Origin of the sequence: Winogradskyella flava, assembly GCF_014243395.1 — a bacterium.
In the GTDB taxonomy this organism is placed as follows: Bacteria; Bacteroidota; Bacteroidia; order Flavobacteriales; family Flavobacteriaceae; genus Winogradskyella; species Winogradskyella flava.
The window spans coordinates 115,343-172,420 of the sequence record NZ_JACLCP010000006.1 but is presented as its reverse complement, the minus strand read 5'-3'; the positions used below and the strand labels follow the sequence as shown (position 1 = coordinate 172,420).

General features: G+C 34.6%; 66 protein-coding genes (2 of these 66 only partly in view). 18 read left to right on the top strand and 48 right to left on the bottom strand.

The features are described from left to right. From H7F21_RS16265 to H7F21_RS16250, 4 genes are all read right to left on the bottom strand, one after another. A protein-coding gene (locus tag H7F21_RS16265) for a YwaF family protein (RefSeq protein ID WP_185790367.1) crosses the window boundary here: on the bottom strand, positions 1-170 show its start. The gene continues 550 nt to the left of window position 1, outside the view; only the first 170 of its 720 coding nucleotides appear in the window; it begins with the start codon at positions 168-170; the stop codon falls past the left edge of the window. 8 nt (positions 171-178) lie between these two features. Beyond that, positions 179-1,063 (bottom strand): bifunctional 5,10-methylenetetrahydrofolate dehydrogenase/5,10-methenyltetrahydrofolate cyclohydrolase, encoded by an 885-nt coding sequence (locus H7F21_RS16260; protein WP_185790366.1) that lies wholly within the window; start codon positions 1,061-1,063, stop codon positions 179-181. 31 nt (positions 1,064-1,094) lie between these two features. Then, positions 1,095-2,426: a signal recognition particle protein gene (gene ffh / locus H7F21_RS16255; RefSeq protein ID WP_185790365.1), complete on the bottom strand. Its 1,332-nt coding sequence runs from the start codon at positions 2,424-2,426 to the stop codon at positions 1,095-1,097. A gap of 180 nt (positions 2,427-2,606) precedes the next feature. Next, positions 2,607-4,901, bottom strand: a complete 2,295-nt coding sequence (locus H7F21_RS16250; protein WP_185790364.1) for a hypothetical protein — start codon at positions 4,899-4,901, stop codon at positions 2,607-2,609. Positions 4,902-5,091: 190 nt separating this feature from the next. Here H7F21_RS16250 and H7F21_RS16245 point away from each other — a divergent pair, with 190 nt between their 5' ends. The 5 genes from H7F21_RS16245 (at position 5,092) to H7F21_RS16225 (ending at position 10,699) form a co-directional block, all read left to right on the top strand. Next, positions 5,092-5,607 carry an RNA polymerase sigma factor gene (locus H7F21_RS16245; RefSeq protein WP_185790363.1) on the top strand — a complete coding sequence of 172 codons (516 nt, stop codon included), beginning with the start codon at positions 5,092-5,094 and terminating at the stop codon, positions 5,605-5,607. A gap of 54 nt (positions 5,608-5,661) precedes the next feature. Further along, complete coding sequence (locus tag H7F21_RS16240) at positions 5,662-6,558, top strand: FecR family protein (RefSeq protein ID WP_185790362.1); 897 nt, start codon at positions 5,662-5,664, stop codon at positions 6,556-6,558. Next, on the top strand, positions 6,551-8,848 hold the full coding sequence (locus H7F21_RS16235) for a TonB-dependent receptor domain-containing protein (RefSeq protein ID WP_185790361.1): 2,298 nt from the start codon (positions 6,551-6,553) through the stop codon (positions 8,846-8,848). Before H7F21_RS16240 ends, H7F21_RS16235 begins: the two co-directional genes overlap by 8 nt. Positions 8,849-8,981: 133 nt before the next feature. Continuing rightward, positions 8,982-10,148: an acyloxyacyl hydrolase gene (locus tag H7F21_RS16230; RefSeq protein WP_185790360.1), complete on the top strand. Its 1,167-nt coding sequence runs from the start codon at positions 8,982-8,984 to the stop codon at positions 10,146-10,148. A 5-nt stretch (positions 10,149-10,153) separates the two neighbouring features. After that, on the top strand, positions 10,154-10,699 hold the full coding sequence (locus H7F21_RS16225; RefSeq protein WP_185790359.1) for a YfiT family bacillithiol transferase: 546 nt from the start codon (positions 10,154-10,156) through the stop codon (positions 10,697-10,699). An 81-nt stretch (positions 10,700-10,780) separates the two neighbouring features. Here the strand turns inward: H7F21_RS16225 and H7F21_RS16220 are convergent, their stop codons facing one another. The 3 genes from H7F21_RS16220 to argS all read right to left on the bottom strand — a co-directional run bounded on the left by H7F21_RS16220 (position 10,781) and on the right by argS (position 15,094). Next, positions 10,781-12,079, bottom strand: coding sequence for a carboxypeptidase-like regulatory domain-containing protein (locus tag H7F21_RS16220; RefSeq protein ID WP_185790358.1), 1,299 nt, complete (start codon positions 12,077-12,079; stop codon positions 10,781-10,783). A gap of 103 nt (positions 12,080-12,182) precedes the next feature. Next, positions 12,183-13,232 (bottom strand): helix-turn-helix domain-containing protein, encoded by a 1,050-nt coding sequence (locus tag H7F21_RS16215; RefSeq protein ID WP_185790357.1) that lies wholly within the window; start codon positions 13,230-13,232, stop codon positions 12,183-12,185. 56 nt (positions 13,233-13,288) lie between these two features. Next, positions 13,289-15,094 carry an arginine--tRNA ligase gene (gene argS / locus H7F21_RS16210; RefSeq protein WP_185790402.1) on the bottom strand — a complete coding sequence of 602 codons (1,806 nt, stop codon included), beginning with the start codon at positions 15,092-15,094 and terminating at the stop codon, positions 13,289-13,291. 146 nt (positions 15,095-15,240) lie between these two features. Between argS and H7F21_RS16205 the strand changes: the two genes are divergently transcribed. From H7F21_RS16205 to H7F21_RS16195, 3 genes are all read left to right on the top strand, one after another. After that, entirely contained in the window at positions 15,241-16,365 is a 1,125-nt protein-coding gene (locus H7F21_RS16205; protein ID WP_185790356.1) for a glycoside hydrolase family 53 protein, read from the top strand. 329 nt (positions 16,366-16,694) lie between these two features. Then, entirely contained in the window at positions 16,695-18,749 is a 2,055-nt protein-coding gene (locus H7F21_RS16200; protein ID WP_185790355.1) for a tetratricopeptide repeat-containing sensor histidine kinase, read from the top strand. 37 nt (positions 18,750-18,786) lie between these two features. Beyond that, positions 18,787-19,413, top strand: coding sequence for a chromophore lyase CpcT/CpeT (locus H7F21_RS16195; protein ID WP_185790354.1), 627 nt, complete (start codon positions 18,787-18,789; stop codon positions 19,411-19,413). Here H7F21_RS16195 and ctlX read toward each other — a convergent pair. Beyond that, positions 19,410-20,342, bottom strand: a complete 933-nt coding sequence (gene ctlX, locus H7F21_RS16190; protein ID WP_185790353.1) for a citrulline utilization hydrolase CtlX — start codon at positions 20,340-20,342, stop codon at positions 19,410-19,412. The genes H7F21_RS16195 and ctlX overlap by 4 nt on opposite strands. Before the next feature lie 111 nt (positions 20,343-20,453). Between ctlX and H7F21_RS16185 the strand changes: the two genes are divergently transcribed. Further along, the gene (locus tag H7F21_RS16185) at positions 20,454-22,205 is read left to right on the top strand and encodes a M14 family metallopeptidase (RefSeq protein ID WP_185790352.1); all 1,752 of its coding nucleotides are present in this window, start codon (positions 20,454-20,456) and stop codon (positions 22,203-22,205) included. Positions 22,206-22,247: 42 nt separating this feature from the next. On the opposite strand, the gene H7F21_RS16180 is transcribed toward H7F21_RS16185, so the two are convergent. Continuing rightward, positions 22,248-22,946 (bottom strand): LytR/AlgR family response regulator transcription factor, encoded by a 699-nt coding sequence (locus tag H7F21_RS16180; RefSeq protein ID WP_185790351.1) that lies wholly within the window; start codon positions 22,944-22,946, stop codon positions 22,248-22,250. After that, the gene (locus H7F21_RS16175) at positions 22,940-23,761 is read right to left on the bottom strand and encodes a sensor histidine kinase (protein WP_185790350.1); all 822 of its coding nucleotides are present in this window, start codon (positions 23,759-23,761) and stop codon (positions 22,940-22,942) included. Before H7F21_RS16175 ends, H7F21_RS16180 begins: the two co-directional genes overlap by 7 nt. A 215-nt stretch (positions 23,762-23,976) precedes the next feature. Between H7F21_RS16175 and H7F21_RS16170 the strand changes: the two genes are divergently transcribed. Then, positions 23,977-25,152, top strand: a complete 1,176-nt coding sequence (locus tag H7F21_RS16170; RefSeq protein WP_185790349.1) for a metallophosphoesterase — start codon at positions 23,977-23,979, stop codon at positions 25,150-25,152. 39 nt (positions 25,153-25,191) lie between these two features. Here H7F21_RS16170 and H7F21_RS16165 read toward each other — a convergent pair whose 3' ends face one another. Continuing rightward, positions 25,192-25,773 (bottom strand): NUDIX hydrolase, encoded by a 582-nt coding sequence (locus tag H7F21_RS16165; RefSeq protein WP_185790348.1) that lies wholly within the window; start codon positions 25,771-25,773, stop codon positions 25,192-25,194. A 121-nt stretch (positions 25,774-25,894) separates the two neighbouring features. Here H7F21_RS16165 and pyrE point away from each other — a divergent pair, with 121 nt between their 5' ends. Both pyrE and H7F21_RS16155 read left to right on the top strand, forming a co-directional pair. Continuing rightward, complete coding sequence (gene pyrE, locus H7F21_RS16160; protein WP_185790347.1) at positions 25,895-26,539, top strand: orotate phosphoribosyltransferase; 645 nt, start codon at positions 25,895-25,897, stop codon at positions 26,537-26,539. 27 nt (positions 26,540-26,566) lie between these two features. After that, positions 26,567-26,962, top strand: a complete 396-nt coding sequence (locus H7F21_RS16155) for an SRPBCC family protein (protein WP_185790346.1) — start codon at positions 26,567-26,569, stop codon at positions 26,960-26,962. Here the strand turns inward: H7F21_RS16155 and H7F21_RS16150 are convergent. Further along, a complete protein-coding gene (locus H7F21_RS16150) occupies positions 26,959-27,690 on the bottom strand; it encodes a biotin--[acetyl-CoA-carboxylase] ligase (RefSeq protein ID WP_185790345.1) in 732 nt (243 codons plus the stop codon). The two genes, H7F21_RS16155 and H7F21_RS16150, sit on opposite strands and share 4 nt — an antisense overlap. Positions 27,691-27,784: 94 nt before the next feature. Here H7F21_RS16150 and rsfS point away from each other — a divergent pair, with 94 nt between their 5' ends. The 6 genes from rsfS (at position 27,785) to H7F21_RS16120 (ending at position 32,568) form a co-directional block, all read left to right on the top strand. Beyond that, entirely contained in the window at positions 27,785-28,156 is a 372-nt protein-coding gene (gene rsfS, locus H7F21_RS16145) for a ribosome silencing factor (protein WP_185790344.1), read from the top strand. A 17-nt stretch (positions 28,157-28,173) separates the two neighbouring features. Then, entirely contained in the window at positions 28,174-30,129 is a 1,956-nt protein-coding gene (ftsH, locus tag H7F21_RS16140; protein WP_185790343.1) for an ATP-dependent zinc metalloprotease FtsH, read from the top strand. A 103-nt stretch (positions 30,130-30,232) separates the two neighbouring features. Beyond that, positions 30,233-30,841, top strand: coding sequence for an LUD domain-containing protein (locus H7F21_RS16135; RefSeq protein ID WP_185790342.1), 609 nt, complete (start codon positions 30,233-30,235; stop codon positions 30,839-30,841). Further along, complete coding sequence (locus H7F21_RS16130; RefSeq protein ID WP_185790341.1) at positions 30,841-31,662, top strand: phosphatidate cytidylyltransferase; 822 nt, start codon at positions 30,841-30,843, stop codon at positions 31,660-31,662. The genes H7F21_RS16135 and H7F21_RS16130 overlap by 1 nt, the downstream gene beginning before the upstream one ends. Beyond that, positions 31,652-32,305, top strand: coding sequence for a phosphatidylserine decarboxylase family protein (locus H7F21_RS16125; RefSeq protein WP_185790340.1), 654 nt, complete (start codon positions 31,652-31,654; stop codon positions 32,303-32,305). The genes H7F21_RS16130 and H7F21_RS16125 overlap by 11 nt, the downstream gene beginning before the upstream one ends. After that, complete coding sequence (locus H7F21_RS16120; protein WP_185790339.1) at positions 32,302-32,568, top strand: acyl-CoA-binding protein; 267 nt, start codon at positions 32,302-32,304, stop codon at positions 32,566-32,568. The genes H7F21_RS16125 and H7F21_RS16120 overlap by 4 nt, the downstream gene beginning before the upstream one ends. 165 nt (positions 32,569-32,733) lie before the next feature. On the opposite strand, the gene H7F21_RS16115 is transcribed toward H7F21_RS16120, so the two are convergent. The 36 genes from H7F21_RS16115 to fusA all read right to left on the bottom strand — a co-directional run. After that, complete coding sequence (locus H7F21_RS16115) at positions 32,734-33,690, bottom strand: dimethylarginine dimethylaminohydrolase family protein (RefSeq protein ID WP_246431504.1); 957 nt, start codon at positions 33,688-33,690, stop codon at positions 32,734-32,736. A 20-nt stretch (positions 33,691-33,710) separates the two neighbouring features. Then, positions 33,711-34,997 carry a citrate synthase gene (locus H7F21_RS16110; protein WP_185790338.1) on the bottom strand — a complete coding sequence of 429 codons (1,287 nt, stop codon included), beginning with the start codon at positions 34,995-34,997 and terminating at the stop codon, positions 33,711-33,713. Positions 34,998-35,152: 155 nt separating this feature from the next. Continuing rightward, positions 35,153-37,720: a DUF7619 domain-containing protein gene (locus H7F21_RS16105; RefSeq protein ID WP_185790337.1), complete on the bottom strand. Its 2,568-nt coding sequence runs from the start codon at positions 37,718-37,720 to the stop codon at positions 35,153-35,155. A 105-nt stretch (positions 37,721-37,825) separates the two neighbouring features. Then, positions 37,826-39,118 (bottom strand): phosphopyruvate hydratase, encoded by a 1,293-nt coding sequence (eno, locus tag H7F21_RS16100; protein ID WP_185790336.1) that lies wholly within the window; start codon positions 39,116-39,118, stop codon positions 37,826-37,828. Between the two features lie 225 nt (positions 39,119-39,343). Continuing rightward, the gene (locus tag H7F21_RS16095) at positions 39,344-40,213 is read right to left on the bottom strand and encodes an ExbD/TolR family protein (protein WP_185790335.1); all 870 of its coding nucleotides are present in this window, start codon (positions 40,211-40,213) and stop codon (positions 39,344-39,346) included. Positions 40,214-40,342: 129 nt separating this feature from the next. Continuing rightward, positions 40,343-41,446: a glutamine-hydrolyzing carbamoyl-phosphate synthase small subunit gene (gene carA, locus H7F21_RS16090; RefSeq protein ID WP_185790334.1), complete on the bottom strand. Its 1,104-nt coding sequence runs from the start codon at positions 41,444-41,446 to the stop codon at positions 40,343-40,345. A gap of 145 nt (positions 41,447-41,591) precedes the next feature. After that, a complete protein-coding gene (rplQ, locus tag H7F21_RS16085; protein WP_185790333.1) occupies positions 41,592-42,065 on the bottom strand; it encodes a 50S ribosomal protein L17 in 474 nt (157 codons plus the stop codon). A 72-nt stretch (positions 42,066-42,137) separates the two neighbouring features. Next, complete coding sequence (locus tag H7F21_RS16080) at positions 42,138-43,130, bottom strand: DNA-directed RNA polymerase subunit alpha (RefSeq protein ID WP_185790332.1); 993 nt, start codon at positions 43,128-43,130, stop codon at positions 42,138-42,140. 97 nt (positions 43,131-43,227) lie between these two features. After that, the gene (rpsD, locus tag H7F21_RS16075; protein ID WP_185790331.1) at positions 43,228-43,833 is read right to left on the bottom strand and encodes a 30S ribosomal protein S4; all 606 of its coding nucleotides are present in this window, start codon (positions 43,831-43,833) and stop codon (positions 43,228-43,230) included. A gap of 175 nt (positions 43,834-44,008) precedes the next feature. Further along, the gene (gene rpsK, locus H7F21_RS16070) at positions 44,009-44,392 is read right to left on the bottom strand and encodes a 30S ribosomal protein S11 (RefSeq protein WP_185790330.1); all 384 of its coding nucleotides are present in this window, start codon (positions 44,390-44,392) and stop codon (positions 44,009-44,011) included. Between the two features lie 101 nt (positions 44,393-44,493). Continuing rightward, on the bottom strand, positions 44,494-44,868 hold the full coding sequence (gene rpsM, locus H7F21_RS16065; protein WP_185790329.1) for a 30S ribosomal protein S13: 375 nt from the start codon (positions 44,866-44,868) through the stop codon (positions 44,494-44,496). Positions 44,869-44,967: 99 nt separating this feature from the next. Continuing rightward, positions 44,968-45,084, bottom strand: coding sequence for a type B 50S ribosomal protein L36 (gene ykgO, locus H7F21_RS16060; RefSeq protein WP_008269159.1), 117 nt, complete (start codon positions 45,082-45,084; stop codon positions 44,968-44,970). Positions 45,085-45,109: 25 nt separating this feature from the next. Continuing rightward, on the bottom strand, positions 45,110-45,325 hold the full coding sequence (gene infA, locus H7F21_RS16055) for a translation initiation factor IF-1 (RefSeq protein ID WP_007094967.1): 216 nt from the start codon (positions 45,323-45,325) through the stop codon (positions 45,110-45,112). Positions 45,326-45,409: 84 nt separating this feature from the next. Beyond that, positions 45,410-46,777 (bottom strand): preprotein translocase subunit SecY, encoded by a 1,368-nt coding sequence (gene secY, locus H7F21_RS16050; RefSeq protein WP_185790328.1) that lies wholly within the window; start codon positions 46,775-46,777, stop codon positions 45,410-45,412. A gap of 10 nt (positions 46,778-46,787) precedes the next feature. Further along, positions 46,788-47,240 (bottom strand): 50S ribosomal protein L15, encoded by a 453-nt coding sequence (rplO, locus tag H7F21_RS16045; RefSeq protein WP_185790327.1) that lies wholly within the window; start codon positions 47,238-47,240, stop codon positions 46,788-46,790. A gap of 17 nt (positions 47,241-47,257) precedes the next feature. Beyond that, complete coding sequence (rpmD, locus tag H7F21_RS16040; RefSeq protein ID WP_185790326.1) at positions 47,258-47,437, bottom strand: 50S ribosomal protein L30; 180 nt, start codon at positions 47,435-47,437, stop codon at positions 47,258-47,260. A 99-nt stretch (positions 47,438-47,536) separates the two neighbouring features. Further along, entirely contained in the window at positions 47,537-48,061 is a 525-nt protein-coding gene (gene rpsE, locus H7F21_RS16035; protein ID WP_185790325.1) for a 30S ribosomal protein S5, read from the bottom strand. A 6-nt stretch (positions 48,062-48,067) separates the two neighbouring features. Beyond that, on the bottom strand, positions 48,068-48,424 hold the full coding sequence (gene rplR / locus H7F21_RS16030) for a 50S ribosomal protein L18 (protein WP_185790324.1): 357 nt from the start codon (positions 48,422-48,424) through the stop codon (positions 48,068-48,070). A gap of 10 nt (positions 48,425-48,434) precedes the next feature. Then, the gene (gene rplF, locus H7F21_RS16025) at positions 48,435-48,977 is read right to left on the bottom strand and encodes a 50S ribosomal protein L6 (RefSeq protein WP_185790323.1); all 543 of its coding nucleotides are present in this window, start codon (positions 48,975-48,977) and stop codon (positions 48,435-48,437) included. 12 nt (positions 48,978-48,989) lie between these two features. Then, positions 48,990-49,391 (bottom strand): 30S ribosomal protein S8, encoded by a 402-nt coding sequence (gene rpsH, locus H7F21_RS16020; protein WP_185790322.1) that lies wholly within the window; start codon positions 49,389-49,391, stop codon positions 48,990-48,992. 102 nt (positions 49,392-49,493) lie between these two features. Continuing rightward, positions 49,494-49,763: a 30S ribosomal protein S14 gene (rpsN, locus tag H7F21_RS16015; RefSeq protein ID WP_114300021.1), complete on the bottom strand. Its 270-nt coding sequence runs from the start codon at positions 49,761-49,763 to the stop codon at positions 49,494-49,496. 2 nt (positions 49,764-49,765) lie between these two features. Next, positions 49,766-50,317, bottom strand: coding sequence for a 50S ribosomal protein L5 (gene rplE, locus H7F21_RS16010; protein WP_185790321.1), 552 nt, complete (start codon positions 50,315-50,317; stop codon positions 49,766-49,768). A gap of 2 nt (positions 50,318-50,319) precedes the next feature. After that, positions 50,320-50,631: a 50S ribosomal protein L24 gene (gene rplX / locus H7F21_RS16005; protein ID WP_185790320.1), complete on the bottom strand. Its 312-nt coding sequence runs from the start codon at positions 50,629-50,631 to the stop codon at positions 50,320-50,322. A gap of 12 nt (positions 50,632-50,643) precedes the next feature. After that, positions 50,644-51,012 carry a 50S ribosomal protein L14 gene (gene rplN, locus H7F21_RS16000; RefSeq protein WP_185790319.1) on the bottom strand — a complete coding sequence of 123 codons (369 nt, stop codon included), beginning with the start codon at positions 51,010-51,012 and terminating at the stop codon, positions 50,644-50,646. A gap of 2 nt (positions 51,013-51,014) precedes the next feature. Next, positions 51,015-51,272 (bottom strand): 30S ribosomal protein S17, encoded by a 258-nt coding sequence (gene rpsQ / locus H7F21_RS15995; protein WP_185790318.1) that lies wholly within the window; start codon positions 51,270-51,272, stop codon positions 51,015-51,017. 17 nt (positions 51,273-51,289) lie between these two features. Continuing rightward, positions 51,290-51,481, bottom strand: coding sequence for a 50S ribosomal protein L29 (gene rpmC, locus H7F21_RS15990; protein WP_185790317.1), 192 nt, complete (start codon positions 51,479-51,481; stop codon positions 51,290-51,292). Positions 51,482-51,492: 11 nt separating this feature from the next. Then, entirely contained in the window at positions 51,493-51,912 is a 420-nt protein-coding gene (rplP, locus tag H7F21_RS15985; protein ID WP_185790316.1) for a 50S ribosomal protein L16, read from the bottom strand. A 20-nt stretch (positions 51,913-51,932) separates the two neighbouring features. Continuing rightward, the gene (gene rpsC / locus H7F21_RS15980; RefSeq protein ID WP_185790315.1) at positions 51,933-52,649 is read right to left on the bottom strand and encodes a 30S ribosomal protein S3; all 717 of its coding nucleotides are present in this window, start codon (positions 52,647-52,649) and stop codon (positions 51,933-51,935) included. Between the two features lie 9 nt (positions 52,650-52,658). Then, complete coding sequence (gene rplV / locus H7F21_RS15975; RefSeq protein ID WP_185790314.1) at positions 52,659-53,066, bottom strand: 50S ribosomal protein L22; 408 nt, start codon at positions 53,064-53,066, stop codon at positions 52,659-52,661. 5 nt (positions 53,067-53,071) lie between these two features. Next, on the bottom strand, positions 53,072-53,350 hold the full coding sequence (gene rpsS / locus H7F21_RS15970; protein ID WP_008269180.1) for a 30S ribosomal protein S19: 279 nt from the start codon (positions 53,348-53,350) through the stop codon (positions 53,072-53,074). A 10-nt stretch (positions 53,351-53,360) separates the two neighbouring features. Then, a complete protein-coding gene (gene rplB, locus H7F21_RS15965) occupies positions 53,361-54,188 on the bottom strand; it encodes a 50S ribosomal protein L2 (protein WP_185790313.1) in 828 nt (275 codons plus the stop codon). An 8-nt stretch (positions 54,189-54,196) separates the two neighbouring features. After that, a complete protein-coding gene (gene rplW / locus H7F21_RS15960; protein ID WP_185790312.1) occupies positions 54,197-54,487 on the bottom strand; it encodes a 50S ribosomal protein L23 in 291 nt (96 codons plus the stop codon). A 7-nt stretch (positions 54,488-54,494) separates the two neighbouring features. Next, a complete protein-coding gene (gene rplD / locus H7F21_RS15955; protein WP_185790311.1) occupies positions 54,495-55,124 on the bottom strand; it encodes a 50S ribosomal protein L4 in 630 nt (209 codons plus the stop codon). Then, complete coding sequence (gene rplC, locus H7F21_RS15950) at positions 55,124-55,741, bottom strand: 50S ribosomal protein L3 (RefSeq protein WP_185790310.1); 618 nt, start codon at positions 55,739-55,741, stop codon at positions 55,124-55,126. Before rplC ends, rplD begins: the two co-directional genes overlap by 1 nt. 125 nt (positions 55,742-55,866) lie before the next feature. Beyond that, a complete protein-coding gene (gene rpsJ, locus H7F21_RS15945; protein ID WP_007650482.1) occupies positions 55,867-56,172 on the bottom strand; it encodes a 30S ribosomal protein S10 in 306 nt (101 codons plus the stop codon). Positions 56,173-56,184: 12 nt separating this feature from the next. Then, positions 56,185-57,078, bottom strand: partial view of an elongation factor G gene (fusA, locus tag H7F21_RS15940; RefSeq protein WP_185790309.1) — the 3' portion only. It continues 1,233 nt past the right edge of the window; only the last 894 of its 2,127 coding nucleotides appear in the window; its start codon lies beyond the right edge, outside the window — the gene reads right to left on this strand; the stop codon is at positions 56,185-56,187.

The window sequence follows — 57,078 nt, the reverse complement described above, 5'->3', positions numbered from 1 at the left end:
AACCAAGCTAATACATGAATTGTTTTCTGTCTCTTCTTATCGTTTAGATTCTGTATTGAATGTTTTATCAATAAAATTGTAAAACCTATTGCAAATAATATGGGTAATACATGTTGTAAACTCCCTATCGTAACTGATTTAAAAGCGATAAGAAATTTTAAGAAAACCATAGAAGAAACTACCTGTTATGCTGTCTGTGTTGTTCTCTTGCTAGTAAAGTATTCTTTAACAACATGGCAATGGTCATTGGGCCTACGCCACCAGGAACGGGAGTAATAAAACTCGCTTTTTTGCTCACATTTTCAAAATCGACATCACCAGTAATATAATAACCCTTTTCAGAATCATCTGGTACTCTGGTTATACCAACATCAATAATTACAGCGTCATCTTTTACCATTTCCGCTTTTAAAAAATTTGGTATACCTAATGCCGAAATAACAATATCTGCTTGTGAAGTGATTTGAGTTATATTCTTAGTATGACTATGGGTTAAGGTTACCGTAGAATTTCCAGGAAAACCTTTACGTCCCATTAAAATACTCATTGGTCGGCCAACAATATGTGAACGACCAATTACAACAGTATGCTTTCCTTTAGTTTCAACACCGTAGCGATCTATAAGTTCTAAAATACCAAATGGTGTCGCAGGAATAAAGGTAGACATATCCAATGCCATTTTTCCAAAGTTTGTTGGATGAAAGCCATCTACATCTTTATCTGGATGAACAGCCATTAGCACTTTCTGAGTATTAATCTGAGGTGGTAGTGGTAATTGGATTATAAATCCATCGATATCGTCATTATTATTGAGCTCATGTATTTTATCCAACAACTCAATTTCACTTGTTGTATTAGGTAGACGTACCATTGTAGATTCAAAACCAACACGCTCACAAGCTCTAACTTTACTACCAACATAAGTTAAACTAGCACCGTCATTACCAACGATAACTGCAGCAAGATGTGGTACTTTTTCGCCATCGGCTTTCATTTTGTCAACTTCAGCCTTTATTTCATTTTTAATGTCGTTACTGGTTTTTCTTCCGTCTAGAATTGTCATGTTGGTTGTTTTCTAATAATGAATATAATAATTATCTCGGCATATTTTTCATAGCCTGCATCATACGTTTTCCGCCTCCACCTTGCATCATCTTCATCATTTTGCTCATTTGTGTAAACTGCTTCAATAGTTGATTGACCTCTTGTACTGAAGTACCTGATCCTTTACCAATTCTTTTCTTTCTGCTGGAATTGATGATTGATGGATTTGAACGTTCTGCAGGCGTCATGGAATGGATTATAGCTTCAATACCTTTAAAAGCATCGTCATCTATATCTATATCTTTCATCATTTTACCTGCACCAGGAATCATGCCGATGAGATCTTTCATATTACCCATCTTTTTGATTTGCTGAATCTGCTTTAAGAAATCATCAAATCCAAATTGGTTCTTAGCAATCTTCTTTTGAAGTTTGCGAGCTTCCTCTTCATCAAACTGCTCTTGAGCGCGCTCTACAAGAGACACCACATCTCCCATTCCAAGAATACGGTCTGCCATACGAGATGGATAGAACACATCAATAGCTTCCATTTTCTCACCGGTACCAATGAATTTGATAGGTTTATTTACGACAGACTTAATAGAAATCGCAGCACCACCTCTAGTATCACCATCTAACTTAGTAAGGATAACACCATCAAAATTTAAAATATCATTAAAAGCTTTAGCAGTATTGACAGCATCTTGACCTGTCATTGAATCCACAACAAACAAGGTCTCTTGAGGCTCAATGGCCTTATGAATATTTGAGATTTCGGTCATCATAGCTTCATCAACAGCTAAACGACCAGCTGTATCTATAATAACTACATTGAAGCCATTTGCTTTGGCATGAGCAACACCTGCTTGCGCAATAGCAACCGGATCATTATTGCCTTTATCACTAAAAACCTCAACATTAATTTGGTCACCAACAACGTGTAATTGATCTATGGCAGCAGGACGATACACATCACAAGCCACTAATAAAGGTTTCTTTGTTTTCTTATTTTTAAGATAGTTGGCAAGTTTACCTGAAAATGTTGTTTTACCAGATCCCTGAAGACCAGACATTAAAACGATACTTGGATTGCCAGAAAGATTAATACCTTCTACATCACCTCCCATAAGCTCGGTTAATTCGTCCTTAACGATTTTAACCATTAATTGGCCTGGTTGAAGGGTTGTCAATACATTCTGACCTAGTGCTTTTTCCTTGACCTTATTGGTAAATTCCTTGGCAATTTTAAAATTAACATCGGCATCTAAAAGCGCACGTCTTACTTCCTTTAAAGTTTCGGCAACATTAACTTCCGTAATACTGCCATGGCCCTTTAAAACGTGTAGTGCTTTATCTAACTTATCACTTAAATTATTGAACATTATTCTATCTCTTTTTGAAGTTGCAAATTTAAGAAATTACAAGAGATAAACGAATGGTATATTTATAATTATAGAATGTTATATTTGAGAATATTACAAAGAAAAGAGCTGCCTGGCGGTTGGCAACTCTTTTCATCAACTTAAACTTACTAAAATTACTAACTTCTAGCGGTTCTTATCTTAATCACATGTTCGGTCTAATACAATTTCATTATTACTATTATTAACATCGTGAAGTATCAATTGACCTGTCGTACATTCTACAACTAACCAAGATCCTGTAATAGCTTGGATATTAGGTCCAGCAACATTTGAGAATTCAATTACAACACCCTCAGTTATTTGTGACGTGGTCCATGTAGCATCTATGGTTTCATTATTTGTATAAATAACCACAATATTACTTGTAGATTCAAAATCGAAATTCCATACAGCTAGGTTATCACTACCGTTATAATTTGTGATGTTCCAGATACATTCTACGAGTATGGCATCTACATCTTCTTCTGAGCAGGATTCGTTACAATCTTGTACAATCAAGTCATGTGAAAATATTTCAAAAACACTAGGATCACCAGCAAGTGACACCCTAGAGTATACGGTTTGCGGATTCGAAACATTTGTATAAGTACTTGGTAACGCTAAAATATCGTTCTGAGCGTCTATGAGTGTTTCATGAAATGTATAGGCAGCATCGTCATTTGGACAATTATCAAAAATTAGATTTAGACTAAATTGTGCCAAACCATCAGCAATACCATCGTCTTGATCACAAACTGTTAAACTATAGTTTCCAAAGCATTCAAAATAATTACATTCTTCCGTATTGAGATAAATAGTGAATACTTCAAAATTACCACTTTCCGCTTCTATCCTCAGATATACTTGCCCTGACATAGACCAATAGGATTCTGTCTCTACAATGGCATTGCTACCTGCTTCTGCATCAGCTTCACTAATATGGAAAGATGGAATAAAACTGTATTCACAATCTAATAATCCAATGGTATCAGCACTTAGGTTAAATTCGGCTTCATTATTTGGTCCTAAGCATGACACTAATTCAAAATCATCGAAACAATCAAAGACCTCATCATCAAATAAATCACATTCTTGCTCTAATTCGATATAATTATCACCATTTACGAGGTAAAGTTCATCATCCTCGCACTCTACAACTTGCCACTGCCCTGTTAAATCATTAAACCCTTGCTGCAAAGTGAATAGGACAAAAATATTTCCACCTATCTGTGTTAATTCCCAAACACCTATTTGTGTTTCAGTATTTCCATTATCTGCAGTTAAAACTTGTCCATTTGCCGTAAAGTAAACATAGATAGGCACCACGGAATCAATAAGATTTGTTTCTAGCTCCCAAAAACATTCTTCTTCTAAAGCTTCACTAATATCTACCACCGAGCAATCTAAATCATCCTCACATTCTTGGTCGAATAACAAACCAGTACCATCTACTGTAAGATGAATAAACTCTAAATCGTCATCATCGCATTCTACAACTCTCCAATTTCCAAATTGCTCTTCGTAATACCATAATGAAGCAATATTAAGTTCTAAACCATTATCGGTTTCAGTGAGTTCCCAAGTTGTCTCATATGGATTTTCTAGAACTCCCGTGATATGCAAAGTACCATTTTCATTGAAGTCAAATATAAACGGACCACTTAAATTTTCTAAATCGTTATTAGTATACAAATACACTTCCCAAGAACATTCTTCCAAGATTTCATCTAATTCTTCACCTTCACAATCATCATCGTCATCGTCGCAGTCGTCTTCCGCAGCTTCAATAGCATTTACAAGTTCTGCATTAGAGTTGACTTCTATAGTATCTCCATTGGCATATTCTAAGGTTACAGGATAGTTTAAGCTTACAATCAACGCATTTTCATCATCCTCTAAGTCATCTAAGAAATTATATAAGGCTTCATCACTTTCAACAACTACGGTTTCTACAAGGTCAAACTCAGAGTTAAACACCGAAAAAGAAATTGGATAAACAAAATCCACGCATTCAATACTATCGTCTTCATTATCTTCACAATCATCGATAAGATTTTCGAGTTGATCTTCATTTTCAATAATGATTTCAGTATAGTCGCTGAGAATTATGGTAATAGGAAATATAAAATCAAGGAAATCTGCGTCATCATCTAAATCATCGAACAAATCCTCCAGCAACTCTAAATCATCTTCATCTTCGATTACAATGGTAATATCACTAACGATAATGGTTACTGGCAATTCTACTGACAAACAACTTGAACCGTCCAAAATATTGTCAGAAGCACCAAAATACGATGTTGTTCTACTGATTAAAGATGCCAGCTGAGAGTCTGGCTGAATCGTTTCCTGATCGTCAGGATTATTAATATCTACAGTCTCATCCTGACAAGATGAAAAAGTTAAAAGGGCAAAAAAGGCAAATAGAATAAAATGATTGATTCTGGTTTTCATAACTATGGAGCTTTTATCAATTTATTATAGAACAGTCTATTTATAAATTCTCCTACCCTTGCTTTAAAAAAATTATTTATAATTTGCGAGCCAAATCCACTCGAAAAAAGCTTCTAGGACACCTAAAGTGAAAATCCTTAAAACACCCAAGTAAGCTTTAGTAGATTTAATCTTGATTATCGAGTACATTATGAGCCAACCTATACAAGATAATATTTGCGAAGATCAACTCTTTGGGCGTTTGTACAAAAAGCACGCAAAAAATCTTCATGATTTTCTTTATTATAAATTTGGTGAACACCTTAACCCACAGGACAAAGTACAGGAGGCATTCATAAAACTCTGGCAAAATTGTGGTAAAGTTTCACCTGATAAAGCAAAAAGCTATTTATTCACCACAGCCAATAATCTAATGCTTAATGCTCTTGCACATCAAAAAGTGGTCTTGAAATTCCAAAAACTACCACAAAAACACGTGACGAATGAATCACCAGAATTTATAATGCAAGAAAATGAATACAGGAAAAAAGTACAAACTGCTCTAGCAAATTTAACTGAGGCGCAGCGCAGCGCTTTTTTAATGAATAGAGTTGAAGGAAAGCGTTTTAAAGAAATTGCAGCGCTTTTAGACATTTCAGTGAAAGCCGTTGAAAAAAGGATTTACGGCGCATTGAAAAAGTTGAGACAAGATATTGATGGACTTTAAAACTAATAGGGTAGGAATTTTTACAGTTCACCTGTTATATACCTGAATAAGATTATGAATAGAGAAGAACTCATAAAAAAATGGTTGGATAACAACCTTAGTTCTGAAGAGCAAAAGGCTTTTGAAGAGATTGAGGATTATAATGATATAATCCAAATTGATAGTGCCTTGAAAAGCTTTAAGGCTCCAGAATTCCCAACTGATAAGAATTATGACAGTCTGAAGTCAAGACTCAAATTCAACCAAAATAAATCAAAGCAATGGTATAAATCATTGTTGAAAATAGCTGCTGTTTTAGCAATTTGTTTTAGTGCGTATTATTATACAACGACTTTAGATACCAAGATCAACACTCAAATTGCACAAAATGCTAATGTTAATCTGCCTGATGCTTCAACCGTGCACCTCAACGCCAAAACGACGGTAATTTTTAATAAAAAAAAATGGAATGACACTCGCGAAGTTAAATTAGATGGAGAAGCCTTTTTTAAAGTTGCAAAAGGCCAAAAATTTGATGTAATAACAACTAATGGAACTGTCACTGTTTTAGGAACTCAGTTTAATGTGAAACAACGTAGAGATTACTTTGAAGTTACTTGTTTTGAGGGTTTAGTTGCCGTAAAACATGACGAAGAGAAAGCAGAATTATCACCTGGAAACACATTAAAAATAATAGATGGGAAGCAATTTACTATAGAAAAAGAACTCACTACGCAGCCAAGTTGGTTGCGTGGTGAAAGTAGCTTTACCAGCACCCCGTTAAAGTATGTGATTTCTGAGCTTGAAAATCAGTACGACATGACATTTATTGCTGAAGATATTGACACCTCAAGATTGTTTACCGGAAGTTTTACACATAAAAATTTAGATTTAGCGCTTAAATCTATTACAATACCTTTAAATTTAAACTACATTAAGTCCGGAAATTCTATTGTATTAAAACGTGAATAAACTATTACAAAGTGTAGTTTTATTTTTCTTAATTATTACCTCTTGCGGTCTAGCTCATAGTCAAAATGAGGAACGGAAACCACTTGCCCAAATTCTTTCACAAATTGAAAAACGTTACGATGTTAGTTTTTCTTATGAAGCCAAAACAATAGAGGATATTACTGTTTCTCCGTTAAATTCTAAACTTTCACTGGAACAGGTGCTTCAACAGTTAAGGTTGCTAACTCCTCTAGAATTTAACATTATCAGTGATAGATTTATAGCTGTACTACCTAAGAATAAATCTATACAGCGCTTAGAAGAAGTTGTGGTTACGAACTTCCTTACAAAAGGGATTTCCAAGACCAATAATGGCGCAATAGAAGTTGACACAAAAGCGTTTAATATTTTACCAGGACTTATTGAGCCTGATGTCATGCAAATCATTCAGAACCTTCCTGGTGTTATAAGTGTTGATGAACGCATCTCCAACATCAATGTCAGAGGCGGAACCAATGATCAAAATCTCATTTTATATGAGGGCATTAGGATGTATCAATCCGGTCATTTTTTTGGATTAATTTCTGCATTTAATCCTTATTTATCTGACGAATTACGAGTTAACAAAAATGGAACAAGTGCTCTTTTTGGTAATGGCGTTTCTAGCACTATGATTATTAAAAATTCCGATGAAATTGATAGCAATTTTAATGCAGGAGTTGGAGCCAATCTTTTAAACGTCGATGGTTATGCTAAAGTGGCTCTAAGTAAAAAAACAGCATTACAACTTTCAGCTAGACGGTCTCTTACTGATATTCTGGCATCAACAACTTACGATGCATATTTTGATAGAATTTTCAGGGATTCTGAGCTCAATGCTTCGAACGATTTAAGAACGGTACTTGCATTAGATGAACGATTTTTGTTCTACGATTTTAATGCTAAATTTTTATATGATATCAACAAAACATCTAAGCTCCGAATTAACCTTTTGAACATTTACAATAATTTGGATTACAATCAAGTGTTCGCTAATTCTGATAATGCCGTTCAGGAAACCCGAAGCTCTCTAAACCAAGTGAGCTTTGGCACAAGCGCTACCTACTCAAAAGTATTCAAAGGCGGCATCAATGCATCGGCTCAAGCGTATTATTCGAATTATGATCTAGATGCGCAAAACAATGATATTTCAAATCAACAACGTCTTACTCAAGAAAATAAAGTTGAAGACTATGGGCTTCGCTTAGATATTTCTAAGAATATAGACAATAATACCGTATTAAGAGGTGGTTATCAATTTAATGAGGTTGGAGTCACGAATTTTAGAGATGTTACTAACCCTAATTTTACAAGTTTGATTAAAGAAATTATGAAAACCCATGCTTTTTTTGGTGAAACCGAGCGATATTCAAAATCTCGAAATACTTATATAAGATTAGGTGCACGAATTAATTATTTTGAAAAACTCAAAGAGCTGGTAATTGAGCCTAGATTTGCCTTTAATCAAAAACTATCAGACCATTTTAGATTAGAAGTCTTAGGCGAATTGAAAAGTCAATCCATATCTCAAATTATAGATTTGCAGCAAGATTTTTTTGGTATAGAAAAGCGTCGCTGGGAATTGGCAAATGCTGAGGATTCGCCTTTAATTAGAAGTCAACAAATATCACTTGGTATTAGTTATAATATGAACAATTTACTAATATCTTTAGAGGGCTATTATAAAAACGTTGATGATATTACAGCACGTAGTCAAGGTTTTCAAAACCAATTTCAGTTTGTGAACGATATTGGATCTTATACAGTGACTGGTCTGGATTTTCTTATTAATAAACGACTTCATAACTTCAGTAGTTGGCTGAGTTACACCCTAAGTAATAATGACTATAAATTTGACACCATAAATGAAGGACGTGCCTTTCCCAATACTATCGATCTAACGCATGTAGCTAATGCCTCATTAACTTATAATTCAAATGATTTTAAGCTTGGTTTTGGTATCAATTGGCATTCTGGTCGCGCATACACAACACCATCTCAAATTCAGAATGACAATAATTCTGTAATTGACTACAATAGCCCTAATGATTCTAGATTGCCCAGCTATCTTAGAACAGATATTTCCGCTGTTTATAATTTCAAACTTACTAAGGACATTAAAGCAGAGATTGGTGCATCCATATGGAACATCTTTAATAGAACCAATATCATTAACCGTTATTACACTTTGGATGCTAATGATGATATTATAGAGGTTGACAATAGATCTTTAAAGTTTACCCCAAATTTTAGCTTTAGAGTAAATTTTTAGTTGTTAATTTATAATCCAATAACCAAACCAAGCCATTATCAGATCATTCTTTAAACTTAGAATCTTTAGCTTATGTCTTATAATCAGTCTTATCTGTTCAGGACAAAATAAAGATGATGCAAATAACGAATCTTTGTTTTTTTCGCCAGAACTACTCATAGGAAAAACACTTGAAGCGAATACTGATTTCCCTAAAACCAATTTACAGCATGCTATTTTCTTTAGTCTAGGACACTATAATTTTAATCCTAATAAAGAATGGGCAGCACGTTTAAAGTTTCCAAAAACAGGATTGTCTTTTGGTTATACAGATTTCGGAAATTCTGAAAAAGTTGGTCGTGCTTATACTATCATGCCTTTTATGGAATTCTCCATACTGCAACAACGCATTCCTGGTCTAAACCTTCAAATTGGTTTTGGTGCCTCTTACACAGATACTCAATATGATAGTATAGCCAATCCTTTTAATAGGGCTATTACAACTAAAATCAATTGGTCTTTTAGATCATTTTTATATTATGATTTGTTCTCTTCAAAAAAAACAGATTGGCGATTTGGCCTGGGATATCTTCACCATTCTAATGGCCATACTAACTTACCAAACCAAGGTCTTAACTCTCTAGCGGCAAGCTTTTCTGCAAAAATTGACACAAAAAAGGAAGTATCTCAAACTCCAAAAACACATAACTTCAAGGATAAATCCCAGACCTATTTTTCTACAAGAATAGGCTTAGGTCAAAATGTATTATCAGAAAAATTCAACACAAAAAAAGAAGTGTTTACCATCGCAGCTTCAGTAGGTAAAATAATAAATAATACCTTTAAATTTGGTGGTGGATTTTATTACAGGTTTTATGAGCATTACTACGATTATATAAACAATAATGAAGCCCTCATAGAAGAACAATTCCCACACTTTAAAGATAATCCATTTGGATATGCTACGAATTTTGGACTCTTTGCCACATCAGAATTGTTGATAGATCATTTTGGATTTGAATTTGATTTAGGTGTTAACATTTATAAGCCGTTCTATAAAATCGATTGGCAACTCAACCAAGGCTATTCTTATCCAGATGGTAATGGAGGTACTGCAGAAGTTCTGGGAGAATTAGATTGGTACTATGAAATAAAACGGACTGTGTCCTCAAGAATGGGCATAAAATATTATCTATGGACCACTAGTAAAGCGCCCAAGCATAATATTTTTGTTGGTGCTCATATCAATGCTAATCTAGGTCAAGCTGATTTTACCGAACTTAGCATAGGCTATGTGTACCGTTTTAGCTTAAAAAGTTGATAATTATGACAGAACAAGAATTGTATAAATTAAGGTTTCCAATTGGTAAATTTGAAAAACCTCAACATATTACCCAAGAGCATTTAAGAGAATGGATAGCTTCTATTGAATCCCTGCCAGAGCGTATTGAATCTGTTACCAAATATCTCAATGACAAAGAACTCAATTATAAGTACAGGCCTGCTGGTTGGACCATAAAGCAAGTGGTGCATCATTGCGCAGATAGCCATATTAATAGTATAGTCAGATTTAAATTAGCACTCACAGAAGATGCACCAACAATAAGACCTTATTTTGAAGATCGATTTGCAAAACTTATAGACTATAAAGAATCTATTGATGCTTCTATTTCGATTCTTAAAGGTGTTCATGAAAAGCTTGGCATCTTACTCAATAGCTTTTCTGAAGAAGATTTGAAACGAGAATTTATTCATCCTGAGCACGGTAAAAGATTTTCATTAGAAGAAACAATTGGTACTTATGCTTGGCATAGCGACCATCATTTTGCACATATACAACAAGCACTGAAGCATAAAGGTGTGTTCAATTAGTTCATATCCTCAACCTTAATAAAAAAACCCTGAAATAAATCTCAGGGTTTTCTATTATTAAATGTAAATCTGCAAAAACATTTAAGGTTTACCATTAGCTGATTTTTGCTTTCTCTCTCGCTCTTTTTGCCTAGTTATATTCTTTTTTATTTTTTCAATGGCAGACTCAATAGATTTGTCTGGCTCTATTAAATTGTATTGTCCCCAAAAGTTTGGATCAGAAAACCCTGAAATAGCATCTGTAATAATAACAGATGGCTTTAATCTATCCTTACTCTTTACCTTTCTATCAACCGTAGTAATCTCCCAATCTGTTACAGCCATTTCACTTGATAACGTATAAACCTTATTAAACAATTGTCTCTTCTTGTTTATTTTAAATTTTAAATCCAGACTAGAATAACTGTAATACCACTTTCCGTTCTTTGCTTTGTAATCTACCTTGTAATTAGCTTCCAATGGATAGACCTCAATACTACTTGGTTTCTTTTTAACTAATAGATTTTTCGTCTTTTTCATATCACTAACATCTAACGAATAATCAGCCCTTGCCAGCGCTAAGGATTGCGCATCAATATAAAGCTTCCCTATGTAATTAATGTTTAACTCATTGTTCTTTGGCATAAAATCAACTACATAAACATTTTGATTATTAATGGTAGAGGTCTCGTTAAATGAAAACTCATAACTGTCAATAGTCTCATCATTAAAAATATAATCAGGATATTTCATTATATCCAAGTATATAGTTGAAAATGGACCACCTTGAAGTTTCACGGATACTGTATCTAACCGCTTATAATCAGTACTTTTTCTTGCTTTGCCAAGTCGTATGATATCACGTTGTGCAGACGTATTAGGTTGCTTCAATATATTAACCACAGCCTCTGTTAAGGAAACGTTTCTATTACGACGCTTAATTGTCTCTCTATAAAACGCAGTCATGTCGACATACTCATCATCTAGACTATTCTCTCTATTTTCAAACACTTTTCTAACTAAGTTCTTGGCATCTTTAAATGTTGAGATACTAACAGTTGATAACTGCGTAACGGCTTCATATAGCTTTATTACATTATCATTTTGAGACATTTCCGAAAGTGGTAAAACTCTAGTATTATAGCCAAGTAATGCTACCATAACTTTCGAATCTAAATATTCATTCGGTACTTTAATAACAAATTCTCCTTCAGAATTTGTTATTGTACTTATGTTGGTTTCGTTTATATTAAGGCTTACAGCTTCTAATCCCTTTTTAGAATTACCATTAACTACTTTTCCACTAAACTCAGTAAAACCTGTCTGAGCGCTCAAGGAAAAAGCTAATAATAATGTTACACATAAACTAACATAAGTTTTAAGATAATGAGATGTTTTCATGGCGGTGTTTTTTTTAAAATATCACTAATACTAAGATATGGAAAATACTCGGAAGCCACTGTTAACAAACGTGTTAAATAAGTAAAGAATGATAATTATTAACCTATTTCAATTTTCTATAAGCCGAGGGTGTTAGGTTGGCAAACTTAGTAAAGGCTTTATAAAACGTTACTTTGTTGTTGAACCCACTATCTAATGCAATAGCTTCAATTTTATAGTTCTTATATTTAGAATCGTGTAAACGTTCCTTAGCAATCTCAATTCTATGCTTATTTACATAATCATTAAAACTTTCAGAAATGCCAATAGAAAAGGTTTGGGATACATGATGTGGCTTTTCATTTATATATTTTCCCAATGCCGAAATACTCAAATTACTATCTAAGAATAACTGCTCTGTTTTAAAAGTATGTTCTATCTTTTTCTTAATACGAAGCATATCCTTTTCGGTCAATGTAGAACCAAAATACTTCTTGCGAATTAGCTTTAAAAAATCAGGATTTTTGAACAACAAATAGCCGATACCAAATATTATCATGGTTAAAATTGCATAGTATGAAGCAAAATCCCTCCAGCCATCAGCATAATGTGTCAAGTATGAAATTAAAATAGTGGAGCAGGTATAGGCTAACACCAAAAATAAGGCATACTGCTTTCGTTTAACGGACAACGCATTACGATTAATATAAAGGAGTATCACACATCCCAAAGTATAAATAACCATCTGAAAGGCTAGTAAGTAATTCCAGGTCATGGTTCTATTCAAAAAATTATCATTAATGTATTGATTTCGAATATTACTATCCATTAATAGAACATCACCATAGCCAATCCAATACACAACAATGGGAAGTAAGTGCAACACATCCATGAAATGTAATTTGTTTTTGTCTCGAATGACACTCTGTAGATGTATAATAAGTAATGGGCCAAAAAGAAACGCTACTTCATAATAAAACCAACCTCTAAATTTTGGATATAGTAATCCTAAATCTCCTGAACCATACAGAAACAACAAAATATGAAAGCCAACTAGAGCAATTAGTAACGACAAAGTCGTATTGCGAAGGTTGCGCTCTTTAAAGAACACACCACCAGCCACAAAAAAGGCTATGAATACCTGTGCAAATAATATATAACGGATGATATCCAAAACTCTATAAAATTGATTGGATACAATGTAGTATTTATTTTCGGCTTGAAAAAACCTTACATGCGTTCAGGTACATCAATACCTAAGACACTAAATGCATTTTTTATGGTTTGTCCAACGGACTTAGATAATGCTACTCTAAAAACTTTTTCATGTTCTGAATCAGCGCCCAAAATAGATACGTTTTGATAAAATGAATTAAAATCCTTTACCAAGTCATAAGTATAGTTTGCCACTAAAGCAGGACTGTGTTGTTCTGCTGCGTTTTGTATCACTTCTGGAAATTGCTCTAATTGTTTTATAAGCTGCTTTTCTTTTTCATGAAGAGAAACTTCGTCGAAGTTTATGCTGAGCGCAGTCGCAGTACTCAGCAAGACATCATCATTCAAGTTAGACTTTCGAAGAATCGATTGAATCCTAGCATAAGTATATTGAATAAATGGTCCTGTGTTACCCTGAAAATCTATAGACTCCTTAGGATCGAACAAAATTCTTTTTTTTGGATCTACTTTAAGGATATAATATTTTAAGGCACCTAAGCCAATAGTTTTATACAAAACTTTCTTTTCGTCCTCAGAATAGTCGTCTAATTTACCTAGTTCTTTAGAAATATCTTCTGCCGTATCTGCCATTTCTTGGATAAGATCGTCTGCATCTACCACTGTGCCCTCTCTACTTTTCATTTTGCCACTTGGTAAATCTACCATTCCATAACTTAGATGATACAGGTTTTTTGCCCAATCAAATCCAAGTTTCTGTAAGATTAGAAACAAAACTTTAAAATGATAATCTTGCTCATTACCAACCGTATAAACCATACCACCTACATCAGGATAATCCTTAATACGCTGTATTGCAGTACCAATATCTTGTGTCATATACACAGCCGTACCATCTGCTCTAAGTACAATTTTTCTGTCCAATCCATCTTTGGTTAAATCGCACCAGACCGAACCATCAGGATCTTGCTCAAAAACACCTGTTTTTAGACCTTCAGCAATAAATTCCTTTCCAAGAAGATACGTTTGGCTTTCGTAATAGTATTTATCAAAATCCACACCAATAGCCTTATAGGTTTCCTCAAAACCATCATAAACCCAGCCATTCATTTTTTCCCAAAGCGCAACAACGTCTTTGTCTCCTGCCTCCCATTGTCGCAACATTTCTTGAGCTTCTAAAAGAATAGGTGTATTTTTTTTAGCTTCTTCTTCCGATTGTCCTTGACTCACTAATTCGGTAATCTCTTTCTTATAAGCTTTGTCGAATTCAACATAATAATTCCCAACCAACTTATCACCTTTCAATTCAGTAGATTTTGGCGTTTCGCCATTTCCAAAACGTTGCCAAGCCAACATACTTTTACAGATATGAATCCCTCTATCATTAATGATTTGAGTTTTGTATACGTTTTTACCTGAAGCTTTTAGAATTTCTGCAACGGAATATCCTAAAAGCACATTTCTTACATGACCCAAATGTAATGGCTTATTGGTGTTTGGCGAGGAATATTCCACCATTACCGCCTTATCGTCCTTATCCTCGATAAAACCATAAGTGTTTTGGTCTTTGATAGTATTGAAGAAATCGACATAGTAAGAACCCTCTATCTCCACATTCAAAAAACCCTTAACTACATTATAACCTTTTACCAAATCAACATTATCTTCTAAATATTGACCTATTTGCTCTCCAATCACGGCAGGATTCCCTTTTACCACGCGCAACATCGGAAACACGACAACTGTAATATCTCCTGCAAACTCTTTGCGAGTCGCTTGAAATTCAACAGATTCCAATTCTGACTGAAATAAGGCTTTTACAGCCGCTTTTACATATAATTCTAATGTGTCTTGAAGCTTCATATTCTGCTTATGCTTTGGCATTTAAAACGCTTGCAAAGATAGGAGTTTTATTATTCTATTAAGATTTTCAAACATCTTAATTCCTTATTTTTAGGGTATATTTGTCTTTAGTTAGAAACTAACAGAACCAAAAAGCAACAACCTTTATGAAGCTAATAAAATTTGCAATTTTCGTACTGGTTTTGTTATTGACGTCTTGCTCAAAAAGTGATGATTCCAACAGCAGTAGCGACTCACCAGCCTTTTATAAAGGTATGGACTTATCATTTCAAAGTGAGCTTGAAGATTATAATATTGACTATAAAGATACCAATGGTAATTCTGTTGAGCTTTTGGATTTTGTAAAGTCAAAAGGCACGAATCTTGTGCGTCTCAAACTATGGCATACACCACAAGATGGCGAAAACGGATTGGAAGACGTTAAGAACTATGCCTTAAAGTTAAAGTCTAGAAATATGGACTTTCTCCTTAATTTCCATTACAGTGATTACTGGGCAGATCCGGGAACACAAACACCTCCTGTGGCTTGGCAAAATATGACCATAGACCAATTAAAAACAGCCATTTACAGTTATACCAAAGATGTTGTACAACAGTTAAAAGCACAAAATACATTACCAGAAATGATTCAAATTGGTAATGAAACGGATAGTGGTTTTCTTTGGGATTATGGTAAGGTCTGGAATGAATTCAACAATAATTGGAATAACTATGTAGATTTGGTTTCAGAGGCCATAAGAGCCGTAAGAGAAGTCGATACGGATAACAAAGTTCGCATAATGCTACATCATTCTAGTGTCGAAAATGCCATCTTTTTCTTTAACGAGTTACAACCATTTAATCTTGATTTTGATATTATTGGTTTATCCTATTACCCTCAATTTCAGATTAGGAACTTGGATTTGGTCGCTTCAAAACTAAATGAGCTTGCCAATAACTTCAATAAGGATATTCTTTTGGTAGAAGTCGCCTATCCTTTCACTTTGCAATGGAATGACAACCAGACGAATTATATAGGCAGTTTAGATCAAACCTTATCAGAATTCTCGCCGACACCTCAAGGACAAAAGGCGTATTTTGAATGGCTTATTCAGACCATAAAAAATATTCCTGAAGATAGAGGTATTGGTTTTTGCTATTGGGCACCAGATTGGGTAGCGTTTAATGGCAATGAAGCTACATCGACACAAGGAACTTCCTGGGAAAACCAATGCTTGTTCGATTTTGACCTAAAAGCACTGCCCGCCCTGGATGTATTTAGCACTAACTAACTCATTTAAAGCGTATTAAACCAGAAGTGCATTTCATCGATGATATGGTAGTTTTTCCATGTTTTCTGCCGTTAATCGATATGTCATTTTTCAGATAAATATAATAAGCCCTTTTATCTAATTTATTGGTATTAAATCCCAATTATTAGTGTAATTGAGGACATTATGGCATTTTTGGTAGGCTATTAACAAATGTCCCAAACATTAATGAGGCTTAATTATCGAACATTAACCACGTCGTTATTGTTTAGTGTTGACTTACTTTTGGCATCCCTCTATAAAAGTTACATACACCAAAACATTGCACTTCGTATTATTCAGACACGAAGATGAAGCAGTTATTGACATTAACCGCTTGTCTTTTCTCGTTCTTCATTTTTTCACAAAATGAAAGAATAGATGACCTTACCGTAAGATTGGCTTACCAAGAAGCCGATTCTGTTAAGGTGGACTTGTCGTTGATGTTAATTGATGAACTGTTTAAAATAGAAGATTATAAAAAAGCCTTACTTTACATTAATCAGACTGCAAAACTCTCACAAGAACTAAATTACACTAAAGGACTCGCTGAAAGTATATACTATAGAGCACTTGTTTATACCAATCGCAACGACTACTACAATGCTATAGATAACTACGAAAAATCCCGAAAGTATCATCTGCAAATAAGCGACACTTTAGGCGTCGCAAAAGTGAGCAATAGTATTGGGCTTATAGAAATAAAGCGTGGTAATTATGTTGTAGGATTAAAAAACTCATTATCTGCTATAGATATTTTTGAAAAACAAGATTTAAAAGAAGAACTAAGTACTGCGTATAACAATTTGGCAGAAGCTTATTTTAAAACCAATCAAATCGACAAGGCTATAGAATTCAATCTAAAAGCCTTAGAAGTTAGAGAGCAAATTAATGATCGACAAGGTATCATAAACTCTACAAAAAATATTGCTGATCTTTATTCCTTACGCAAAGAATATAGAAAAGCCATTGAATATTACGAAAAGGTTTTGGAGATGCTCAACCCGTCTAACGATAAATCTATTCGCGGTGAAATACTTCCAAAGTTAGGTAGTCAATACCTACATTTTAAGGAATATGATAAAGCCTCAGAATACTTAGTAGAAGGCTTAAAATATAACAGAGAGCAAGGTAATGATGAAGGTATATTGCGTGCCTTAAACGCAATTGGAAACTTAAATTTGCAAAAGCAAAAAGTAAAACTAGCCAACTTGCAACTTAATGAAGCTTACAAGATTGCTCAAAAGATTGATAACAAAATAGAACTTTTAGAAAATTACAGACTACATATTGCCTTAGATTCTACTCGAGGTTATTTTGAAAATGCCTTTTTCTGGCAGAATAAATATTACGATTTAAAAGTAGAACTCTCTAAAATGGATGATCCTATATTTCCAACAGATGTAGAACCTTTGGATTTGGACAAATCCAATCCTATTGAAGAGGACTTGGATAATATAGAGAATAAAATCACAGATAATAAATCGTCTTGGCTTCAGAATCCTTGGTTATTATATGGTGCTCTAGCTGCCGCAGCTATTATGCTAGCGATACTCTTATTTCATCTATCGAAGCATAAAACTTATAGAGATGAGATCAAAAAACAAAACAAAGCGTTAGCAACTGAAAAAGCTAAATATGAATCCATTTTTGAAGAAAAGCAACATCTCGAAGAAGTTAATGATGTAAAAGACAAGTTGTTTTCAATCGTGTCCCACGATTTAAAAGACTCCATTTCTTCTATAAAAGCGTTCTTGGACTTATTAAAAGAAGATAGCATCTCCAAAGAGGAGTTTAGGGAATTGATACCAGAATTGAGCGAAAATGCAAATAATGCGTCTTCGCTATTGTTTAATTTATTGAACTGGTCTAAATCGCAAATGCAAAATCTAGAACCAAAACCAGAATTGTTTAACATTCAGGATGTGTTCCATACAAAAATAGCTTTAGTAGAACAAAAGGTTGAAGATAAACGTATTGTTCTCATTGATGAATCTCAACGCGACTTTGTTTATGCTGACCGCAGTATGGTGGAAATTGTAATTCAAAACTTAATTACCAATGCGGTAAAGTTTAGTAGAACTGGTGACATGATTACGGTCTCTAATCAAGATGTCAATGGTAAATCATTAATTTGCGTTGAAGATACAGGTGTTGGTATTTCTAAAGAAAACATCGATAAGTTATTTAATGCCAATAAAAACTTCACGACTGTTGGCACTAAAAACGAAAAAGGTACTGGTCTTGGATTGACAATCGCCAAGGATTTAGTAGAACTTAATAATGGTAGGATTTGGGTTGAAAGTACTCAAAATGTAGGTAGTAAATTCTTCATAGAACTGCCAAAGACAGCTCCAAAGGCTTAATATATTTTATCTATATTTAGACTCTAAATATAGATGTATGAAACGCTTATTTCCCTTTATGATTACACTATTAATCATGAGTAGTTGTAAAAATGAAACAAAAACAGATGTTGACTCAGACAATGAACTTGAAGAACTTTTTACCTCGATGAAAGGCTCTTTTAATTCTCAAGTGCAGTCTCAAGTAGATTCGTCATACTATAATATTTCATTACACATGTATCCCATTTGGGAAGATAAAGGTAAGTTCCTATATGTAGAACAAGCCTTAAATCAAATGCAAAACAAGCCATATCGTCAGCGTATTTATGAAGTGACTCGAACGTCTGATAGTACATTCAGTTCAGCTGTTTATATGTTAGATGCAGATTCCCTTTGGATTGGCAAATGGAAAACACCAAAAGCTTTTGATTCCATTTCACTAAAAGATATTATCTTAAAAGAAGGTTGCGAAGTCGTTTTAAAACGAGTTGCTCCTAAGCATTATATCGGAAAAACTGGAGACAATACTTGCGTAAGTACCATGAGAGGAGCTTCTTACGCTCGAAGCGAAGTTGAAATTCTTGAAGACAAAGTTATTTCTTGGGACAGAGGATTTGACGCCAATGGTGAATATGTTTGGGGTGCAGAAAAAGGACCTTATATTTTTAATAAGCTGGATTAGGCTTTTGGCAAAAACACTTCTGCCATCATACATCGTGCACTTCCACCTCCACAAGTTTCAACGGTATCCAAAGAGCTGGATAAAATTGGACAATGCTTTTCAATACGATTAATTTGATCCTTTGTTAAACTTTTATGTGCAGCCTCACTCATTACCAAATAACGTTGATCATTGTGCCCGCGTAGTTGTAGCATATTACCAGCAAATTGGTGCATTTGTGCTTCAGTAATAAAAATAATTTCCTTACCATCTTGTTTCAAATGCTTGACTACATTTTTACGCTCTTTTTTATTATCGATAGCATCCAAACAAATCACTGTAAAATTCTCTGCCAAGCACATCATCACGTTGGTATGATATATTGGTAAGCGTTTACCATCAACGGTTTGATTAGCTGTGAAAATAACAGGTGTATATTCAAAATCCTCACAAAATTCTATGAACAAATCTTCATTAGCACGAGGAGACAATGCACAATAGGCTTTTCTGTTAGCTCGATCCATAATGATGCTTCCCGTACCCTCTAAAAATACGCCTTCATGTTCTGCTGACGTATAATCAACAATGTTCTCAATTTTAAAGCCTTCTTTCTCTAGTCGAATAAACACTTCATCTCTTCTTTCCTTTCTTCTATTTTCTGCGAACATAGGATATTTAGCCACATCACCATTGTTATGGAAACTCACCCAATTATTTGGAAATATAGAATCAGGTGTATCCATGAGCTCATCATCTTGTTCTACAATTACCTTAATCCCAACGGCTCTCAGCTTATCAACAAATGCATCAAACTCTTCTTGTGCTTTGGAATTGATTTCAGCATTTTTCAAATCAATATCTTCCTGAAAATAATTATTCACAGCGGTTTGCTCATTCATCCTAAAACTTACAGGACGAATCATTAGAATAGTATCGGTCGTTTGTCGCATTTATAAAATTTGAAAGTGATGCAAAATTAGTCTTTTTTACAATTTGAAATTTATCTATTACCATTTTTTATGACATAAAATCTGTAAGTTTGAAGTGTAATCTATTTCACTATGAAAAAACTCTTTATTCTCCTTTTGATTCTAACGTCCTGTTCAAATAATGCTGATAAAAAAAACAATAGCCAAACCGATTTTGACTTTGCCACAGTTTTTGAAAAAAGTAAGGGGTTGGAAACAGCAACATATGATGAAACAATTCAATATTACATCAATCTAGCCGATGCGCATTCTGAAATTTCAATTATGGACATTGGTGAAACGGATTCAGGGAAATCTTTGCACATTGTTACTCTGAACATGAATAATTCTGGTGGTGATTTTGAAACATTAAGAAAAGATAATAGAATTTTACTCATTAATAATGGCATACATCCTGGTGAATCTGATGGCATCGATGCAACCATGATGCTATATAGGGATATCGTGCAAGGAAAAATCGAGGCACCAAAACGTACGGTTTTGGTCACAATTCCGATTTATAATGTAGGTGGCAGTTTAAATAGAAATTCAGGCACACGAACTAACCAAAACGGACCTAAGGAATATGGCTTTAGAGGCAATGCACGTAATTATGACCTCAATCGAGATTTTATAAAATCCGATACCAAAAATGCCAGAACTTTTGCTCAGATATTCCACTTGGTTCAGCCCGATGTTTTTATAGACAACCATGTAAGTAATGGCGCTGATTATCAATATACCTTAACCCATTTATTTACGCAACATAATAAGTTAGGTGGTGTCTTAGGCAATTATTTGAATAATGACATTATGCCACAGCTAGAAAAAAAACTAGAAGCAAAAGACTGGGATATTACACCTTATGTCAATGTGTTCAATCGTACACCTGATTCTGGATTTTCTCAGTTTTTGGATTCGCCACGTTATTCCACTGGTTATACCACCTTGTTCAATACATTGGGAATGATGGTAGAAACCCACATGCTAAAGCCTTATAAAAAACGTGTAGAGGGTACATATGAGTTAATGAAAAGTATGATTGAAATCACCGAAGAACAAGGTAACAGAATGTCGGAGCTACGCCAAGCACAGACCAAAACATGGTCAGCCGGAAAAACCTATCCTTTGGCTTGGATCATTGACACAACAAGATCCTCTACTTTAAAATTTAAGGGTTATGAGGGACAAATGATACCAAGTGAATTGACAGGAGCACAACGCTTAAAATATGATAAATCCAAACCCTTTACACAAGATGTGATCTATCAAAATTATTATAAACCATCCAATTCCGTGACCATCCCTGAAGCCTATATTATTCCCCAAGGTTGGCATAATGTTATGGAGTTATTAGAGCTAAATAATGTAGAAGTCTCAAAATTTGAAAAGGATACCACAATAACGGTGGATGCTTACAGAATTGAGGATTACCAAACCCGTAAAAATGCTTACGAAGGTCACTATCCTCATTATAACACTAAAGTAAAGACTGTTGAGCAAAAATTAAGATTTAGGCAAGGAGATTATTTGGTTAAGACTGACCAAAAGGCCATTCGCTATCTTCTGGAAACCTTAGAACCAGCGGCACCAGATTCTTTTTTTAACTGGAATTTCTTTGATACCATCTTACAGCAAAAAGAGGGCTTTTCACCCTATGTTTGGGAAGACAGAGCACAAGCACTTCTAAGGACCAATCCTAAATTGCAGATCGAATACAATATCAAAGTAAGCTACGATGAAGAGTTTGCCAATAACTGGTATGCCCAATTAGATTGGATACACAAAAAGAGTAAAAACTATGAAAAGGCACATTTACAGTATCCCGTATATACAATTAACTAACGCTTGACCTATGGTGCTTCTTAATTTAAAAACTGTGAAAAATCATCCAAGTAAATCATTTACATTAGACTTATATAGTTTCCCTATTGGTATAAAAGTGTCCATAATTTTTATCCGATTACCTTCGATAACTTCTATATGCGATTTAGAGACAATGTAAGATTTGTGGACTTGTATAAAGCTGTCATGAACTAAGCGTCTTGTTAAGTTTGATATTTTTTCCCTAGTTAAGAATTGCTCTTTTATAGTTATCACTTTTAGATAGTTTCCTGCGGCTTCTATATAAAGAATGTCTTGGGTTTGTATTCGTATGTACTTCTTATCTGTGTATATAAATATATGGTCTTGAGCTTTTTTAGATTCTTTAGCTATTGATGAAATTTCATTAGGGTTTACTTCTAAAACCTTATGTACTGCTTTTAAAAAACGCTCAAAACTAAATGGTTTTAATAAATAATCCGTAATATTCAATTCATAACCTTCAAGTGCATATTCTTGATATGCTGTTGTTACTATAATTTTTGGTGGTATAGATAAAGTTTTCAGAAATGCAAAACCCTTTAATTTGGGCATATTTAAGTCCAAAAAAATCAGATCTACTTGGTGTTGTTGCAGGTAATCAAGAGCCTCTAAAGCATCATAACACTGCTTTGCTAGTTGCATGTTTGGCAACATACTACAATAGCCTTTTATAATATCGTGAGCTATATACTCATCGTCTATAATAAGATATCTCACCATAATTGAAGCTCTAAATTTACTTTATGAACACTTTCACTTTTAGTAAAAGTAAGTTTGTGTTTATTAGGATAGGCCAATTCTAATCTTCGTTTTAAATTTTTAATGCCTATACCTGAAGTTTCCGGTAGCTGTGAGGCATCAAAATTATTTACAATTTCAAAATAAACGGTGCTGTCTAAAGACTTTAAAGTGATATATATATAAGAGGTGTCTCGTAAATTTTCTACACCATGCTTAAACGCGTTCTCCAAAAGAATGATAAAGAGTAGAGGTGTGATACGAAGTTTACTGTTTTCAATATGTAAATTAAATTTCAGATCAATATCTTTATGGTAGCGCATGCGATGCAATTCAATATAATTCTTTAAATACTCTACTTCTTCTTCCAAAGACACTGTATTTTTTTCTCCTTCATAAATACTATAACGCATTAATTCAGACAATTTTAAAATTAGTGCTTTTGCTTTTTCTGAATCTACATCTATTAAACCATATAAATTATTAAGCATATTAAAGAAAAAGTGAGGATTCACCTGACTCTGAAGATGTAATAATTCGCTAGTCTTGTTTTCATTTTTAAGCTTAAGAACGGATTTCAGTTGTATAATTATCCAAAGTATTCCTATAATCAATAGAATACCATAATACAACAATACAAAGATTGCTACTGCCGGGTGAAAATCACCAAGAAACAATACTGAATCTTTCTGAAGTACTATGATTTCATACGCTGTTATACCTAATGGCACCAAAATGGTTACCAGCACTATAACTTTCAATAAAAGCCAATTATTTTTCTTTAAAATTGAAATCATACTGCAAAGTAAAAAGAATCTTTTTGCCTTGCTGTAGAAAAGTGACAAACTCAAAATACTGCATCATTAAACTTTCGATTTCAGGGATGAACGCCAATCATGGAATTACAAACCTCTTGAGAAAAGGTTTGTCACATAAATTCTCTTACAAATAACTTAAGGATAATATTTGTTCCAATCAAAAAACCAACAGTTATTATAAAAACCATATTAAAATGAAAAAAAGAATCTTACGCTATTTAAAACACATCTTTGGAACTCTAATAGTTCTGTTACTAATTGCGATTTCCATTTTACTATATGAAAATGGAAGTGTTCATTATGGTGATAATCCTCAAAAAATGAATTGGAATAATGAAGGGCCTTATGTCTTTTATAAAAATGACAGCACATTAAACATCAACTACATTAAAGGCAATAAAAAAGATGGCTTTTACGTAGATAAAAATGACGTTTCTACAAATGAGACTACATCTGTAAGCTGTTTTTTCTCTTTAGACTCAACAAGTTTTAGTTTTAATCTGAACACAAATTTCGAAATACCACAATCAGTTTATAATGATGGCCAAAACATTCTAGCAATTTCTGATATTGAGAGTGGGTATAAGACCTTTAGGGATTTCTTGATCAATAATAAGGTTATAAATCAAGACTTAAAATGGACATTCGGAAAGGGCCATTTAGTGCTAGTTGGTGATTTTGTAGATAGAGGATTTTCCACAACTCAAGTCTTATGGTTCATTTATAAACTAGAACAAGAAGCCAAAAAACACGGTGGAACGGTTCACTTTATTATTGGAAACCATGAGCTTAAAAATATGTATGGAGATTTTGAAGCCGCTTCTCTAAAGTATACGTTCATTACCTCAATCTTGGGTAAAACTCAGGCTAATTTATACGATAAAAACTCATTTTTAGGCAGATGGTTATCTAATAAAAATGCCATAGAATCTATTAATGGAAATCTTTTTGCTCATGGTGGCATACATCCAGATATCGTTAATATTGATATGTCTCTAGCGGAAATAAACCATTTTCTAAGAGCCAACTATTATATGGCGCCTTATCCAAAGGCAAATAAAAGCGAAAACGATATTTTACTTTCATCAAAAACAGGAATTAGCTGGTATAGAGGCTACTTTAAGGATGATAAATTAACTCAAAAACAGGTTGATTTAAGTTTAAAAAAATTCAATGCAAAAACAGTAGTTGTAGGTCACACCATTCAACGTAATGTAAATCGCTCTTTTAATGGAAAAGTGATAGGTATCGACGTACAACATCCAAAAGACTATCACAAAAATTGGCCAAATAAAACATCTGAAGGCTTACTTATTGAGGATAATAGATATTACCGCGTTTTAGACGATAGTAAAAAAGAAGAAATATAAGGGCAAAATAAAATTCACAAAACAAGTTTTAGAGAACAGTTACATCAAAACCCTAATGTTAGCGTAACTGTTTTCTAAAGCCTTTTGAGAGTCTTTTTCATCTAACCACTTTGCTTTAGTTATACCCTCGCTTTTTTCTGGGTAGAGCCTGCCATCAAAACTAGTGCTCATTTCAAACCAATATGTGATCTTTATTTTATGCCTACCATTACGTTTAAAAATGTGATAGGTTGTTGGCAAAGCTTTGCTAATCTTCAATCCTTTTACACCTGTCTCCTCCTCTACTTCCCTTATGGCAGAATCTTCAATGGACTCCTTGGGCTCAGTTTTCCCTTTAGGCAAATCCCATTTACCGTTCCTATAGATAAAAAGGACTTCACCCTTGTCATTATAGACTTTTCCCCCACCTGCCACAACATTGGGCAACAATTTCAAAAAGTGTTTTAATAGCTTATCCGGATTGTGATGTAATAAATGTACAGCTTGCAAATCCGTCTTGTTGAGTGTTTTTATAACCTTACCTATGTTAACTGATTTTAGTAAAAAGGATTTAAAATTGGTCTCCTTTTCAACTTTAGTAGTCAAAATAATAGGTTTATCGCCTACATAAATGGTGTACATAGATGGGTACGTTATATCTTCGCAATTGTAAATGTATTATTTTTTATCAAAACGCATTAAATCCCAAAAATTAAATTAAAATAAAAATTTTATGCCCTGTAAAAATCATTAATTTTGTAGCATGATTTTTAATAAAGAAACCGCTAAAAAAACCGCAGAGGTTTTATTGCAAATCAACGCTATAAAACTTAAACCTAACGACCCTTTCACTTGGGCTTCTGGTTGGAAATCTCCAATTTACTGTGACAATAGAATTGTGCTGTCTTTCCCTCTCATTAGAAATTACATTAGGGAAACCATGGCAAGGCATATAGAAGATCATTATGGCAAACCAGACGTTATTGCCGGTGTAGCGACAGGTGCTATTGGTATAGGAGCTCTAGTGGCAGATTATTTAAATCTACCTTTCGTATATGTAAGACCTGAAGCCAAGAAGCATGGTCGCCAAAACCAAGTCGAAGGCTATATTGAAAAAGGACAAAACGTCGTAGTCGTCGAGGATTTAATTAGTACTGGAAAAAGTAGTCTTAATGCCGTAAAGGCTTTAAACGAAGCTGAAGTGAACGTAAAAGGTATGGTCGCTATATTCTCATATGGGTTCGAAGTAGCTAATCATAATTTTAAGAAAGCCGAAGTAGAACTTCATACACTAAGTAACTACGAAAACCTATTAGAACAGGCTTTAGATACGCACTATATTACAGCAAAACAACAAGATATTTTAGCACAATGGAATGCTAATCCTAGTGAATGGAACGCTAATTGATATAATATTCCAAAAAACACATTACACATGAATTTAGAATCACCAAAAGTCACTTTAGATAAATCCGCGGAGGAAACCTTTAACTTTCTGTCCGATGTCAAAAATTTTGAAGCTTTAATGCCCGAAAACATTAGCAAGTTTGAAGTTCTAGACGATGATAAATTCCTTTTCGCATTAAAGGGCATGCCAGAAATTGTCTTAAAAAAGAAAGAGGCCGAACCAAATAGAAAGATCGTCCTAGGTGCGGCGGGTGGAAAACTAGATTTTTCCCTAGTTGGCAACATTACCGAAATTGATGCAAATAAAACTGAAGTTCAATTATCATTCAACGGAGAGTTTAACGCCATGATGGCCATGATGATCAAGGGGCCAATTAGTAAGTTTATTGAAACTTTGGTTACCAATATGAATACGGCTGTTTAATATAGCAGCGTCACTTCCTTTAGATCAAACGTTTTAATAATGTCATCTTCGGTCAAAACTTTCAGTTTACCGATATCTGTAACACCTTTTATTATTCCTGTAAAAGTTTTATTATCTGTAGTTCTAAAGGTTGATGGCTTACCTTTTCTGAATAGCAAGGCTTCATACTCAGATTTTATGGTATCATACTCTTGAGAATCCAATAGTCTAAAATACAGTTGAAGCTGTTCTAGAATATTGGATAACACTTCATCTTTATCATAAATTCTGCCTGCTAACAAACTCATGGAAGATGCTTGCGGCAACTCATCAAATTGCTTTTGATTAACATTCAAGCCAAAACCTAAGATTGAACCTTGAAATTGGTTATGCTTGATGACATTCTCAATTAAAATTCCACATAACTTCCTGTCTGCTGACAAAATGTCGTTAGGCCATTTGATGTGTAATTTAGGAATTTGAAATTGCTTAAGTGCCTTACAAATGCTCAAGGAAACCACCATACTAATATAGAACTGACACTCTACCTTAAAACCATTAAGTTTCTTAAACACACTAGCAGTAAGGTTCTTACCCTTTTCCGTTTGCCAGTTGGTACCCATTTGTCCACGACCATCAGTTTGATGTTCCGTTACCACAACCGTAAAATCCTTAGGTGGTTTAATAGAAGTCATAGCCCTAAGATGTGAGTTTGTAGAGTCAATGGCATCAAGTTTGATTATATACATGGAAATGGCAGATTTATTTTATAGTTTTCTTATGAGAAATACAGCTTACAAGAACTAAAAAAATAATAACTTTGCATAAATTTAATTCAATTTAATGACGAAAGAAAATACCAATGCAGACCAACTCATTACAACAATTATAGGTGGTATAGAAGAGGTTAAAGGAAAAGAAATTACAATTTTAGATTTAAGAGATATTGAAAATACGGTTTGCGATTATTTTATAGTTTGTGAAGGTACTTCGAATACACAAGTAAACGCAATCGTCAACTCCATACAAAAACAAGTTAGCAAAAATACTAAGGACAAGCCTTGGCATATTGAAGGTACAGATAATGCCGAGTGGGTATTAATGGACTATGTTAATGTTGTTGTTCATGTGTTTCAAAAGCACATTAGAGAATATTACGACATTGAGAGTCTTTGGGGAGACGCTAAGATGACGCAAATTGAAACCAGTTACTAAAAAGACAAAAGCTTATAATGGCAAAAGACAATAAAAATTTAAACAAAAAACCTAAACTAAATCCATATTGGATATACGGGGTAATAATAGCGGTATTTTTATCTATACAATTATTCTCAGGTGGCTTTGGTGGTTCTACAGGAAAACAAACCACACCATCCCAATTTTTGGATTATTTAAGTAAGGGCGATGTAGAGACCGTAGAAATCGTTAATAAAAGAGAAGCAAGAGTATATTTAACTAAAGAAGCGCAGCAGCAAGAGGTTCATAAAAACTCGAAGCCTAAAACGATTTTACCTTCGGTAAGTCCGCTTCCAAATTATAAATTTGAATTCGGTGACCTTCAGAATTTTGAAAAGGACATCAACCAAATTATTACAGATAATAACCTTTCTACCGAAGTTAAATACGAAACCGAACAAAATGTCTGGGGAGATTTCTTATTGACGCTCTTACCTTTCATTTTAATCATTGGTGTTTGGATATTTATTATGCGCCGCATGTCTTCTGGAGGCGGTGGCGGAGCTGGAGGGCAGATTTTCAATATTGGAAAGTCTAAAGCTAAGCTTTTTGATGAAAAGTCAGATACCAAAACATCATTTAAGGATGTTGCTGGATTAGAAGGTGCTAAAGAAGAGGTGCAAGAAATTGTAGACTTTCTAAAGTTCCCAGAAAAATATACTTCACTTGGTGGAAAAATTCCGAAAGGAGCCTTACTTGTAGGACCTCCAGGGACAGGTAAGACCTTATTAGCCAAAGCCGTTGCAGGTGAAGCTAAAGTACCTTTCTTCTCGTTATCAGGTTCTGATTTTGTGGAAATGTTCGTTGGTGTAGGTGCTTCTCGTGTGAGAGATCTATTTAAGCAAGCCAAAGAAAAATCACCATCAATTATTTTTATTGATGAGATTGATGCTATTGGTAGGGCAAGAGGAAAAAACAACTTCTCAGGTTCTAATGATGAAAGAGAAAATACCTTAAATCAACTTTTGACAGAAATGGACGGTTTTGGTACTAACACCAATGTTATTGTCTTGGCAGCAACCAACAGAGCTGATGTCTTAGATAGTGCTTTGATGCGTGCTGGTCGTTTTGATAGACAGATTTATGTTGATCTACCAGATGTAAGAGAACGTAAGGAAATTTTCGAGGTGCATTTACGACCTCTTAAAAAGGAGGAAACTTTAGATGTAGATTTCTTGGCAAAGCAGACGCCTGGCTTCTCGGGTGCTGATATTGCCAACGTTTGTAATGAAGCAGCATTAATAGCTGCTAGAAAGGGCAAAAAAGCGGTAAATAAACAAGATTTCTTAGATGCTGTAGATAGAATTGTTGGAGGACTAGAAAAGAAAAATAAGATTATTACACCAGACGAAAAACGCGCTGTAGCATTTCATGAAGCTGGTCACGCCACCGTAAGTTGGATGTTAGAGCATGCTGCTCCATTAGTAAAGGTCACCATAGTACCTAGAGGACGTTCACTCGGCGCTGCTTGGTACTTACCAGAGGAACGCCTAATTGTGCGTCCTGAGCAAATGCTGGATGAGATGTGTGCTGCATTGGGTGGTAGAGCTGCCGAAAAAGTAATTTTTGATAAAATATCTACAGGCGCTTTAAGTGATCTAGAAAAAGTGACCAAGCAAGCAAGAGCTATGGTAACTATTTACGGACTTAGTGATAAAGTAGGTAATTTAACTTACTATGATTCATCTGGTCAATCCGAATATGGCTTTACAAAACCTTACAGTGAACAGACGGCAGAACTTATTGATAAAGAAATTTCAGATATTATTGAAGCTCAGTACGATCGTGCCGTAAAGCTTCTAGAACAACATAAAGATAAACTCACCGAATTAGCCGAAGTTCTTTTGGACAAAGAAGTCATCTTTAAGGATAATCTTGAAAAGATATTCGGGAAACGAGCTTTTGAAAAACCAGAAACGGTGTCAGAAATCATTAAAGAAGAGGAAGAATAAACCTTAGAGTAATCATATAAAAAACTTAAATCGACTATCTGTTAATTTAAGTTTTTTTATATTTGGTAAATTCACTAACTAGAGGATTAATAGCAACAGTTGAATGAGCTTATTTCGTAAATTCTTCGGAAAAAAATCTGACGAGTCCGAAGAACACATACCAAATCAGGAGCGAGGTAAATATATGCCTGAAGTTAAGTTGCCTGCTGATGAGCGATTTACGATTAATTTTAAGGCAAACGGTGGAAAATTCCTCTATTGTGAAAACATGGAAGAAGTTAAGGATAGTTTCAACTCCATTTTAGATGAAAATAAATGGCGTAATGACAAAGTATTTATGATAGATGAACGTTTGTCTGCGCTCTTCAATGATTTTAATCTCAATAGCACCAAAAAAATTTCGGAGAGTAGTTATTTTTTATCCACTTGTGAATATTTAATATCAGATGACGGCTCATTATTGATTTCTTCAAATCAGATTGCTGAAAAAAAATTACAAGAACTGCCAGACCATTTTATTATATATGCAACCACAAGTCAATTTGTAGAGAATATTGGTGAAGGTTTAAAAGGCATCAAAGAAAAGAGTAAAGCTTCAATCCCAACAAATATTACTACCATAAAGCATTTTAAAACTGCAGACGATAAGGACTTTTTAACTTATGGTAGCAGTGCCAAAAATTTATATTTACTTCTACTAGAAGATCTATAATGAAAGAATTATCTGTTAGAGCCATCTCTGGTGCTATATATGCCCTATTGCTTATTGGTTCGTTGTATTTTCAAACTGGACTTATTATTATTCTTGCACTTTTTGGAATTATAAGTTTAATGGAATTTAGCAAACTGATTAAGCTCAATGCCTTTGCTCAGTATATCATATTTATTCTTCTATACATTTTCTTTTGGTTTATCTGCATATACAAATCGGATGTTGTGAGTAGTGATGAGGCTACCAATATTTTATTGGTCGTTACCATTTTTGTGAATCTTATTCTTTTAAAGGATTTGTTCACCTTTCAAAAAATACCGCTTTTCCAAACCAAACGCTATATCACCACCACCTTTTATTTAAGTAGTGGTTTTATTTTTATGTTGATGATAGCCAACTTTAAAAATACATTTACACCCTTATTGTTATTAGGTGCCTTTATTTTAGTTTGGGTTAATGATAGTGGTGCCTATTTAGTAGGTAAGAATTTTGGCAAGCAGAAATTATTCCCGAGTATTTCACCTAAAAAAACTGTAGAAGGGTTTTTAGGAGGTTTATTTTTTTCATGTATAGCAAGTTATTTTATTGCTATTTACACTGAGACTTTAAACTCTACAAATTGGTTAATACTAGCTATAATTGTTAGTGTCTTTGGCACATTTGGAGATTTGATAGAATCTAAATTTAAGCGTCAGGCTGGTGTTAAGGATAGTGGTGTTATTATGCCAGGACATGGAGGACTTATGGATCGGTTAGATAGTCTTATCTTTGCATCACCATTCATTTATTTATTTTTAAGAATCGTTAGCTATGTTTCATAAAGAAGGTCATAAAATTATATTCATTACACTTGTCATCGTTGTAGGATCATTTTTCTTGATTGATGCGTTCATCATGAACGAATGGTTAAGGAAAGGCCTAATGATTGCCGTTCTTGTATTCTTCATTTTGATTCTTCAATTCTTTAGAAATCCAAAACGTCATACACATGCTGATAAAACGCACGCACTCTCCCCCGTAGATGGCAAAGTCGTGGTGATTGAGGAAGTGATGGAGAATGAAGTATTTAAAGACAAGCGCATTCAAGTTTCGGTTTTTATGTCGCCAATAAACGTACATGTTACTAGATATCCCATAAGCGGTAACATAAGCTATAGCAAGTACCATCCTGGTAAATATTTAGTGGCTTGGCATCCAAAAGCCAGCGAAGAAAACGAACGTACCACTGTAGTAGTAGAAAACGAAAGCTTTGGCAAAGTTCTCTACAGACAAATTGCTGGAGCGTTGGCTAAACGTATTGTTAACTATGCCACTTTGAATAGTACTGCCGTACAAGGTGATGATTCTGGATTCATAAAATTTGGATCTCGGGTAGATTTATTTTTACCTTTAGATGCAGAGATTAAAGTAGAACTCAATCAAAAAGTTCGAGGAGGCGAAAGTATCATTGCCGAAATGAAATGACATCGGAAGAATTAAATATAGAGTTTGAAGCAGCTGTAGAGCGCGTAAATGCGCATACAGAGCCTTTTCCAGCTGATTTCCTACTTCGTCTATATGCCTATTACAAAAAAGCCACTAACAATTACAGCAGACCAAGTAGCAAAAAACCTATCATCAACGCTTTTAAGACCAATGCACTATTTCAGGTGCAGAATATAAGTGAAGACCAAGCCAAGCAAGAGTATATAAATCTTGTGAATAATTATTTTCTGTATCGCAAGTAAAATAAGAACAAAGACGGCTATGCTGATAGAACCAAGAACAGAGACTTAGTTTTAAAAGTGTATTACTAAACAGCAATCACAAATGCTTAGTAAAAAACAACAACGCTTCACTTTACAAGTCTTGCATTGAGTCTTTTTTTATCTTGATTCTTAAATCAAAGAAAACTAATCCCTGATCAGAGGCATGGTAGAACAGCGCAATAAACCTTCCTGTTTTGCAATTTCAGCATAAGGTACTTCTTCAACCGTAAAACCGTTATCTCTTAACCAAGTATTCAAGCGTGTAAAGTTCTTTTCAGAAATTATAACATCCTCAGAAATGGAAAATATATTACTATTCATATCGTACATTTCGTCCTTAGTAATTTCAAAAACATTCTTCTTTCCAAAGAAATTGACCAACCATTCATATTCGCTTTCAACTAAAAATCCATTTTTATGAATTATGGCTTTATCTTTTCCTACGGGTTGAAAACAACAATCCAAGTGCAAGGCATTATCTTTTGGATCGGTATTGGATTTACGCAACTCAAAAGACTTCACGATTTTATGAGGAAATAACTCTTGAATAGCAATTACAGCGTCTACATTAGTGCGTGCGGTAATATAATCTGGATAGTCTTCACCAGAATACGTACCTATAAAAATATAGTCGTTCCAAGGCATAACGTCGCCGCCTTCGACATGACATTCGTCTGGTAAAATAATTCTATTTTTCTTTTCTACATGTTCCCAAACATACTCTGTTGCCTCTACTTCACGTTTCCGATCAGGTAGAATATTGGCAACTACAATTTTATCTTCTATAACGAAAGAAATGTCTCTAGCGAAAATTTGATTATAGTCTTTCAAGACTTTCGGTCTGTAAACTGTAACATCATACCTTTCCAATACTTTGGCAACAGCTTCCATTTCCTTTATCATATCGACTTCTTTCGGATAAGTACCAGCCAATACATGCTGCCGACTTTTTGGATCGTAACAATCTTCTACTTTGGGCGTAGGACCGTTGCTTTCTGCAGTTCCTAAGATAACAGCTCTAAGACGTGATGTCTCATTTTGAATGTTTAGTTTCATTACCTGCGAAAATACAAAAAGCACCATTAATAAAATGGTGCTCATTGATACAGTTTGTATATAAATTATCTTTTATCGATCGTCTTAAAATCTCTATGCGTCTCTCCAACGTATAATTGTCTTGGTCTGCCAATAGGCTCGTTACGTAAACGCATTTCTCGCCATTGTGCTATCCAACCTGGCAAACGACCTAGTGCAAACATTACGGTGAACATTTCCACGGGAATTCCCATTGCTCTATAAATAATACCTGAATAGAAATCTACATTAGGATATAACTTTCTATCTACGAAATATTGATCCTCTAAAGCCTCTTTCTCTAAACCTTTGGCAATATCCAAAATAGGGTCTTCAACACCTAAATCTCCCAATACCTCATCAGCTGCAACCTTAATAATCTTTGCTCTCGGGTCGAAGTTTTTATAAACGCGGTGTCCAAAGCCCATTAAACGGAAAGGATCGTTTTTATCTTTAGCTTTAGCCATATACTTTTTGGTATCACCTCCATCCTCTCGAATCGCTTCAAGCATTTCTAAAACCGCTTGATTGGCCCCTCCATGTAATGGTCCCCAAAGGGCCGAAATACCTGAAGCCAAAGACACAAATAAACCTGCGTGCGACGAACCAGCAATTCTTACAGTGGATGTAGAACAGTTTTGCTCATGATCTGCGTGCAATATTAATAGTTTATCCAAAGCGTTTACCAAAATAGGATTTTGCTCATATTCACTATTTGGCTTTTTAAACATCATCTTAAGGACATTCTCTACATAGCCTAAATTATCATCACCATACTCTAAAGGCAAACCATGTTTCTTACGCATGGTCCATGCCACAAGAATTGGGAACTTTGCTAATATTCTAACAATCGCATTATACATGGCCTCCTCAGAGTTAACATCTACTGAAGATGGATAGAATGCAGTAAGAGCACTAGTTAACGACGACAGCACTCCCATTGGGTGAGCTGCTTTGGGAAAAGCATCCAAAATCTTTTTAATGTCGTCGTCTACAACAGATTTATCCTTTATATCTGCTTCAAATTTATTGAGCTGTTCTTGCGTTGGTAGTTCTCCAAAAATTAACAAATAGGCCACTTCTAGAAAGTCTGCTTTTTCAGCAAGTTCCTCAATGGAATAGCCTCTATACCTTAGAATCCCTTTTTCACCATCTAAAAACGTAATGGCACTTTCGCAACTTCCCGTGTTTTTATATCCTGGATCAATTGTTATGACGCCTCCGGTTGCATTTCGTAAGGTTTTGATATCAATAGCAACTTCATTTTCTGAACCCACTTTTAAAGGGAATTCGTATTTATCGCCATTAATTTCCAAGGTAGCTTTATCTGCCATAGTTTTATTAGAGTTTATGTAAATTTTAAAGGACTGTAAATTTACGAAATATCAAACGATTTCGGAAGTCAATTTATAACGGTTTTAACAATTGAAGTATTTACCTTTTCTATGAAAAAAAGATCTTTAATAATACAAGTTGTTAGATATAATATCTATTTCTTGATAAGTTGCTGAGTAAGCCTGTTTCCAGATAAAGATGAAACCTCTAAAAAGTATATACCACTTCTATAATTTGAAATATCGAGTAAATGAATAAGGGCATTAACACTTATGCTTGAGAGTTCTCGACCCTGAACATCATAAAGGGTAATAGACTCTATTGTAGAATTGGCTTCAATAGTTACACGATCTTTTGACGGATTTGGGAAAATAACAAAACTATCAGTCGACCGAGTATCTTCAATCGATAATAACTGAAAACTAGTTTCTGCATTATTTGTCTCTATTGGGAAATTAAAATCAAAGAATATTTCTGCTTGTTGAGCAACAGAATCTCCAACGCTTAAGGTATCCAAGGTCTTTATTTTAAACACAATATTACCCATTTCATTTGGCCCTAAACTAAGTGTCTCAAACAAAAATTCAACGGTGGAGTTCGTTATTCTTGTCGCCATATCGTGAGAACTATGCATGACTTGAAAAGACGACAAATCAAATTTAGTCCCATCAATGATATCCTTGACCACCACAAAACTTGTTGGTGCAGTTCCTGTATTTTCAAATCTGATGTTATAGTGCAGGTATTCTCCAATTTTTTCAGGCGCAACTGTACCACTTTCAAGACATGTGATGTCGTTTGGATCATATGAACCTATGACAACCTGTTCTAGCCTAAAGGTATTATCATTTGGAATTTCATCACCCGAGATTGGGTTAATGACTGCGGTAAAATCTAGGACATCGTCAATATTTACAGCAGGTGTTTCCATTGGTGAGTTGACATTAAAAACTACATCTATCGTTCTACGTTCAAAAGGGTTTAGGTCTGCGTAATTCCAAGACATGTTTCCTGGTGTTTGTATATCTGGTACTGCAGAGGTTGATATTAGGTCTAAAACACTATCATTATAGGTAAAGTCAACACTACCTGAGAGTACTTGATTCCCTTTGTTCTTATAAACAATTTGGTAACTAGCATCAAAACCAGGTTGTGCAGCTACTATGGGTACTATAACTATTTCTAAATCATTGTGTGTACCATTTGGAGTGATACAGAAATCTTGATTGACTGTATTGTTTAAATCTATAAACGGAATTTGTACATTAGAAGGCGACACCGAAAACCAAGATGGATTCTCAATGTTGGGTATAATGTCATATGTCCCTTCGTTAGTATAAAAAGTGTATTCTCCTGCGTTATTGGAAAATGTAATACCAGAATCCATGCCATCTGATATATCTAATCTTAGGTTAGGATAGCTCAGATCATTCGTATCGCATCCATTATCGTCCGAATCAAAAATGATATATCCAGAAATAATATTATAATCACCTCCTGGTATAAAAGTGCAGTATTCGCTCAAAGGGACTACACTAGGACCTATCGCCACACCACCATTAGAAAGTTCGTTTGAATCTATACAGACAGTTTCTAGATTTGGGTTATTAAATATCTGAACCAACTCATCAATATTTCCATTTTTTATATTAACATAGACAAGAGATTCGTTGCTTGAAATATTTGCAAAATTAATTAAGAAATTATTACTAAGATCAACAGAGACGAGTTGATTATTTGCAACCTCAAGACTATATAATTCTTGATTTTGACTTACATCAATTTCTGAAATAAGATTATTATTAAGTCTAAGTGAGTTAATTGCTAAATTTCCTGAAGCATCAAGAGACGTGATTTGATTATTGGTAATATCTAACAGTTGTAAAAGTGGATTTTGTGAAATATCAATTTCGGTTAAAAAATTATTATCGCATCTGACATGTTCTAAAAGGGCATTATTAGTAAGATCTAGTGCGGTAAGTTGACCATTTATACATCTAAAAGTTACTAAGTTTAAGTTTTGCGATAAATCTACACTAGTGAAAATAACATCAGACGAATCAAATACTTGTAAATTAGTATTATGCGATATATCAATACTATTAAGCGAATTTAGGTTTGATAAACCTAACGATATCAAGTTAATATTAGATGCCAAATCAAGAGTTGAAATTAGTGGAGCAATAATACGTAACATCTCAAGACTTACATTATTTGATATATCTAAACTATTTATAGAACTAGAAGCTAAATATAAATTCTTAAGCTGTAAATTTTGACTTAAATCTATATCGATAAGAGGATCACCTACACTAAGTATTTCTAAGTCTACTAATGAACTAAAATTGAAGTTAGAAATATTATTCCAAAGCATGTCTAGCTCAACTAGTTGAGTATTTTGGCTTAAATCGAGAACCGAAATTTGATTTTGGCGACACTCAAGTTTTTCTAAATTAATAAATGCTTCAATACCTGTTAAATCACTTATTTCGGAAAAATTTAAATTTAATGAAATAACTTCTTCCGCTTCATAGACCTGTATTTCACCATCATAATTATAATCGATCACGTCATATCCATAATTTAAAATTTCGGCTATCTGATTTGATGAGCTAGCTTCCAATAGTTTTGCCTTAAAATTAGCATCTGGTATATTAACGATTTGCGCTTGGCTATTGGCTAAAGCAAAAAAACAAAGTACGAGTAGCAAAAGTTGTTTCATATTTCAATTTAAACAATAGTGACAAGACTATCAATTCTTTTACCAAAAAAAACCTATTCAAATCGATGAATAGGTCTTTTTTTAAGTTCATTATTTGGTAAGCCTTTACTTCACCTTAAACGCATTTTCTTGTGGAAAGTAAGCGACATCGCCTAATTCTTCCTCAATGCGTAATAACTGGTTGTATTTTGCCATACGGTCGCTACGAGACGCAGAACCCGTCTTAATCTGTCCTGTATTTAAAGCGACTGCTAAATCTGCTATAGTATTGTCTTCGGTTTCACCGGATCTGTGTGACATTACAGAGGTATAACCTGCATTGTGTGCCATATTTACTGCGGAAATCGTTTCAGTCAACGTACCGATTTGGTTTACTTTAATTAAAATAGAGTTAGCAATACCTTCAGAAATACCTCTTCCTAAGCGCTCTACATTAGTTACAAATAAATCGTCACCAACCAACTGTACTTTATCTCCAATCTTTTCGGTTAGATATTTCCAGCCGTCCCAATCATTTTCATCCATACCATCTTCTATAGACACTATTGGATATTTAGATGCTAAATCCGCTAAATAATCTGCTTGTTCTTTACTCGTTCTTACCACTCCAGATTCGCCTTCAAAAATAGAATAGTCATACTTTCCATCTTTATAGAATTCTGCTGCTGCACAGTCTAACGCAATCTTTACATCATCACCTAAAGTATAACCGGCTTTAGTCACTGCTTTTTCTATGGTATCCAAGGCGTCCTCAGTACCACCTTCTAAGTTGGGTGCAAATCCACCTTCATCACCTACAGCTGTACTTAATCCTCTATCATGTAATACTTTCTTAAGATTATGGAAAATCTCGGTTCCCATTTGCATGGCATGTGTAAAGTTCTTTGCTTTTACAGGCATTACCATAAACTCTTGAAATGCGATTGGCGCATCACTATGCGAACCTCCATTTATGATATTCATCATTGGTAATGGTAGCGTATTCGCTGAAACACCTCCAACGTATCTGTACAATGGCATACCTAATTCGTTAGCTGCTGCTTTCGCTACTGCTAAAGACACACCTAAAATGGCATTAGCGCCCAATTTTGATTTATTCTTAGTGCCATCTAAATCGATCATTAATTGATCAATTGCATTCTGCTCAAATACAGAAACACCTAATAATTCTTGAGCTATAATAGCGTTGACATTCTCTACGGCCTTTGAAACCCCTTTGCCCATATAAGCATCTCCACCATCGCGTAATTCGACTGCTTCATGCTCTCCAGTAGAAGCACCAGAAGGTACTGCTGCTCTTCCCATAATTCCACTTTCGGTAACCACATCTACTTCTACCGTTGGATTTCCTCTTGAATCTAAAATTTGTCTTGCGTGTACATTAATTATAATGCTCATTATGTTTGTGTGTTAGTTAACTTTAATTTGAAAATAAAAATTGAGATACTGAAACAAGTCCAGCATGACAAACCTTGTAGGTTCATCAAAATTACAAAAATCCTAAGCGCAAAACAGAACAAAAATCATATTTGCGATTAATATTTACTAAAATGTTTTCGTAACTAAAAAAACGCAATAAAGATTAGTATTTATTGCGTTTTTTACAACAGTATTCTGCAACAACTAGTTACATAATTTGATATCTGACTTTTCATGAATCTTTTCTATTTCACTAGACAACTCAAAAAAATAGCCTCTCTTTTTAATCTCCAAGTTTTTATAGTCTTTTATAGCACTTATATAATTGGAGTATTTTAAGTTCTCACTAAATCTAACAAAAACTATATCTTGAGAATAAAAAAGAGTTTCGAGTTTTTCCTTATCATCAAATTTTATGATTTCATTATCTTTTTCGAAGCCTACATTGGTTAAAGTAACACAAGAGTATTTTTTCCCTTCCAAAGCTTCTTCAATAGCCGCTTTACTATCCGAATAAATTATGTATTGCGAGTCAAAAAACCAATTAGGTTGTGGAGGCGGTGGAGGCGGGATCCCATCAAATCCACCAAGTTTTCCTAAACTATCATTGTAACGTTTATTCCTTTCTTGTTCTTTTTTTGTCAAAATTTTATTTGGCCTTTTAAGATGATAAAACGATTGATGATTTGTCCATGATATCCCTTTAAGTATATCTTTATCTTCAATAGAATTTGTTTTGTAATATAACCTTTCAAAGTATGCGCTAGCAAGCTGGCTTTTAATTTCGTCTATAACACTGTAGCTAGAATTATTATCAACATAAAGAAATACCTTTATACGCATTTGAACCTCAAATGGCATCTTATATCTTAAGTACGATAACTCTTTGGCTAAATCAAATACTCTGATGGGTTCTTTTTCTAGATAAACCTCATTATTTTCATCTACATAAATGCTTAAAAGTGGTGTAAATCTATTTATTTTTATTTCATCTTCACCCTCTGGCAATTCTATTGATGATACTTGCGCATTTAAAACTGTTGTAAACAGCAAAAAGCTAATAAGTAACTTCATATCTATATTGGCTATTAAATAGTTGATAAAACTAGAACTTATATCCATATCAATCAATACGTAACATTACGTATTTCGCAATTTTATAATAAAAAAAAGCAACAAAATTGATTTTGTTGCTTTTTTTTGTCAGTTATTTTTAATATTCTCTATAAACTGGTCAAATAAATATACCGAGTCGTTTGGTCCAGGACTTGCCTCTGGATGGTACTGCACCGAAAAGCAGTTTTTATCTTTTATCTTAATACCAGCTACCGTATCGTCATTAAGATGTATATGAGTAATTTCAACATTGCTTTTTGCTTCGGTTTCTTCCCTATTGATAGCGAAACCATGATTTTGAGATGTAATCTCACCTTTACCTGTTACTAAGTTTTTAACCGGATGATTGATACCTCTATGACCATTGTGCATTTTGTAGGTAGAAATACCATTGGCCAAGGCTATAACTTGGTGCCCTAAGCAAATACCGAATAATGGTTTGTTTCTAGAAATAATTTCTTTAGCTACAGCTTGAGCCTCAACTAAAGGTTCTGGATCGCCAGGACCATTGGATAAGAAATAACCATCTGGATTAAATGCCTCTAAATCTTCAAACTTAGAATTGTATGGAAATACTTTGATGTAGGCATCTCTATTTGCCAAATTTTCAAGAATATTCTTTTTAATACCTATATCTAATGCTGATATCTTATAAGTTGCATTTTCATTTCCATAAAAATACGGTTCTTTAGTAGAAACTTTTGAAGCTAATTCTAAACCTTCCATGTTTGGCTGTTCGGCAAGTTGCTTTTTTAAACCCTCTATGTTATCAACTTCTGTAGAAATTACAGCATTCATAGCACCATGATCTCTAATATAACTCACCAAGGCTCTTGTATCGACATCTGCAATCGCTAAAGTATTATGTTTTTCAAAGTATTCTTCCAAGGAGGCATCTCCTGCAGGTCTAGAATACTCAAAACTAAAATTTTTACAAATTAATCCAGCAATCTTAACAGTATCGGACTGATTTTCATCCTCCTTTGTACCATAATTACCAATATGTGCATTGGTAGTTACCATTAACTGCCCATAATACGACGGATCGGTAAAAATTTCTTGGTAACCTGTGGTACCTGTATTAAAACATACTTCACCAAAGGCTGTACCTTCTTTACCTATGGACTTCCCATGAAAGATGGTGCCATCAGCTAATAAAATAAGTGCTTTTTTTCTTTGTTTGTATTTCATAGTCTAAGTTGTTAAAGAAGTTCCCATATTTATGGGTATTATAGTTTCACACTTCGACATGCTCAGTGCATTGCAAAATTCCAAAAAAAAAGGATAAACTTAAAAAGTCTATCCTCTATATTTATTAATCGTTATTAACACTCGATTATTCTTCTTCGTTAGTAGCTTTAGTTTCTACTGGTGGAACAGCAGTAGTGCTCTTCTTACCACCTCTTCTACTTCTACGCGTTTTCTTTTCAGGCTTACCAGAAGTGTAGATATCGTTGTAATCTACCAATTCTATCATCGCCATATCAGCGTTATCACCCAATCGGTTTCCTAATTTGATAATACGTGTATAACCACCCGGACGATCAGCTACCTTTGCAGCAACATCTCTAAACAACTCAGCCACAACTTCTTTTTGTTTTAGTCGAGACATCACAATTCTCCTGTTGTGAGTTGTATCTTCCTTTGATTTTGTAATTAAAGGCTCTACAAATTGCTTTAAAGCTTTTGCTTTTGCAGTAGTTGTGTTAATACGCTTGTGCTCTATTAAAGAACAAGCCATATTGGCTAACATTGCTCTCCTGTGAGCCGTTTTTCTACCTAAGTGGTTGAATTTTTTTCCGTGTCTCATGACATTTGTTTTATCATCTTGCTACCAAACTCATTATTTGAGGAGCAAAATATGATTAATAATTAATTATAATTAGTCCTTATCTAATTTGTATTTACTTAAATCCATTCCAAAGTTAAGACCTTTAACGTTTACTAGTTCTTCTAGCTCAGTTAACGACTTTTTACCAAAGTTTCTGAATTTCATTAAATCATTTTTGTTGAATGATACTAAATCACCCAATGTGTCAACTTCTGCAGCTTTTAAACAGTTTAATGCACGTACAGAAAGATCCATATCAACTAATTTAGTTTTCAATAGTTGTCTCATGTGAAGTGATTCTTCATCATAAGTTTCGGTCTGTGCAATTTCATCAGCTTCTAAAGTGATACGCTCATCTGAGAATAACATGAAGTGGTGAATTAATATTTTAGCTGCTTCTGTTAAAGCATCTTTTGGATTGATTGATCCATCAGTTCTAATTTCAAAAACTAATTTTTCGTAATCCGTCTTTTGCTCAACACGGAAGTTTTCGATACTATACTTAACATTCTTTATAGGTGTATAAATAGAATCCGTAAAAATCGTTCCGATCGGCGCAGAAGCTTTTTTATTTTCTTCAGCAGGAACATAACCTCTACCTTTTTCGATAGTCAATTCCATGTTGATGTTTACTTTAGGATCTAAGTTACAGATCACTAAATCCGTATTTAATACTTGGAAACCAGAAATAAACTTCTGAAAATCACCTGCAGTGATTTGCTCCTGTCCTGAAATAGAAATAGTAACCGTTTCGTTATCAACTTCATCAATCTGACGCTTAAAGTTAACTTGCTTTAAGTTTAGGATCATTTCAGTAACATCTTCAACTACACCAGAAATTGTAGAAAATTCGTGATCTACACCTTCTATTCTAACTGAAGTGATTGCAAAACCTTCTAAAGAAGATAATAATACTCTCCTTAAAGCATTACCTACTGTTAATCCGTATCCTGGTTCTAAAGGTCTGAATTCGAACTTACCTTCGAAATCAGTAGAATCAATCATGATTACTTTATCGGGCTTCTGAAAATTTAATATTGCCATCTTTTCTTCTTTTAATTGTTATTTAGTTGCGCGGTCTATAAGTTTGAAGAAGTCCAATACACCCTTTGGCTAAATCCCAATATGATTAATAAATTTATTATTTAGAGTAAAGTTCAACGATAAATTGCTCGTTGATTTGTTCTGGAATTTGAATTCTGGCAGGAACAGAAACATATGTTCCTTCCATTGTGTCATTATTCCAAGTAATCCATTCGTAAACATTGCTAGAATTAGCCAATGAATTCGAAATAGCTTCTAAAGATTTAGATTTTTGTCTTACACCTACAACATCTCCTGCTTTCAATTGGTATGAAGGAATATTTACCTTTTCTCCATTAACTGTGATATGTCTGTGAGATACTAATTGTCTAGCACCACTTCTTGTTGGAGCAATACCCATTCTGAAAACAACGTTGTCTAAACGTGATTCACATAATTGTAATAAAACTTCACCTGTGATACCTTGAGCTGCAGTTGCTCTTTTAAACATGTTTCTGAATTGACGCTCTAAAATACCATAAGTATATTTCGCTTTTTGCTTTTCCATTAACTGGATAGCATATTCAGATTTTTTTCCACGACGACGGTTATTTCCATGCTGTCCTGGAGGATAGTTTCTTTTTTCGAAAGCTTTGTCATCTCCGAAAATAGCTTGCCCGAATTTACGAGCGATTTTTGTTTTAGGACCAGTATATCTTGCCATTTTTAATTTGTTTTGAGAGTGATTATAAAATTAAGGTCTTAATCTTATCCTTCTATAACCGTTAGTCTCTCGTTGATACTTGTTAATATTCGAATTTTTCAGTTTGCAAATTTACGCATAAAAAATTAATATCAGCCAAATAAATAGCTGATATTAATCTCTTTATAAGTGTAAATTATACACGACGTCTTTTAGGTGGACGACAACCGTTGTGTGGCATTGGAGTTACATCAATAATTTCTGATACTTCAATACCTGTATTGTGTATAGATCTGATAGCGGATTCTCTTCCGTTACCAGGACCTTTTACATAAACTTTTACTTTCTTTAATCCAGCTTCTTTAGCTACACCTGCAGCATCTTCTGCGGCTAATTGTGCAGCATAAGGCGTATTCTTTTTAGAACCTCTAAAGCCCATTTTACCAGCTGATGACCAAGAAATAACGTCACCTTTTTTATTTGTTAAAGAAATGATGATGTTGTTAAATGAAGCCGTAATGTGCGCTTCTCCGATTGCATCAACAATTACTTTACGTTTTTTTGTACTTGACTTTGCCATATCTTTTAGTTTCTAGTTGTTAGCTTTAGTTGTTAGAATCCTAAACTTTTACATTTCAGGCAGATTCATCTAACTTCTAAACTAATGACTAATGTCTGTTATTATTTAGTTACTTTTTTCTTGTTAGCAACCGTTTTTCTTCTTCCTTTTCTTGTACGAGAGTTGTTCTTAGTGCGCTGTCCTCTTAATGGAAGACCAGCTCTGTGACGAATACCTCTGTAACATCCAATATCCATTAATCGCTTAATGTTTAATTGAGTTTCAGAACGTAATTCACCTTCAATCTTGAAGTTACCAACTGCTTCACGAATTGCACCGATTTCGTCATCAGTCCAATCCTGTACTTTAGTACTTTCGTCTACTTTAGCAGTTTCTAAGATCTCTTTAGCTCTACTTCTACCTATCCCATAGATGTAAGTCAAGGACACTACTCCTCTTTTTTGTTTTGGTATATCTACACCTGCAATTCTTGCCATATAATTTAGTTTTTAGCTGTTAGTTTTTAGTTGTTAGAATCCTAAACCTTTCGATTTCGAACAGATTCGTCTAACTACTAATTACTAATGACTTTTCTTTTATCCTTGTCTTTGTTTGAATCTAGGATTCTTTTTGTTAATAACGTAAAGTCTTCCTTTACGGCGTACCAATTTACAATCAGCACTTCTCTTCTTAACTGATGCTCTTACTTTCATCTGTTTCTGTTTTTAAATACTACTTCTAGTATCTATAAGTTATACGAGCCTTAGTTAAATCGTAAGGACTCATTTCTAATTTTACTTTATCCCCTGGTAATAACTTAATATAATGCATACGCATTTTACCAGATATGTGTGCAGTCACAATGTGACCATTCTCTAATTCTACACGAAACATCGCATTTGATAATGCTTCTATTATCGTTCCGTCTTGTTCTATTGCTGCTTGTTTTGCCATAAATAATTTTTAAGTATTCAATCCTCAATTAACAAATACCTTGCCTAATTTTTTTGGATCGAACTCTCTAAATTAGTTTTATAATTATGAGGTCACAGATTTTCTGTTTTTACCTGTCTTCATCAAGCCATCATAATGCTTATTCAATAAATAAGAATTAATCTGCTGCATAGTATCAATGGCTACACCAACCATAATTAATAGTGATGTACCACCAAAGAATAACGCCCAACCTTGCTGCACTCCTGCAAACTGATAAACAAATGCGGGAAATATTGCTACTAATGCCAAGAAAATAGATCCTGGCAAAGTGATTTGAGACATTATTTTATCTAAATACTCCGCTGTTTCCGTACCTGGTCTAATACCTGGAATAAATCCTCCACTTCGTTTTAAATCGTCTGCCATCTTATTGGTAGGCACCGTAATCGCTGTATAGAAATACGTGAATATTATAATCAATAATGCAAATACTAAATTGTACCAGAATCCAAATAAGTTATTACCAAACTCAGCTTGTAACCATTGCCCTGTTTCTGTTCCTTCCAAGAAAGACGCTTGTCCAATTAAGCCCGGAACAAACATGATTGCTTGAGCAAATATAATTGGCATTACACCAGAAGCATTCAGCTTTAACGGTAAAAACTGACGTGATCCAAACACATTCTTCTCATAACCACCAGACGCTGTTCTTCTTGCATATTGCACAGCAATCTTTCGTACGGCCATAACCAAGAAGACAGATGCCAAAATAATTAAGAACCAGATCACCATCTCAATTAATATCATCATGAAACCACCATTACCACCATCTAATCTAGACGCTGCATTTAGTACAAATGACTGAGGCATAGTTGCAATGATACCAACCATAATTAATAATGATATACCATTACCAATACCTTTATCCGTAATCTTCTCTCCCAACCACATGGCAAATACACAACCTGTAACCAAGATAATTACTGAAGAAACGTAAAAGATATTTTCGTTGAAACCTGGAACTAATAAAGCGCCCATTGATTGTGCACCCGATAATGCAGGAACACTCGCCAAGTAACCTGGTGCTTGCACTAAACAAATACCTATGGTTAACCAACGTGTAATCTGAGTGATTTTCTTTTGCCCACTCGCACCTTCTTTCTGAAGTTTCTGTAAATAAGGAATCGCGATACCCATTAATTGAACAACGATGGATGCAGAAATGTATGGCATGATCCCTAAAGCAAATACAGAAGCATTCGCAAAGGCACCACCTGTAAAGGCATTTAACAATCCTAAGATACCACCATCCATACCAGCCTGTAAACCATCCAATTTATCAATATCAATACCTGGTAATACAACCTGAGCACCAAAACGATAAACCAATAATAAACCTAAGGTTAGAATAATTCTATCCTTAAGTTCAGTGATTTTCCAGACGTTTTTTAATGTTTCTATTATTTTCATCCTTGTGTTCTTATAAAGTTACAGCTTCACCACCTGCAGCTTCAATAGCAGCCTTTGCTGTAGCAGTAAATTTATGAGCAGTTACTTTTAATTTAGACTTTAACTCACCTCTACCTAAGATTTTAACAAGATCGTTTTTTCCTGCCTTTCCTAGTGATACAAGTGTTTCAAAATCTACAGCATCCTTTATCTTCTTCTCATCAACTAACTGTTGAAGTGTATCTAAGTTTATACCCTGATACTCTACTCTGTTTATGTTAGTAAAACCAAACTTAGGAACACGTCTCTGCAATGGCATTTGCCCACCTTCAAATCCTAATTTCTTAGAATATCCAGAACGTGACTTCGCACCTTTGTGTCCTCTTGTCGCAGTACCACCTTTACCAGATCCTTGACCACGGCCAACACGCTTTCCTTGATTTTTTACTGAACCTTCTGCAGGTTTTAAATTACTTAAATCCATTTTTTAAGTGTATATTTTTAAGCTTCCTCCACAGAAACTAAATGTTCAACTTTTCTTACCATACCAAGGATATTTGGTGTGGCATCGTGCTCTACTACTTGACCAATCTTTTTTAATCCTAAAGCTTCCAATGTTAGCTTTTGTCTTTTAGTACGATTGATTGCACTTTTTACTTTAGTTACTTTAATCTTTGCCATGTTATGCTAGTATTAAGTATATAGTATCAAGTATTTAGTATTATTAAAAATAGCTATAAAACTACTAACAACTAATTACTCCGTACTTCATACTATTCTTTATCCTTTAAATACTTTTTCAAGTGAAATTCCACGCTCTTTAGCTATAGCTTTAGCATCTCTTAATTGTAATAAAGCATCAAATGTTGCCTTAACTACATTATGAGGGTTAGAAGAGCCTTGAGATTTTGATAATACATCATGTATACCAACAGCTTCAAGTACTGTTCTTACAGCACCACCAGCAATAACCCCTGTACCAGGTGCAGCAGGAATAATGTTTACTCTAGCACCACCAAACTTACCTTTTTGCTCGTGTGGTAATGTTCCTTTGATAATAGGAATTCTAACTAAGTTCTTCTTAGCATCTTCTACAGCCTTTGCAATTGCAGTAGCAACATCTTTAGATTTTCCTAAACCATGTCCTACAACTCCTGCTTCGTCTCCTACAACAACAATAGCAGAAAAACCAAATGCTCTACCACCTTTTGTTACTTTAGTTACACGCTGTACGCCAACTAAGCGATCTTTTAATTCTAATCCGCCTGGCTTTACTAATTCTGCGTTTTTATATTTTTGATACATAATGTCTTAAAATTTAAGTCCTGCTTCTCTAGCACCTTCTGCTAATGATTTTACCCTTCCGTGATATAAGTAACCACCTCTATCAAAAGAAATAGTTTCAACACCAGCTTTCATAGCCTTTTCCGCAACAGTCTTACCAACTAAAGCAGCAACTTCAGTTTTGTTTCCTTTAGACTTTGCTATATCCTTATCTCTTGAAGATGCAGCAGCTATAGTTTCACCAGTTACATCATTCACGACTTGAGCATAAATTTCTTTATTACTTCTAAAAACAGCTAATCTTGGTCTTGCTTCAGTACCAGACACTACCTTACGGATTCTGCTTTTTATTCTTATTCTTCTTTCGTTCTTTGTCAATGCCATAACTTAATTATTAAGCTGATTTACCTGCTTTTCTTCTAATTTCTTCACCAACAAACTTGATACCTTTTCCTTTGTAAGGTTCTGGCTTACGGAAACCGCGAATTTTCGCAGCTACTTGACCGACCAATTGTTTGTCATGGGATGTTAATTTAACGATTGGATTCTTTCCTTTTTCTGAAACCGTCTCAACTTTCACCTCTGGAGCAATATCCAAAACGATATTATGAGAGAAACCAATGGCTAAATCTAACTTCTGTCCTTGATTTGATGCTCTGTAACCTACACCAACTAATTCTAGTTCTTTGGTCCAGCCATTAGAAACACCTTCTATCATATTAGCAATTAACGCTCTGTAAAGTCCGTGCTTTGCTCTGTGATCTTTTTTCTCAGAAGGACGCGTCAATGTAATTGTACCGTCTTCTATTTTAATTTCAACTTCTGAATACTCCTGAGTTAATTCTCCTAATTTCCCTTTAGCAGTAATTAGGTTGTCTTTAACTTCAACTGTAACACCTTCAGGAATTGTTATTGGGTTTTTACCTATTCTTGACATAATTTCCTGTTTTTAGTATACGTAGCATAATACTTCGCCACCAACGTTTTCTCTTTGCGCTTGTTTACCCGTCATAACACCATGAGAAGTAGAAACAATTGCAATACCTAAACCATTTAAGATTCTTGGCATTTCGTTAGCGCCTGCGTATTTACGTAGACCTGGTTTACTGATTCTTTGAATTTTTTTGATAACCGACTCTTTAGTGTCTTTGTTATACTTTAAGGCAATCTTAATTGCACCTTGTGTAGTAGACTTGTCATCAAATTTATAACTTAATATATATCCTTGATCGAATAATATTTTAGTTATCTCCTTTTTTAAGTTAGATGCAGGGATTTCTACCACTCTGTGGTTTGCTTTCACAGCATTTCTAACTCGCGTTAAATAATCCGCTATTGGATCTGTGTACATAGTTTTTAGTTTTGGAAAATGGTTTTCGACTATTTCGAACCTATATTCCGATTATACAATAATTCTATTGTTAATAGTACAGAAGCTAATTCGCTTCCTTATTTACCAACTTGCTTTCTTTACACCAGGAATTAACCCTTTGTTAGCCATTTCTCGAAACATTACACGGGAAATTCCAAACTGTCTCATATAACCTTTTGGTCTACCTGTAAGTTTACAACGGTTGTGCATGCGTATTGGTGATGCGTTTTTTGGCAACTTTTGCAATGCTTCGTAATCTCCAGCTTCTTTTAAAGCTTTTCTTTTCTCAGCATATTTAGCAACCATTTTTGCACGCTTCACCTCACGAGCTTTCATTGATTCTTTAGCCATAATTAATTCTTTTTAAATGGTAATCCTAGTTCTGTTAATAATGACTTCGCTTCTTTATCTGTTTCTGCAGAAGTCACAAATGTGATATCCATACCAGAAATCTTATTGATTTTATCAATATCAATTTCCGGGAAAATGATTTGTTCCGTAACACCTAAGTTATAGTTTCCACGACCATCAAAACCAGTAGCTTTAATACCGTTAAAATCTCTAACTCGTGGTAAAGCTGAAGTCACCAAACGGTCTAAGAACTCGTACATTTGCTCACCTCTTAAAGTCACCTTAGCACCAATTGGCATACCTTTACGTAACTTAAAAGATGCAACATCTTTCTTAGATATTGTAGCAATAGCTCTCTGTCCAGTAATCTTAGTTAACTCATCAACAGCGTGATCGATTAACTTTTTATCCGCAACCGCAGCACCGACACCTTTAGATAAAACTATCTTTTCTAGCTTAGGTACTTGCATTACATTCTTATATCCAAATTCTTCTGTAAGAGCAGGAATTACTTTATCCTTATACTCTTGTTTTAATCTTGCAACGTAAGCCATAATTAAATTACTTCATTAGATTTTTTAGAAAATCTTACTTTATTGTCGCCATCCATTCTAAAACCAACTCTAGTAGTTTCTCCCTTACTTGTTAATAAAGACAAGTTAGACATGTGAATTGATGCTTCTTTCTCTACAATTCCACCTTGAGGGTTTTGCGCACTTGGTTTAGTATGTTTCTTCACCATGTTTACACCTTCTACGATGGCCTTGTTCTTATCTTTTAATACCTTAAGCACCTTACCTTCAGAACCTTTATGGTCTCCAGCAATGACTTGTACCGTATCTCCTGATTTTATTTTAAGCTTTGTCATCTTATTTATCAATTAAAGCACTTCTGGTGCTAATGATACAATTTTCATGAATTGTTTATCACGAAGTTCTCTAGCTACAGGACCAAAAACACGAGTTCCTCTCATTTCACCCTGAGGGTTTAAAAGCACACATGCATTGTCATCAAATCTAATATAAGATCCATCTGGACGTCTTACTTCTTTAGCAGTACGCACAACAACAGCAGTTGAAACTGCACCTTTCTTGATACTTCCGTTAGGAGTTGCATCCTTAACAGATACTACAATTTTATCTCCAACCGACGCATATCGTCTTTTTGTTCCACCTAGTACACGGATAGTTAAAACTTCCTTTGCACCAGTATTGTCAGCTACTTTTAATCTTGATTCTTGTTGTACCATAATTACTTCGCTCTTTCAATTATTTCTACCAATCTCCAACACTTAGATTTACTCATAGGTCGTGTTTCCATGATCTTTACAGTATCTCCTTCGTTGCAGTCGTTTGTTTCATCGTGTGCGACATATTTCTTTGTCTTTAACACGAACTTTCCATACATAGGGTGTTTTACTTTTTTAACCTCTGCAACAACAATAGATTTCTCCATTTTGCTACTAGTTACTATCCCTATACGTTCTTTTCTTAAGTTTCTTTTTTCCATCTTTCAGCAGAATACAATTATTGTCCGTCTCTTTTAGTTAATTCTGTCGCAACTCTAGCTACAGCACGACGCGCGTGACGTAATTGAATTGGATTTTCTAAAGGAGATATTGCGTGAGCCATTTTTAGGTCTACATAACTCTTTTTAGTCTCACTAAGTTTTTCTTGTAACTCAGCTGTTGAGAGCTGTTTAATTTCTGATTGCTTCATAATTTCTTTTATTAAGCTTCGTAATCTCTAGCTATGACAAACTTAGTTTTTACTGGAAGTTTTTGGGCTGCCAAACGCAAAGCTTCTTGAGCTGTTGCTAACGGTACACCACTTACTTCAAATAACATGCGTCCTGGTTTTACAACGGCTGCCCAATATTCAACGGCACCTTTACCCTTACCCATACGTACTTCAAGAGGCTTCTTTGTAATAGGCTTATCTGGGAATATCATAATCCAGATAGAACCTTCTCTTTTCATGTAACGTGTAGCGGCAATACGTGCTGCTTCTATTTGACGTGCAGTTATAAAAGACGAGTCTAATGATTTAATACCGAAAGTACCATTTGATAACAAATGACCTCTTCCCGCATTTCCTTTCATACGACCTTTTTGCTGCTTACGAAATTTTGTTCTTTTAGGCTGTAACATTTTTTCTTTTCTTTAAAAAATTACTTTCTACGACGTTGGTTTCCTTTGTTTCCACCACGTCCACCTTTTCCTTTTTGCTTAGAAAGACCAACTAATGGAGAAAGTTCTCTTTTTCCATAGACCTCACCTTTCATAATCCACACCTTCACACCTAATCTACCATAAGTAGTATGTGCTTCAACTAAAGCATAATCAATATCAGCTCTAAATGTAGATAACGGAATACGTCCTTCTTTGTAGTGCTCAGAACGTGCCATTTCAGCACCATTCAAACGACCACTAATCTGAACTTTAATTCCTTCAGCATTCATACGCATTGCAGCAGCGATAGCCATTTTTATTGCACGTCTATATGAGATTCGACTTTCAATTTGACGAGCAATACTTGCTGCTACTAAATGTGCATCTAGTTCAGGTCTCTTAATTTCAAAGATGTTCAATTGAACTTCTTTGCCAGTAATCTTTTTAAGCTCTTCTTTTAACTTATCTACCTCTTGACCACCTTTACCGATAATAATACCAGGTCTAGCAGTAGTGATAGTAACGGTTACAAGTTTAAGCGTACGCTCAATAATTACTCTACTTACACTAGCTTTAGATAGACGAGCATGAATATACTTTCTAATCTTATCGTCTTCGGCAAGTTTATCACCATAATCGTTTCCTCCGTACCAGTTAGATTCCCATCCTCTGATAATTCCTAAGCGATTTCCGATTGGATTTGTCTTTTGTCCCATATCTCTATCCTAGCTTTGTGTTTTATTTAATGAATCGATAACCACGGTAACGTGATTAGATCTTTTTCTAATTCTATGTGCTCTACCTTGAGGAGCTGGACGTAATCTTTTTAACATAGATCCACCATCTACTCTTATTTCTTTAATGTAAAGCTTTGCTTCTTCGACGTCTGCATCTTCGTTTTTAGCTTGCCAGTTTGCAATTGCAGACATGACCAATTTCTCTAAACGACGAGACGCTTCCTTAGGACTAAATCTAAGAATCTGAAGCGCTTTCTCAGCCTTTTCTCCCCTTACTAAATCCGCTACTAAGCGCATTTTTCTTGGAGATGTAGGACAGTTATTTAGCTTAGCAAAAGCAACTTGCTTTTTTTCCGCCTTAATAGCTTCCGCCATTTGTTTTTTACGACTTCCCATGATTCTTATTTTTTACCTTTATTCTTAGCACCTGCATGACCTCTAAAAGATCGTGTTGGTGAAAATTCTCCTAATTTGTGACCTACCATGTTTTCAGTTACATAAACTGGAACAAATTGACGACCATTGTGAACTGCTATAGTCTGACCAACGAAATCTGGAGAAATCATTGATGCCCTAGACCAAGTTTTAATTACCGTCTTTTTATTTGAAGCTACATTTTCTGCAACTTTCTTTTCTAACTTATAATGGATATAAGGTCCTTTTTTTAATGAACGTGCCATACTATCTTAATTATTTCTTTCTACGTTCTACAATATATTTATTACTCGCTTTCGTCTTAGAACGCGTTCTATAACCCTTAGCAGGAATACCATTTCTAGATCTTGGGTGTCCACCTGAAGACTTACCTTCACCACCACCCATTGGATGATCTACTGGATTCATTACTACTGGTCTTGTACGAGGACGTCTTCCCAACCATCTACTTCTACCTGCTTTACCGGATACAAGTAATTGATGATCTGAATTAGATATAACACCTATTGTAGCCATGCACGTTGCTAATACCATTCTAGTTTCACCAGATGGTAACTTAATCGTAGCAAACTTACCATCCCTTGCCATTAATTGAGCAAATGCACCAGCACTACGCGCCATAACAGCACCTTGTCCTGGACGCAACTCTATACAAGAAATAATAGTACCTAAAGGTATTTCACTTAATGGCATTGCGTTTCCTATTTCAGGAGCGACACCACTTTCACCAGAAACTATTTTTTGCCCTACTTGTAAACCATTTTGAGCGATAACATAACGCTTCTCGCCATCTTGATAGTTTAATAAAGCAATAAATGCTGTTCTGTTTGGATCGTACTCGATAGTTTTAACTTCCGCTGGAATACCAGTTTTGTTGCGTTTAAAATCGATAATACGATACTTTTTCTTATGACCACCACCTTTGTAGCGCATGGTCATTTTTCCTTGACTGTTTCTACCACCAGTTCTTTTTTTCGGAGCAAGCAAGCTTTTCTCCGGCTTATCAGTAGTGATGGCGTCAAATCCATTTACTACTCTAAATCGCTGAGCTGATGTGATTGGTTTTAATTTTCTTACTGACATAAGTCTAATTACATGTTAGCGTATAAATCTATTGTTTCACCTTCCGCCAGTTGTACAATTGCCTTTTTAACAGCATTTGTTTTACCATGTTGAATACCCGTTTTTGTGAAACGAGTTTTTCTATCTGGACGGACATTTATCGTACGAACTTTTTCTACAGAAACACCATAAGCAGCTTCAACCGCCTTTTTGATTTCTACCTTGTTCGCCTTAGTATTCACTTCAAACGCATAAGCGTTAAGCACCTCGCTTTGCATGGTTGCTTTTTCTGTGATGATAGGTTTTATTAAGATACTCATCTGTATTCTATTTACTTAAGTTCGATTCAATTCCTTCTAATGCACCTTCTAACAGAACTACTTTGTTAGCATTCATTATTTTGTAAGTGCTTAATTCTGAGCTAGTTACAACTTCAGAACCTTTCAAATTGCGCGACGACAAATATACGTTATTATTTGAGTCACCCAACACAAATAGAGATTTTTTGTTATCTATCTCTAATGCTTTCAAGACATCAACGAAATGTTTAGTCTTTGGTGCATCGAAATTAAAATCTTCCAATACAACAATTGACTTGTCATTTGCCTTGATACTTAATGCAGATTTACGTGCTAATCGCTTTACGTTTTTGTTTAATTTAAAACCGTAGTTTCTTGGTCTTGGACCAAACATACGACCACCACCTTTAAATACACCTGACTTAATTGAACCTGCACGTGCTGTACCAGTTCCCTTTTGTTTTTTGATCTTACGTGTACTTCCAGTAATTTCTGCTCTTTCTTTAGCCTTATGCGTTCCTTGTCTTTGGTTTGCTAAGTATTGCTTAACATCTAAATAGACAGCATGATTATTAGGCTCTATAGCGAATACGTCTTTAGAAAGCTCAGCTTTTCTTCCCGTATCTTTTCCGTTTATATCTAAAACTGCTACTTTCATTACTTCTCAATAATTACATAAGAATTCTTGTGACCAGGAACACATCCTTTTACAACAAGTAAGTTCTTTTCAGGAACTACTTTATAAACTCTTAAATTTTGAACTTTAACTGTTTCACCACCCATTCTTCCGGCCATCTTCATTCCTTTGAATACTCTCGCAGGATAAGAAGCTGCACCAATAGAACCAGGAGCTCTTAAACGGTTGTGTTGACCATGCGTTGCTTGACCTACACCACCAAAATTGTGACGTTTAACTACACCTTGAAAACCTTTACCTTTAGAAGTACCTGCAACATCTACAAATTCTCCTTCGATAAATTGTTCTACAGTGATTGCATCACCTAACTTGTACTCCCCATCAAAACCTTTAAATTCTACGACTTTGCGTTTTACAGAAGTACCCGCTTTTTTCGCATGCCCTTGGGCAGCTTTAGTAGCGCTTTTTTCTGTCGCGTCATCGAAACCTAATTGAAGTGCATTATAACCATCCACTTCTTCAGTTCTGACTTGGGTAACGATACATGGCCCAGCTTCGATTACTGTACATGGAATGTTTTTTCCATTTTCATCGAAAATGCTGGTCATACCGATTTTTTTTCCAATTAACCCAGACATATTTATTATTTATTAATTATTATTCTTTATTTAAAATTCAAGGCTGAAAAATACGTTTCAGCCTTGAATTGTATTTTTTACCGTTTTTCCCGCGACCGCATCGGTGGGACATGTTTCTTGTTTACTTACACCTTAATCTCAACTTCAACGCCACTTGGTAATTCAAGCTTCATTAAAGCGTCAATTGTCTTAGAAGATGAAGAGTAGATATCCAATAATCTCTTGTAAGAGCTTAATTGAAATTGTTCTCTAGACTTCTTATTAACGTGTGGTGAACGTAACACAGTGAAAATTTTCTTGTGTGTTGGTAAAGGAATTGGACCTGTTACAACAGCACCTGTGCTTTTTACTGTTTTTACAATCTTATCAGCAGACTTGTCAACTAAATTATGATCGTAAGACTTTAATTTTATTCTAATTTTCTGACTCATTTTCTTTTAGTTTTAAGCTTCTACGCCTTTTGCTGCTTTGATTACTTCTTCTGATATATTAGATGGTGTCTCAGCATAATGAGAGAATTCCATTGTTGATGTTGCTCTACCTGAAGACAATGTTCTCAACGTAGTTACATAACCAAACATTTCAGATAATGGGACAGTAGCTTTTACAGTTTTAGCACCAGCTCTATCACCCATGTCACTTACTTGCCCTCTTCTTCTATTCAGGTCACCAACGATATCTCCCATATTCTCTTCTGGAGTAATTACTTCCAATTTCATTATTGGCTCCATAATTACAGCCTTAGCAGCTTTTGCAGAATTCTTGAATCCTAACTTGGCAGCTAATTCGAATGATAATTGATCAGAATCCACATCGTGATACGACCCGTCTTTCAACGTAACTTTCATAGCATCTACTTCGTAACCCGCAAGAGGTCCGTTTTGCATTGCCATCTTAAATCCTTTCTCGATAGATGGTATAAACTCCTTAGGAACATTACCACCTTTTATGATAGACTCAAATTGAAGTCCAACTTGACCTTCATCAGCAGGCTCAATAGTAAAGACGATATCTGCAAATTTACCACGACCACCAGATTGCTTTTTATAAACTTCTCTATGATCTGCAGCCTGCGTAATAGCCTCTTTGTACTCTACTTGTGGTTGACCTTGATTTACCTCAACTTTAAATTCACGCTTCAAACGATCCACGATAATATCTAAGTGAAGCTCACCCATACCAGAAATAATAGTCTGACCTGAAGCTTCATCAGTTCTAACAGTAAATGTTGGATCCTCTTCTGCAAGCTTTCCTAAAGCCATGCCTAATTTATCTACGTCTGCCTTAGTTTTAGGCTCAACCGCAATACCAATTACTGGATCAGGGAAGTCCATAGA

Bases quoted from the DNA above. Each gene is read 5' to 3' on its own strand.
- H7F21_RS16260 (WP_185790366.1), bottom strand. From the start codon at position 1,063: ATGACAATTCTAGACGGAAGAAAAACCAGTAACGACATTAAAAATGAA.
- ffh (WP_185790365.1), bottom strand. From the start codon at position 2,426: ATGTTCAATAATTTAAGTGATAAGTTAGATAAAGCACTACACGTTTTA.
- H7F21_RS16250 (WP_185790364.1), bottom strand. From the start codon at position 4,901: ATGAAAACCAGAATCAATCATTTTATTCTATTTGCCTTTTTTGCCCTT.
- H7F21_RS16245 (WP_185790363.1), top strand. From the start codon at position 5,092: ATGAGCCAACCTATACAAGATAATATTTGCGAAGATCAACTCTTTGGG.
- H7F21_RS16240 (WP_185790362.1), top strand. From the start codon at position 5,662: ATGAATAGAGAAGAACTCATAAAAAAATGGTTGGATAACAACCTTAGT.
- H7F21_RS16225 (WP_185790359.1), top strand. From the start codon at position 10,154: ATGACAGAACAAGAATTGTATAAATTAAGGTTTCCAATTGGTAAATTT.
- H7F21_RS16220 (WP_185790358.1), bottom strand. From the start codon at position 12,079: ATGAAAACATCTCATTATCTTAAAACTTATGTTAGTTTATGTGTAACA.
- argS (WP_185790402.1), bottom strand. From the start codon at position 15,094: ATGAAGCTTCAAGACACATTAGAATTATATGTAAAAGCGGCTGTAAAA.
- H7F21_RS16205 (WP_185790356.1), top strand. From the start codon at position 15,241: ATGAAGCTAATAAAATTTGCAATTTTCGTACTGGTTTTGTTATTGACG.
- H7F21_RS16200 (WP_185790355.1), top strand. From the start codon at position 16,695: ATGAAGCAGTTATTGACATTAACCGCTTGTCTTTTCTCGTTCTTCATT.
- H7F21_RS16195 (WP_185790354.1), top strand. From the start codon at position 18,787: ATGAAACGCTTATTTCCCTTTATGATTACACTATTAATCATGAGTAGT.
- ctlX (WP_185790353.1), bottom strand. From the start codon at position 20,342: ATGCGACAAACGACCGATACTATTCTAATGATTCGTCCTGTAAGTTTT.
- H7F21_RS16185 (WP_185790352.1), top strand. From the start codon at position 20,454: ATGAAAAAACTCTTTATTCTCCTTTTGATTCTAACGTCCTGTTCAAAT.
- H7F21_RS16180 (WP_185790351.1), bottom strand. From the start codon at position 22,946: ATGGTGAGATATCTTATTATAGACGATGAGTATATAGCTCACGATATT.
- H7F21_RS16175 (WP_185790350.1), bottom strand. From the start codon at position 23,761: ATGATTTCAATTTTAAAGAAAAATAATTGGCTTTTATTGAAAGTTATA.
- H7F21_RS16170 (WP_185790349.1), top strand. From the start codon at position 23,977: ATGAAAAAAAGAATCTTACGCTATTTAAAACACATCTTTGGAACTCTA.
- H7F21_RS16165 (WP_185790348.1), bottom strand. From the start codon at position 25,773: ATGTACACCATTTATGTAGGCGATAAACCTATTATTTTGACTACTAAA.
- pyrE (WP_185790347.1), top strand. From the start codon at position 25,895: ATGATTTTTAATAAAGAAACCGCTAAAAAAACCGCAGAGGTTTTATTG.
- H7F21_RS16155 (WP_185790346.1), top strand. From the start codon at position 26,567: ATGAATTTAGAATCACCAAAAGTCACTTTAGATAAATCCGCGGAGGAA.
- H7F21_RS16150 (WP_185790345.1), bottom strand. From the start codon at position 27,690: ATGTATATAATCAAACTTGATGCCATTGACTCTACAAACTCACATCTT.
- rsfS (WP_185790344.1), top strand. From the start codon at position 27,785: ATGACGAAAGAAAATACCAATGCAGACCAACTCATTACAACAATTATA.
- ftsH (WP_185790343.1), top strand. From the start codon at position 28,174: ATGGCAAAAGACAATAAAAATTTAAACAAAAAACCTAAACTAAATCCA.
- H7F21_RS16135 (WP_185790342.1), top strand. From the start codon at position 30,233: ATGAGCTTATTTCGTAAATTCTTCGGAAAAAAATCTGACGAGTCCGAA.
- H7F21_RS16130 (WP_185790341.1), top strand. From the start codon at position 30,841: ATGAAAGAATTATCTGTTAGAGCCATCTCTGGTGCTATATATGCCCTA.
- H7F21_RS16125 (WP_185790340.1), top strand. From the start codon at position 31,652: ATGTTTCATAAAGAAGGTCATAAAATTATATTCATTACACTTGTCATC.
- H7F21_RS16120 (WP_185790339.1), top strand. From the start codon at position 32,302: ATGACATCGGAAGAATTAAATATAGAGTTTGAAGCAGCTGTAGAGCGC.
- H7F21_RS16115 (WP_246431504.1), bottom strand. From the start codon at position 33,690: ATGAGCACCATTTTATTAATGGTGCTTTTTGTATTTTCGCAGGTAATG.
- H7F21_RS16110 (WP_185790338.1), bottom strand. From the start codon at position 34,997: ATGGCAGATAAAGCTACCTTGGAAATTAATGGCGATAAATACGAATTC.
- H7F21_RS16105 (WP_185790337.1), bottom strand. From the start codon at position 37,720: ATGAAACAACTTTTGCTACTCGTACTTTGTTTTTTTGCTTTAGCCAAT.
- eno (WP_185790336.1), bottom strand. From the start codon at position 39,118: ATGAGCATTATAATTAATGTACACGCAAGACAAATTTTAGATTCAAGA.
- H7F21_RS16095 (WP_185790335.1), bottom strand. From the start codon at position 40,213: ATGAAGTTACTTATTAGCTTTTTGCTGTTTACAACAGTTTTAAATGCG.
- carA (WP_185790334.1), bottom strand. From the start codon at position 41,446: ATGAAATACAAACAAAGAAAAAAAGCACTTATTTTATTAGCTGATGGC.
- rplQ (WP_185790333.1), bottom strand. From the start codon at position 42,065: ATGAGACACGGAAAAAAATTCAACCACTTAGGTAGAAAAACGGCTCAC.
- H7F21_RS16080 (WP_185790332.1), bottom strand. From the start codon at position 43,130: ATGGCAATATTAAATTTTCAGAAGCCCGATAAAGTAATCATGATTGAT.
- rpsD (WP_185790331.1), bottom strand. From the start codon at position 43,833: ATGGCAAGATATACTGGTCCTAAAACAAAAATCGCTCGTAAATTCGGG.
- rpsK (WP_185790330.1), bottom strand. From the start codon at position 44,392: ATGGCAAAGTCAAGTACAAAAAAACGTAAAGTAATTGTTGATGCAATC.
- rpsM (WP_185790329.1), bottom strand. From the start codon at position 44,868: ATGGCAAGAATTGCAGGTGTAGATATACCAAAACAAAAAAGAGGAGTA.
- ykgO (WP_008269159.1), bottom strand. From the start codon at position 45,084: ATGAAAGTAAGAGCATCAGTTAAGAAGAGAAGTGCTGATTGTAAATTG.
- infA (WP_007094967.1), bottom strand. From the start codon at position 45,325: ATGGCAAAACAAGCAGCAATAGAACAAGACGGAACGATAATAGAAGCA.
- secY (WP_185790328.1), bottom strand. From the start codon at position 46,777: ATGAAAATAATAGAAACATTAAAAAACGTCTGGAAAATCACTGAACTT.
- rplO (WP_185790327.1), bottom strand. From the start codon at position 47,240: ATGGATTTAAGTAATTTAAAACCTGCAGAAGGTTCAGTAAAAAATCAA.
- rpmD (WP_185790326.1), bottom strand. From the start codon at position 47,437: ATGGCAAAGATTAAAGTAACTAAAGTAAAAAGTGCAATCAATCGTACT.
- rpsE (WP_185790325.1), bottom strand. From the start codon at position 48,061: ATGTATCAAAAATATAAAAACGCAGAATTAGTAAAGCCAGGCGGATTA.
- rplR (WP_185790324.1), bottom strand. From the start codon at position 48,424: ATGGCATTGACAAAGAACGAAAGAAGAATAAGAATAAAAAGCAGAATC.
- rplF (WP_185790323.1), bottom strand. From the start codon at position 48,977: ATGTCAAGAATAGGTAAAAACCCAATAACAATTCCTGAAGGTGTTACA.
- rpsH (WP_185790322.1), bottom strand. From the start codon at position 49,391: ATGTACACAGATCCAATAGCGGATTATTTAACGCGAGTTAGAAATGCT.
- rpsN (WP_114300021.1), bottom strand. From the start codon at position 49,763: ATGGCTAAAGAATCAATGAAAGCTCGTGAGGTGAAGCGTGCAAAAATG.
- rplE (WP_185790321.1), bottom strand. From the start codon at position 50,317: ATGGCTTACGTTGCAAGATTAAAACAAGAGTATAAGGATAAAGTAATT.
- rplX (WP_185790320.1), bottom strand. From the start codon at position 50,631: ATGACAAAGCTTAAAATAAAATCAGGAGATACGGTACAAGTCATTGCT.
- rplN (WP_185790319.1), bottom strand. From the start codon at position 51,012: ATGGTACAACAAGAATCAAGATTAAAAGTAGCTGACAATACTGGTGCA.
- rpsQ (WP_185790318.1), bottom strand. From the start codon at position 51,272: ATGGAAAAAAGAAACTTAAGAAAAGAACGTATAGGGATAGTAACTAGT.
- rpmC (WP_185790317.1), bottom strand. From the start codon at position 51,481: ATGAAGCAATCAGAAATTAAACAGCTCTCAACAGCTGAGTTACAAGAA.
- rplP (WP_185790316.1), bottom strand. From the start codon at position 51,912: ATGTTACAGCCTAAAAGAACAAAATTTCGTAAGCAGCAAAAAGGTCGT.
- rpsC (WP_185790315.1), bottom strand. From the start codon at position 52,649: ATGGGACAAAAGACAAATCCAATCGGAAATCGCTTAGGAATTATCAGA.
- rplV (WP_185790314.1), bottom strand. From the start codon at position 53,066: ATGGGAAGTCGTAAAAAACAAATGGCGGAAGCTATTAAGGCGGAAAAA.
- rpsS (WP_008269180.1), bottom strand. From the start codon at position 53,350: ATGGCACGTTCATTAAAAAAAGGACCTTATATCCATTATAAGTTAGAA.
- rplB (WP_185790313.1), bottom strand. From the start codon at position 54,188: ATGTCAGTAAGAAAATTAAAACCAATCACATCAGCTCAGCGATTTAGA.
- rplW (WP_185790312.1), bottom strand. From the start codon at position 54,487: ATGAGTATCTTAATAAAACCTATCATCACAGAAAAAGCAACCATGCAA.
- rplD (WP_185790311.1), bottom strand. From the start codon at position 55,124: ATGAAAGTAGCAGTTTTAGATATAAACGGAAAAGATACGGGAAGAAAA.
- rplC (WP_185790310.1), bottom strand. From the start codon at position 55,741: ATGTCTGGGTTAATTGGAAAAAAAATCGGTATGACCAGCATTTTCGAT.
- rpsJ (WP_007650482.1), bottom strand. From the start codon at position 56,172: ATGAGTCAGAAAATTAGAATAAAATTAAAGTCTTACGATCATAATTTA.